The organism is Pseudomonas sp. CGJS7, from assembly GCF_036961695.1.
On record NZ_JBAMDI010000063.1, the window covers coordinates 1 to 56,469 of the forward strand.

Annotated in this window: 55 protein-coding genes and 1 tRNA gene (1 of these 56 only partly in view); 39 read left to right on the forward strand and 17 right to left on the reverse strand. The window is 66.3% G+C overall.

Annotated features, from left to right (window positions below; translation table 11 throughout):
• Positions 1-431 precede the first annotated feature (431 nt).
• Positions 432-1,634 carry a Na+/H+ antiporter NhaA gene (nhaA, locus tag V7787_RS30190; RefSeq protein WP_336091116.1) on the forward strand — a complete coding sequence of 401 codons (1,203 nt, stop codon included), beginning with the start codon at positions 432-434 and terminating at the stop codon, positions 1,632-1,634.
• 4 nt (positions 1,635-1,638) lie between these two features.
• Positions 1,639-2,505, forward strand: a complete 867-nt coding sequence (locus V7787_RS30195) for an NAD-dependent epimerase/dehydratase family protein (protein ID WP_336091046.1) — start codon at positions 1,639-1,641, stop codon at positions 2,503-2,505.
• 18 nt (positions 2,506-2,523) lie between these two features.
• Here the strand turns inward: V7787_RS30195 and V7787_RS30200 are convergent, their stop codons facing one another.
• Entirely contained in the window at positions 2,524-3,411 is an 888-nt protein-coding gene (locus tag V7787_RS30200; protein WP_336091047.1) for a DMT family transporter, read from the reverse strand.
• A 68-nt stretch (positions 3,412-3,479) separates the two neighbouring features.
• Between V7787_RS30200 and V7787_RS30205 the strand changes: the two genes are divergently transcribed.
• On the forward strand, positions 3,480-3,911 hold the full coding sequence (locus V7787_RS30205) for a hypothetical protein (protein ID WP_336091049.1): 432 nt from the start codon (positions 3,480-3,482) through the stop codon (positions 3,909-3,911).
• Between the two features lie 161 nt (positions 3,912-4,072).
• Complete coding sequence (locus V7787_RS30210) at positions 4,073-4,528, forward strand: hypothetical protein (RefSeq protein ID WP_336091050.1); 456 nt, start codon at positions 4,073-4,075, stop codon at positions 4,526-4,528.
• An 18-nt stretch (positions 4,529-4,546) separates the two neighbouring features.
• Here V7787_RS30210 and V7787_RS30215 read toward each other — a convergent pair whose 3' ends face one another.
• From V7787_RS30215 to V7787_RS30225, 3 genes are all read right to left on the reverse strand, one after another.
• Entirely contained in the window at positions 4,547-5,041 is a 495-nt protein-coding gene (locus V7787_RS30215; RefSeq protein ID WP_336091051.1) for an Mpo1 family 2-hydroxy fatty acid dioxygenase, read from the reverse strand.
• A 112-nt stretch (positions 5,042-5,153) separates the two neighbouring features.
• The gene (locus V7787_RS30220; protein ID WP_336091118.1) at positions 5,154-5,489 is read right to left on the reverse strand and encodes a DMT family transporter; all 336 of its coding nucleotides are present in this window, start codon (positions 5,487-5,489) and stop codon (positions 5,154-5,156) included.
• Between the two features lie 413 nt (positions 5,490-5,902).
• Positions 5,903-6,832 carry a phosphoribosylaminoimidazolesuccinocarboxamide synthase gene (locus V7787_RS30225; protein WP_336091053.1) on the reverse strand — a complete coding sequence of 310 codons (930 nt, stop codon included), beginning with the start codon at positions 6,830-6,832 and terminating at the stop codon, positions 5,903-5,905.
• Between the two features lie 227 nt (positions 6,833-7,059).
• Here V7787_RS30225 and V7787_RS30230 point away from each other — a divergent pair, with 227 nt between their 5' ends.
• From V7787_RS30230 to trpE, 5 genes are all read left to right on the forward strand, one after another.
• A complete protein-coding gene (locus V7787_RS30230) occupies positions 7,060-7,392 on the forward strand; it encodes a J domain-containing protein (protein ID WP_336091054.1) in 333 nt (110 codons plus the stop codon).
• Positions 7,393-7,521: 129 nt separating this feature from the next.
• Entirely contained in the window at positions 7,522-8,196 is a 675-nt protein-coding gene (rpe, locus tag V7787_RS30235) for a ribulose-phosphate 3-epimerase (protein WP_336091120.1), read from the forward strand.
• Between the two features lie 264 nt (positions 8,197-8,460).
• On the forward strand, positions 8,461-8,934 hold the full coding sequence (rraA, locus tag V7787_RS30240) for a ribonuclease E activity regulator RraA (RefSeq protein WP_336091055.1): 474 nt from the start codon (positions 8,461-8,463) through the stop codon (positions 8,932-8,934).
• Between the two features lie 221 nt (positions 8,935-9,155).
• Positions 9,156-10,097: a lipid kinase YegS gene (gene yegS, locus V7787_RS30245; RefSeq protein WP_336091056.1), complete on the forward strand. Its 942-nt coding sequence runs from the start codon at positions 9,156-9,158 to the stop codon at positions 10,095-10,097.
• Positions 10,098-10,246: 149 nt separating this feature from the next.
• Positions 10,247-11,749, forward strand: coding sequence for an anthranilate synthase component I (gene trpE, locus V7787_RS30250; RefSeq protein ID WP_336091122.1), 1,503 nt, complete (start codon positions 10,247-10,249; stop codon positions 11,747-11,749).
• Between the two features lie 70 nt (positions 11,750-11,819).
• Here trpE and V7787_RS30255 read toward each other — a convergent pair whose 3' ends face one another.
• A complete protein-coding gene (locus V7787_RS30255) occupies positions 11,820-12,332 on the reverse strand; it encodes a hypothetical protein (protein WP_336091057.1) in 513 nt (170 codons plus the stop codon).
• 268 nt (positions 12,333-12,600) lie between these two features.
• Here V7787_RS30255 and V7787_RS30260 point away from each other — a divergent pair, with 268 nt between their 5' ends.
• From V7787_RS30260 to V7787_RS30295, 8 genes are all read left to right on the forward strand, one after another.
• On the forward strand, positions 12,601-12,795 hold the full coding sequence (locus tag V7787_RS30260; RefSeq protein ID WP_336091058.1) for a hypothetical protein: 195 nt from the start codon (positions 12,601-12,603) through the stop codon (positions 12,793-12,795).
• 198 nt (positions 12,796-12,993) lie between these two features.
• Complete coding sequence (locus V7787_RS30265) at positions 12,994-13,668, forward strand: response regulator transcription factor (protein ID WP_336091059.1); 675 nt, start codon at positions 12,994-12,996, stop codon at positions 13,666-13,668.
• A 40-nt stretch (positions 13,669-13,708) separates the two neighbouring features.
• On the forward strand, positions 13,709-15,064 hold the full coding sequence (locus V7787_RS30270) for a sensor histidine kinase (protein WP_336091060.1): 1,356 nt from the start codon (positions 13,709-13,711) through the stop codon (positions 15,062-15,064).
• Positions 15,065-15,586: 522 nt separating this feature from the next.
• Positions 15,587-16,168, forward strand: a complete 582-nt coding sequence (locus V7787_RS30275) for an anthranilate synthase component II (RefSeq protein ID WP_336091061.1) — start codon at positions 15,587-15,589, stop codon at positions 16,166-16,168.
• A gap of 92 nt (positions 16,169-16,260) precedes the next feature.
• A complete protein-coding gene (trpD, locus tag V7787_RS30280) occupies positions 16,261-17,295 on the forward strand; it encodes an anthranilate phosphoribosyltransferase (protein WP_336091062.1) in 1,035 nt (344 codons plus the stop codon).
• 42 nt (positions 17,296-17,337) lie between these two features.
• Positions 17,338-17,679 carry an antibiotic biosynthesis monooxygenase family protein gene (locus V7787_RS30285; RefSeq protein WP_336091063.1) on the forward strand — a complete coding sequence of 114 codons (342 nt, stop codon included), beginning with the start codon at positions 17,338-17,340 and terminating at the stop codon, positions 17,677-17,679.
• Positions 17,676-18,467 carry an indole-3-glycerol phosphate synthase TrpC gene (gene trpC, locus V7787_RS30290; RefSeq protein ID WP_336091065.1) on the forward strand — a complete coding sequence of 264 codons (792 nt, stop codon included), beginning with the start codon at positions 17,676-17,678 and terminating at the stop codon, positions 18,465-18,467. Before V7787_RS30285 ends, trpC begins: the two co-directional genes overlap by 4 nt.
• A gap of 14 nt (positions 18,468-18,481) precedes the next feature.
• Positions 18,482-19,267, forward strand: coding sequence for a haloacid dehalogenase-like hydrolase (locus V7787_RS30295; RefSeq protein WP_336091066.1), 786 nt, complete (start codon positions 18,482-18,484; stop codon positions 19,265-19,267).
• 233 nt (positions 19,268-19,500) lie between these two features.
• On the opposite strand, the gene V7787_RS30300 is transcribed toward V7787_RS30295, so the two are convergent.
• Positions 19,501-19,962: a global regulator CLP-associated N-acetyltransferase gene (locus tag V7787_RS30300; RefSeq protein ID WP_336091068.1), complete on the reverse strand. Its 462-nt coding sequence runs from the start codon at positions 19,960-19,962 to the stop codon at positions 19,501-19,503.
• A 6-nt stretch (positions 19,963-19,968) separates the two neighbouring features.
• Positions 19,969-20,634: a cAMP-activated global transcriptional regulator CRP gene (gene crp, locus V7787_RS30305; RefSeq protein ID WP_036148366.1), complete on the reverse strand. Its 666-nt coding sequence runs from the start codon at positions 20,632-20,634 to the stop codon at positions 19,969-19,971.
• A gap of 250 nt (positions 20,635-20,884) precedes the next feature.
• Between crp and speD the strand changes: the two genes are divergently transcribed.
• Complete coding sequence (gene speD, locus V7787_RS30310) at positions 20,885-21,667, forward strand: adenosylmethionine decarboxylase (RefSeq protein ID WP_442965339.1); 783 nt, start codon at positions 20,885-20,887, stop codon at positions 21,665-21,667.
• Between the two features lie 326 nt (positions 21,668-21,993).
• On the opposite strand, the gene coq7 is transcribed toward speD, so the two are convergent.
• Together coq7 and V7787_RS30320 are read right to left on the reverse strand one after the other, a co-directional pair.
• Positions 21,994-22,635: a 2-polyprenyl-3-methyl-6-methoxy-1,4-benzoquinone monooxygenase gene (gene coq7 / locus V7787_RS30315; RefSeq protein ID WP_336091073.1), complete on the reverse strand. Its 642-nt coding sequence runs from the start codon at positions 22,633-22,635 to the stop codon at positions 21,994-21,996.
• A 174-nt stretch (positions 22,636-22,809) separates the two neighbouring features.
• Positions 22,810-23,982, reverse strand: coding sequence for a (Fe-S)-binding protein (locus V7787_RS30320; protein ID WP_336091074.1), 1,173 nt, complete (start codon positions 23,980-23,982; stop codon positions 22,810-22,812).
• A 169-nt stretch (positions 23,983-24,151) separates the two neighbouring features.
• Between V7787_RS30320 and rplM the strand changes: the two genes are divergently transcribed.
• The 3 genes from rplM (at position 24,152) to V7787_RS30335 (ending at position 25,129) form a co-directional block, all read left to right on the forward strand.
• Entirely contained in the window at positions 24,152-24,580 is a 429-nt protein-coding gene (gene rplM, locus V7787_RS30325; RefSeq protein ID WP_336091075.1) for a 50S ribosomal protein L13, read from the forward strand.
• A 9-nt stretch (positions 24,581-24,589) separates the two neighbouring features.
• Positions 24,590-24,982, forward strand: coding sequence for a 30S ribosomal protein S9 (gene rpsI, locus V7787_RS30330; protein WP_336091076.1), 393 nt, complete (start codon positions 24,590-24,592; stop codon positions 24,980-24,982).
• A 72-nt stretch (positions 24,983-25,054) separates the two neighbouring features.
• A tRNA-Gln gene (locus tag V7787_RS30335) sits at positions 25,055-25,129 on the forward strand.
• Positions 25,130-25,351: 222 nt separating this feature from the next.
• On the opposite strand, the gene V7787_RS30340 is transcribed toward V7787_RS30335, so the two are convergent.
• Entirely contained in the window at positions 25,352-25,864 is a 513-nt protein-coding gene (locus V7787_RS30340; protein WP_336091077.1) for a GNAT family N-acetyltransferase, read from the reverse strand.
• A gap of 226 nt (positions 25,865-26,090) precedes the next feature.
• Between V7787_RS30340 and V7787_RS30345 the strand changes: the two genes are divergently transcribed.
• Together V7787_RS30345 and V7787_RS30350 are read left to right on the forward strand one after the other, a co-directional pair.
• The gene (locus tag V7787_RS30345; protein ID WP_336091079.1) at positions 26,091-26,642 is read left to right on the forward strand and encodes an ECF-type sigma factor; all 552 of its coding nucleotides are present in this window, start codon (positions 26,091-26,093) and stop codon (positions 26,640-26,642) included.
• 44 nt (positions 26,643-26,686) lie between these two features.
• Complete coding sequence (locus tag V7787_RS30350) at positions 26,687-29,464, forward strand: protein kinase domain-containing protein (RefSeq protein ID WP_336091080.1); 2,778 nt, start codon at positions 26,687-26,689, stop codon at positions 29,462-29,464.
• 354 nt (positions 29,465-29,818) lie between these two features.
• Here V7787_RS30350 and V7787_RS30355 read toward each other — a convergent pair whose 3' ends face one another.
• Positions 29,819-31,786: a peptidoglycan DD-metalloendopeptidase family protein gene (locus V7787_RS30355; RefSeq protein WP_336091081.1), complete on the reverse strand. Its 1,968-nt coding sequence runs from the start codon at positions 31,784-31,786 to the stop codon at positions 29,819-29,821.
• A 429-nt stretch (positions 31,787-32,215) separates the two neighbouring features.
• On the opposite strand from V7787_RS30355, the gene V7787_RS30360 reads away from it, so the two are divergent.
• A complete protein-coding gene (locus tag V7787_RS30360; RefSeq protein WP_336091082.1) occupies positions 32,216-33,202 on the forward strand; it encodes a fumarylacetoacetate hydrolase family protein in 987 nt (328 codons plus the stop codon).
• Positions 33,203-33,419: 217 nt separating this feature from the next.
• Positions 33,420-34,082, forward strand: a complete 663-nt coding sequence (gene maiA / locus V7787_RS30365; RefSeq protein ID WP_336091084.1) for a maleylacetoacetate isomerase — start codon at positions 33,420-33,422, stop codon at positions 34,080-34,082.
• 115 nt (positions 34,083-34,197) lie between these two features.
• Here maiA and V7787_RS30370 read toward each other — a convergent pair whose 3' ends face one another.
• Positions 34,198-35,313 carry a PilT/PilU family type 4a pilus ATPase gene (locus V7787_RS30370; RefSeq protein WP_336091085.1) on the reverse strand — a complete coding sequence of 372 codons (1,116 nt, stop codon included), beginning with the start codon at positions 35,311-35,313 and terminating at the stop codon, positions 34,198-34,200.
• 98 nt (positions 35,314-35,411) lie between these two features.
• Between V7787_RS30370 and V7787_RS30375 the strand changes: the two genes are divergently transcribed.
• The 11 genes from V7787_RS30375 to V7787_RS30425 all read left to right on the forward strand — a co-directional run bounded on the left by V7787_RS30375 (position 35,412) and on the right by V7787_RS30425 (position 49,362).
• Positions 35,412-35,792, forward strand: a complete 381-nt coding sequence (locus V7787_RS30375; RefSeq protein ID WP_336091086.1) for a DUF4398 domain-containing protein — start codon at positions 35,412-35,414, stop codon at positions 35,790-35,792.
• The gene (locus tag V7787_RS30380; RefSeq protein ID WP_336091087.1) at positions 35,789-36,421 is read left to right on the forward strand and encodes a hypothetical protein; all 633 of its coding nucleotides are present in this window, start codon (positions 35,789-35,791) and stop codon (positions 36,419-36,421) included. The genes V7787_RS30375 and V7787_RS30380 overlap by 4 nt, the downstream gene beginning before the upstream one ends.
• Before the next feature lie 684 nt (positions 36,422-37,105).
• The gene (locus V7787_RS30385; RefSeq protein WP_336091088.1) at positions 37,106-37,321 is read left to right on the forward strand and encodes a YdcH family protein; all 216 of its coding nucleotides are present in this window, start codon (positions 37,106-37,108) and stop codon (positions 37,319-37,321) included.
• A 388-nt stretch (positions 37,322-37,709) separates the two neighbouring features.
• Positions 37,710-39,080 (forward strand): pyridoxal-phosphate dependent enzyme, encoded by a 1,371-nt coding sequence (locus tag V7787_RS30390; protein ID WP_336091089.1) that lies wholly within the window; start codon positions 37,710-37,712, stop codon positions 39,078-39,080.
• A gap of 304 nt (positions 39,081-39,384) precedes the next feature.
• Positions 39,385-40,575 (forward strand): cystathionine gamma-synthase, encoded by a 1,191-nt coding sequence (locus tag V7787_RS30395; RefSeq protein WP_336091091.1) that lies wholly within the window; start codon positions 39,385-39,387, stop codon positions 40,573-40,575.
• Complete coding sequence (locus V7787_RS30400) at positions 40,572-41,378, forward strand: ABC transporter permease (RefSeq protein WP_336091092.1); 807 nt, start codon at positions 40,572-40,574, stop codon at positions 41,376-41,378. The genes V7787_RS30395 and V7787_RS30400 overlap by 4 nt, the downstream gene beginning before the upstream one ends.
• Positions 41,379-41,381: 3 nt before the next feature.
• A complete protein-coding gene (locus V7787_RS30405) occupies positions 41,382-42,113 on the forward strand; it encodes an ABC transporter ATP-binding protein (protein WP_336091093.1) in 732 nt (243 codons plus the stop codon).
• Between the two features lie 3 nt (positions 42,114-42,116).
• The gene (locus V7787_RS30410; protein WP_336091095.1) at positions 42,117-44,225 is read left to right on the forward strand and encodes a class I SAM-dependent methyltransferase; all 2,109 of its coding nucleotides are present in this window, start codon (positions 42,117-42,119) and stop codon (positions 44,223-44,225) included.
• Between the two features lie 8 nt (positions 44,226-44,233).
• Positions 44,234-46,414 (forward strand): glycosyltransferase, encoded by a 2,181-nt coding sequence (locus V7787_RS30415; RefSeq protein WP_336091096.1) that lies wholly within the window; start codon positions 44,234-44,236, stop codon positions 46,412-46,414.
• Positions 46,414-47,163, forward strand: coding sequence for a hypothetical protein (locus V7787_RS30420; protein WP_336091097.1), 750 nt, complete (start codon positions 46,414-46,416; stop codon positions 47,161-47,163). Before V7787_RS30415 ends, V7787_RS30420 begins: the two co-directional genes overlap by 1 nt.
• Positions 47,164-47,232: 69 nt before the next feature.
• Positions 47,233-49,362, forward strand: a complete 2,130-nt coding sequence (locus tag V7787_RS30425) for a glycosyltransferase family 2 protein (RefSeq protein WP_336091098.1) — start codon at positions 47,233-47,235, stop codon at positions 49,360-49,362.
• A gap of 1 nt (position 49,363) precedes the next feature.
• On the opposite strand, the gene V7787_RS30430 is transcribed toward V7787_RS30425, so the two are convergent.
• From V7787_RS30430 to galE, 4 genes are all read right to left on the reverse strand, one after another.
• Entirely contained in the window at positions 49,364-50,413 is a 1,050-nt protein-coding gene (locus V7787_RS30430) for a glycosyltransferase family 2 protein (RefSeq protein ID WP_336091099.1), read from the reverse strand.
• Entirely contained in the window at positions 50,410-50,832 is a 423-nt protein-coding gene (locus tag V7787_RS30435; protein WP_336091101.1) for a GtrA family protein, read from the reverse strand. The genes V7787_RS30430 and V7787_RS30435 overlap by 4 nt, the downstream gene beginning before the upstream one ends.
• Positions 50,829-53,021: a hypothetical protein gene (locus V7787_RS30440; protein ID WP_336091102.1), complete on the reverse strand. Its 2,193-nt coding sequence runs from the start codon at positions 53,019-53,021 to the stop codon at positions 50,829-50,831. Before V7787_RS30440 ends, V7787_RS30435 begins: the two co-directional genes overlap by 4 nt.
• 69 nt (positions 53,022-53,090) lie before the next feature.
• Positions 53,091-54,098: a UDP-glucose 4-epimerase GalE gene (gene galE, locus V7787_RS30445; RefSeq protein ID WP_336091103.1), complete on the reverse strand. Its 1,008-nt coding sequence runs from the start codon at positions 54,096-54,098 to the stop codon at positions 53,091-53,093.
• A 279-nt stretch (positions 54,099-54,377) separates the two neighbouring features.
• Here galE and V7787_RS30450 point away from each other — a divergent pair, with 279 nt between their 5' ends.
• The 3 genes from V7787_RS30450 to V7787_RS30460 are packed head-to-tail and all read left to right on the forward strand — an operon-like array spanning position 54,378 to position 56,291.
• The gene (locus tag V7787_RS30450; protein WP_336091105.1) at positions 54,378-54,656 is read left to right on the forward strand and encodes a hypothetical protein; all 279 of its coding nucleotides are present in this window, start codon (positions 54,378-54,380) and stop codon (positions 54,654-54,656) included.
• Positions 54,657-54,688: 32 nt separating this feature from the next.
• Entirely contained in the window at positions 54,689-55,534 is an 846-nt protein-coding gene (locus V7787_RS30455; RefSeq protein WP_336091107.1) for a GNAT family N-acetyltransferase, read from the forward strand.
• Complete coding sequence (locus tag V7787_RS30460; protein ID WP_336091108.1) at positions 55,524-56,291, forward strand: PIG-L deacetylase family protein; 768 nt, start codon at positions 55,524-55,526, stop codon at positions 56,289-56,291. Before V7787_RS30455 ends, V7787_RS30460 begins: the two co-directional genes overlap by 11 nt.
• Before the next feature lie 94 nt (positions 56,292-56,385).
• Here the strand turns inward: V7787_RS30460 and V7787_RS30465 are convergent, their stop codons facing one another.
• Positions 56,386-56,469, reverse strand: partial view of an electron transfer flavoprotein subunit alpha/FixB family protein gene (locus V7787_RS30465; RefSeq protein ID WP_336091110.1) — the final stretch only. 858 nt of this gene lie beyond the right edge of the window; only the last 84 of its 942 coding nucleotides appear in the window; the start codon falls outside the window, past its right edge; the stop codon is at positions 56,386-56,388.

A 56,469-nucleotide genomic window follows, 5' to 3' on the forward strand; every position in this document is an offset into this window, starting at 1 on the left:
AAAGCGGCGGGTAACTTTCTTTGTCCAAAGCGACAAAGAAAGTCACCAAAGAAAACGCTTTTCCCTGTTTCGAGTCAAAAGCCACGAGTGCGGTGCTGACGCAGGCATGTTCCGCCCAGGCCATCCATGGCCTGGGCGGAACACGGCGCGCGTCCTGCGCGCCGCCCTTCGGGTGTCCTTTTGCTATCGCGAGTTAGATGCGCCGCCGGGCCAGAGCAACAGCAACAGCAACAGCAACAGCAACAGCAACAGCAACAGCAACAGCTCCCTCATCCGCCCTTCGGGCACCTTCTCAGCCTTGCACTCCCTTCGGTCGCCGCAAGCGGGAGAAGGGCAGGCAGCGGCAATGGCTGGGGCGGCCGCATCCACAAGTCCTATGCAATGCCTCTGCCTATAATGGCCAAATGAGCGAAATCACCACCCCGCCGCGCATGCCGCGCCGCGCCCTGCGCGCATTGAGCGAATTCTTCCGCCTCGAAGCCGCCGGCGGCATCGTCCTGATCGCCGCCGCGGTGCTGGCCCTGATCGCGGCCAACTCGCCGCTGCAGGCCGCTTACGAGGCCTTCCGCGAGATTCCGGTGCAAGTGCGCATCGGCGCGCTCGACATCAGCAAACCGTTGCTGCTGTGGATCAACGACGGACTCATGGCGATCTTCTTCCTGGTCGTCGCGCTGGAGATCAAACGCGAAGCGCTCAGCGGTCAGTTGGCCGAGCGCTCGCAACTGGTGCTGCCGATGCTGTGCGCCGCCGCCGGCGTGATCGTGCCGGCGCTGTTCTTCTACGCGCTCAATCGCGGCGACGGCGCGGCCCTGCGCGGTTGGGCGGTGCCGACCGCCACCGACATCGCCTTCGCCCTGGGCGTGCTGGCGCTGCTGGGCTCGCGCGTGCCGGTGGCGATGAAGCTGCTGCTGTCGACCATCGCCGTGGTCGACGACTTGATGGCGATCCTGATCATCGCCTTCTTCTACTCGCACGGGCTGTCGGTGACCGCGCTGATCTGGGCGGCGGTGGCATTGGCGGCGATGTGGTGGCTCAACCGACGCGGGGTGAAATCGCTCGGGCCGTATCTGGCGCTGGGCGTGGTGTTGTGGGTGTGCGTGCTCAAGTCCGGCGTGCACGCCACCCTGGCCGGCGTCGCCACCGGTCTGATGATTCCGCACGTCGACAAGCGCAACAACATCGACGACGCCAAGGAGCACTCGCCGCTGGAAACCCTGGAGCACGCGCTGCATCCGTGGGTGGCTTACGCGATCCTGCCGCTGTTCGCCTTCGTCAACGCCGGGCTGTCGCTGGGCGGGGTCGAGCTCAAGGACGCGACCGCGGCGCTGCCGATGGGCATCGTCCTGGGCCTGGTGGTCGGCAAGCCGGTCGGCATCGTCGGCGCGGCGGTGCTGATGCGCGCGCTGGGCTGGGCGCGGTTTCCCAACGGCATGGACCTGCGCGCGATGATCGGCCTGGGGCTAATGTGCGGCATCGGTTTCACCATGAGCCTGTTCATCGCCTCGTTGGCCTATCAAGACCCCCTGCTGTACGAAGAAGCGGTTCTGGGTATCCTCGGCGCCTCGCTGTTGTCGGCGGTGATCGGCTTCGTTTGGCTGCGCGCGGTTCTGCCGGCGCGCGGCGCCCAGGATTGAGTGCATGAAACATGCTTTGGTGTTCGGCGGCAGCGGCCAGATCGGCCTGCCGTTGTTGCAGCGTTTGTACCAGGCCGGCTGGCGGGTCACCGCGATCTCGCGCCATGAGCAGCACGACCGCCCCGGCCTGCAATGGCTGCAGGGCGATCTGCAGCGTATGCCCGAGCTGCCCAGGCGGGTCGACGCGATCTTCAGTTGCGGCCCGCTGTTGAAGTTCTCCGGCTGGTACGAGCGCTCCGGCATCGAGGCCTCGCGGGTGGTGGCGTTCGGTTCGACCAGCGCCGAAACCAAGCGCGGCTCGGCCGACGCCGAAGAACGGCGGGTGGCGGCGGAACTGCGCCAGGGCGAGTCGGCCTTGTTCGCCGCCGCGCAACCGCGCAGCGACGCGGCCACGGTGTTGCGCCCGACCCTGATCTACGGCGCCGGCCGCGACGCCACCCTGACCCGGATCGCGCAGTTGGCCCAGCGCTTGCGCTATTTCCCGCTGCCGCGCGGCGCCGACGGCTTGCGCCAGCCGGTGCACGTGGACGATCTGGCCGATGCGGCGTTCGCCGCGCTGACCGCGCCAGCCAGTTTCGGCAACGTGTACGCGGTGCCGGGCGGGGAAACCCTGAGCTATCGCGACATGGTCGCGCGCACGCTGGCGTGTCTGCGCCCGCCGGTGAAGCTGATCGAGTTGCCGTCGCCGTTGTTCAATCTGGCCTTGTTGGCCGCGCAAGCCACCGGCCGCGCCACCGGCCTGGGCGAAGCCGCGGTGCGGCGCATGCGCAGCGACATGACCTTCGACGCCGAACCGGCGCGGCGCGATTTCGGTTACGCGCCGCGCGCGTTCCGGCCGAGCGCGGAGATGTTCGAAACCCCGCGCGAATAAGCGCGGGCGACGGGCCCTTCAATCCGCGGCCGCGCGCTTGGCCGCCCGCGCTTTGGCCAGATTGCGCAGCGCGATCGTCAGCACGCCGCCGAGCACCATCGCCCCGCCGATCCACAAACTTGGGCCCGGCCGATCGCCCCAGAACGCGATCCCCAGCGCGATCGCGAACACCGGCACCAACAGCAGCCACGGCGTCACTTGCGCGACCGGATGGCGCTGCACCAGCACGTAGTACAGGCCGTGTCCCAGCAACGAGGACACGAAGGCGGCATAAGCCACGCCGGCCCAGGCGACCCAGCCGATCTGCGGCAGCGCGGCCAGCCCGCCCGGTTCCAGCAGCAGGCTGATCGCCAGCAGCGGCGGCACCGCGATCAGCGCCGTCCAGCCTTGCTGGGAGAACATGTCCAGCCCGCGCAGGCCTTTCATCAGCACCGTGCCCAGGGCCAGAAACGCGGCCGAGACCAGCATCAGCACCACCGCCAGCGGCTTGTCCAGCACCAGCGGATCGAACCCGAGCACCAGCACGCCGCCGAAGCTGATCGCGATGGCCACGCCGGTGCGCCAGGCGAAGCGCTCGCCGAGCAGCCACCAGGCCAGCAACGCGGTCATCGGCACATAGCTTTGCAGCACGATCGCCGGTGAGGACAAATCGCCGGCGGCCTTGAGCGCGCTGAAGCTCAGGCCGAAATGCAGCACGCCGATGCACAGGCACACCGCGATCAAGCGCGGCCACTGGCCCGGCGCCGGGCGCTTGAGGAAGAACATCAGCGGCAGCGCGAGCAGGGCGAAGCGCAGCGCGGTGAACAGGAACGGCGGGATCTCGCGCAGCGCCAGCGCCGAGGTCAGGAAGTTGATCGCCCACGACAGGACGACGAGCAGCAGCAGGGACAGATCGCGGGCGGGCATGGCGGGCGCTGGTGGGCTATCGTGGCCGCCTTGCGGGCGGACGCGAATGGCGTGGCGGGACGGGTATTGTGAAGCAAGCGTTGCAGACTGCGGGGCCGATGGGCTGGGGGCTGCTGTTCCTGGCGATCCTGGTTTTGATTCTGTTGCCGGCGGCGTGGCTGCTGCAGGCGCGGGTGGCGCGCGCGGTCGGCGCCCGGCCGGCCTATGGCGCGGCGGTATGGACGGCGCTGTTCGCGGCGGTGCTGTGGGCGATGCTGGCGGTGGCGGCGTTGATCGCCGCGCACGGCTCGGCGCTCGGCTCGGGTCTGCCGTTCGCGCTGCTGGCGGCGGCGCTGTCGTGGCTGGCGCTGGGCGTGGGCGTGCGGCTGTATCTGCCCGATCCGGCCGGGACCAAATTGGCGTGGCGCCGCGCGCTGTGGGCGGCGTTGCCGGCGGTGGTGCTGGTGTGGGCCGAGGCGGCGCTGGCGCAATGGGCTTTGCAGTGGGCCGGTATCGGCTGAGCGGGGCGCAGCGGTTGCATTGTTTATAGCGGCCAGATCGATCCGAAGCCCCTGTAGGAGCGGCGCAAGCCGCGACCGCAGCAATGAAGCGACTGCGGACGCCAACGAGTCCGCAACACCCCTGAAAGGCCTATCGCCGAGATAGCGGAGAACGATCGCGCATGGACATCGCTACCGTCGGCACCGTGGCCTTGACCGCGATCTGCATTGCGCTGCTCGTGGTGGCCCTCATTCTGTTCTGGCTCAAGCCGGTGGCCTGGTTGCTGCGGCGTCTGGCGCCGCGCGCGTTGGGCGCGCCATTGCGCGACGGCGCGGCGACGGGCGCCATCCAATTCGCGCTGATGATGATGGTGCCGGTGGTGTTGGCTTGGGTATTGGTCGGTGCACGGGCGCCGGAGTGGGCGCATATCGCGGTGGTCGCAGCCTTGCCGTGGCTAAGCCTGACCCTGGGGCTGCGCATGGCGGTGCGCGAAGGCGAGCGCCGGCCGTTGCCGTGGCCGCGCGCCGGCCTGCTCGCGTTGCCAGCGGCGCTGACGTGGTGGCTAACCACCGCGCTGGTGATCAGCGTTCCGTTGCTGCTGGGATTGTCGCGTGCGCCGAGGATGCTGGCCGGTTGAACCCGAGCCCGGCGCGACTCAGTACGACCAGCCCAGCTTGCGATACAGCTTCGACAGCACCCACGCCGGCCCGATCAACAGATAGGTCAGGTCGGTGAGGAAGCTCGGCTTCTTGCCCTCGATCTTGTGACCGATGAACTGCGCGATCCAGGCGACCACGAACACGCCGATCGCCAGCCACAGCAACACGTTCAAACCGAACGATTGCGCGATCCACTGGGTCAGCAGGGTGAACACCGCGAACTGCGCCAGCATCCCCAGGCCGAGTTTGCGCGAGGCGCGGTAGTAGAACAGCATCGCCGCGAACATCGCCATCGCCGCCCACATGCCCGGCTTGAACCAGGTGCCCGGGACGGGGATGCACCACAGCAGCGCGATCACGCTCCACAGGATCGCCGGTACCGCGAAGACGTGGATGAGCTGGTTGGTGGCGTTGCGGTGATCGCCGGAATAGCTGGCGAACCAGCGGTCGATGGGGCGGTCGTGGACGGTTTGATCGGCGACGGTGCTCATGTTCGGCTCCCGATGGTGCGAGGCGGGCGCGACGCCCGCACGGTGGCTGGCGCGCCCGCCATGGGCGCGCGTTGAGCGGTACCCGCGCGCGTACCCGGCGCGCGCGGCGCGGCTAGTGCGCCGCGGACTTCGAGAATAGCTGGATCGTCAGCACGCCGGCGACGATCAGCGAGATGCCGGCGATGGCGCCCGCGTCCAGCGGTTGTTTCATGAAGAACCAGCCGATCAAGGCGATCAGCACGATCCCGACCCCGGACCACAGCGCATACGCCACGCCGACCGGCACGGTCTTGAGCACCAGCGACAGGAAGTAGAACGCCACGCCGTAACCGGCGGCCACCAACAGCGACGGGCCGGTCTTGGTGAAGCCTTCGGAGGCCTTGAGCGCGCTGGTCGCGACGACTTCGGCGGCGATGGCGACGGCGAGGTAGAGGTAGCCGATGTTCATGGCGGCGGTGGTCTGCATGGAGAGCGGGTTGCAGGTTAGCGCGCATGGTCGGGAGAAAGCACGGGGGCGGCGGGGGCTTGCGCCAGTCTCGCGCGGGACGGTGGCTGGGTCTGTAAAGCAGGCGACAGTCGGGGTGTAGCGGGGCGGAAGCGAAGGCCAAAGGCAAGGGCAAATCCCCCCTAGCCCCCCTTTTTCAAAGGGGGGAACAGCCGGGGCGGGGACGCGAGGATGTTGCGGTTGCGGTTGCGGTTGCGGTTGCGGCGGTGGTAGTTGCCGCGGCTCAAGCTTTCCCCCCTTTAAAAAAGGGGGGCTAGGGGGGATTTGCTTTTAGCTTTTAGCTTTTGGCTTTGCCTCTAGCCGAAAAAACAAAAGGGCCGCTTCCGCGGCCCCTTCGTCGCAAACCCCAGCGCAAATCAATCCACCGAAATCCCCGCCAGCTTCTGCAACGCCTCGGCATACTTCGCCCGCGTACGCTCGATCACTTCGGCCGGCAGATTCGGCCCCGGCGCAGTCTTGTCCCAGTCCAGCGTTTCCAGATAATCGCGCACGAACTGCTTGTCGTAGCTCGGCGGGCTGGTGCCGACCTGATACTCATCGGCCGGCCAGTACCGCGACGAATCCGGCGTAAGCATTTCGTCCATCACGTACAGACGCCCGTCGGCATCGGTGCCGAACTCGAACTTGGTATCGGCCAGCAAAATCCCGCGCTGCGCCGCGAAATCGGCGGCGAAGCGGTACAGGCGCAAGGTAGCGTCGCGCACCGCCTCGGCCAACTCCGCGCCGACCGTGCGTACGGCGGTATCGAAGTCGATGTTCTCATCGTGATCGCCCACTGCCGCCTTGGTCGACGGAGTGAAGATCGGCTCGGCCAATTGCTCGGCCTGGCGCAACCCGCTGGGCAGGGCGATACCGCTGACCCGCCCGGTGCGCTGGTAATCCTTCCAGCCGCTGCCGATCACGTAGCCGCGGGCGATGCACTCGATCGCCACCGGCTTCAAGCGTTTGGTCACCACCGCGCGCTTGGCGTAGAGCGCGGCGTCCACGCCCTCGGGCAGGACCGCGGCGACGTCGATGCCGGTCAGGTGGTTGGGGATGATGTGCGCGGTCTTGGCGAACCAGAAATTGCTGATCTGGCACAACATCTCGCCCTTGCCCGGGATCGGGTCGGGCAGGACCACGTCGAAGGCGCTGAGCCGGTCGGTGGCGACCATCAGCAGACAGTCGCCGCCGGGGGCGGCGCCCGCGGGCAGGCGGTCGGCGGGCAGATCGAAGACATCGCGGACTTTGCCGCGGTGGCGCAAGGGCAGGCCGGGCAGTTCGGATTGCAGCAGTGTGGTCGTCAACGTGGGGACCCCTGAAGGCAGTGCGTAAGCCCCCATGGCGATTGCGCGGGTCTGAAGCCGACTGCCGGAGCCGTCCGGCTCGCGCGCGCTTGCGCGAGGGGGCCGGGCAGTGTACGCCGCCTGGGGCCGGTGTGCAGTCCCCCCGGCCGGCCCGGCGCGGCGGCGGGGCCGGTTAAGATGGCCGCCAGCGGGCCGCCACGGCCCGGAATCGGGACGGCCGCGGGTTCATGAAGCGCTGGTACGGCAAATTGCTCGGATTCTTCGCCGGCGCGGCTTTGATGCGCGGCAACCCCTTCCTGGGCGCGATCATCGGCCTGCTGATCGGCCACGCCTTCGACACCGACTGGTTCAAGCTGCGCGGCGACAACCCCTACGCGGTGCTGGGCCTGACCGTGGACGCCACCGACGCCGAGGTCGAACAGGCCTACCGCCGGCTGATTTCCCAGTACCACCCCGACCGGGTCGCCAACGCCGCGCCGGACATCCGCCAGCAGGCCGAGGACAAGGCCCGCGCGATCAATCGCGCTTACGACCGGATCAAGACCGCGCGTAAGCGCTAGAAGCGAGCGCAGAGGAGTGAGGAGTGAGTAAAAACGGCCGCCTCGTTGCTTTTGCTCACTCCTCACTCCTCTGCGCTCGCTTCTGAGCTTTTACAATGGTCAATTCCCGCCCGGACCGCCCTCATGTCCCTGCAATCCACCGTCATCGCCCCTTCGATCCTCTCGGCCAATTTCGCCAAACTCGGCGAAGAGGTCGACAACGTGCTCAAGGCCGGCGCCGACTGGGTCCATTTCGATGTGATGGACAACCATTACGTCCCCAATCTGACCATCGGCCCGCTGGTCTGCGAGGCCCTGCGCAAGCACGGGGTGACCGCGCCGATCGACGTGCATCTGATGGTCGATCCGGTCGACCGTATCGTTCCGGACTTCGCCAAGGCTGGCGCGACCACGATCAGCTTCCACCCGGAAGCCAGCGCGCATGTGCATCGCACGATCCAGTTGATCAAGTCGCTGGGCTGCAAGGCCGGGTTGGTGCTCAATCCGGCTACGCCGATCGAAGTGCTGGACTGGGTGCTGGAGGACTTGGACATGGTGCTGCTGATGTCGGTCAATCCCGGGTTCGGCGGCCAGAGCTTCATTCCCTCGGCGCTGGACAAGCTGCGCCGGGTGCGCGAGCGCATCGACAACAGCGGCCGTGCGATCCGGTTGGAGATCGACGGCGGGGTCAAGGCCGACAACATCGGCGAGATCGCGGCCGCTGGCGCGGATACCTTCGTTGCGGGCTCGGCGATCTTCAATGCGCCGGACTATGCCGATGTGATCGGGCGGATGAAGGATGCGGTGGCGGCGGTGCGTAAGTAAGCGCTGCCGATAAGAGCAAATCCCCCTTGATCCCCCTTTTTCAAAGGGGGAAATCCGTCGGGTGGGGGCGCTGCCGCCCGACGTCGCCTCGCTTCGTGTAGCTGCCGAAGCGAGCCCCGCCCCAACCCCCTCACGCACCCCAAGACCATTCCCCCCTTTGAAAAAGGGGGGCTAGGGGGGATTTGCTTTTGCTTTTGCCTGTCGCTTTTGCTCCCACCCCCACCCATGGCATCGTCTCCCCATCCCGTACACCGGAGCGCCGCCATGAACACCTGCGACCTGTGCGATCTCCACGAAGCCCAAGTGCGCGTACTGGAACTGCCCCTGCGCGACTACGGCGGCCGCCTCGCCTTCGACGGCCCGGTCAGCACCATCAAGGCCTACGAAGACAACACCCTGGTCCGCGACGCCGTCGCCGAACCCGGCAACGGCCGGGTGCTGGTGATCGACGGCGGCGGCTCCATGCGGCGGGCGATGCTCGGCGATCTGCTCGCAGCCAAGGCCGCGGACAACGGCTGGGCCGGGGTGATCGTGTTCGGGGCGATCCGCGACAGCGGCGCGATCGGGGCGATGGAGCTCGGGGTCAAGGCGCTGGGCACCTGTCCGCGCAAGACCGACAAACTCGGCCAGGGCGCGCGCGATGTCGCGGTCGAATTCGGCGGCCTGACCATCCGCCCGGGCGAGTGGCTGTGCGCGGACCAAGACGGCGTGGTACTGGCCGACAGCGTCCTGCGTTGAACCGCGGGCCGCGCGCAAACAAAAAACGCGGGCCCTGCGGCCCGCGTTCCGGAATATTTGGAGGCAATCCCGCCTCCGCCCGTCGTCCCTGATATGGCCTCCCATATTCCGGATCGGCAATGACAGGTGTGTGACAGACTTGGCGCATTCGTGCATTCACCCGCATCGACGGCGACGCTGTTAGCCTCGCGGGCCCTGCAAGCCGAACGGATCGCCGCCCCATGCCCTCAGCCCGCTGGCGTTTGATACTCAACGGCAAGTCCGCCGGCGACGAAGCCTTGCGCGAAGCAGTCGCGGGCTTGCGCGAGCGCGGCGTGCGCCTGGACGTGCGGGTGACCTGGGAAGGCGGCGACGCCGAACGCTACGTCGCCGAGGCCATCGCCGACGGCGTGGACACCATCGTCGCCGCCGGCGGCGACGGCACCCTCAGCGAAGTGGCGACCACTTTGGCCCATCGCGAGGAGCCCGCCGATGCGCTGCCCTCGCTCGGGCTGGTGCCGATGGGCACCGCCAACGATTTCGCCAGCGCGGCGACGATTCCGGTCGATCCGGCGCAAGCGCTGGCGCTGATTCAGCGCCGCCCGCCGCAGCCGATCGACCTGATCCGCCTGCAGGCGCCGGACGGCGTGCATTGGGCCGCCAATCTGGCCAGCGGCGGATTCGGCACCCAGGTGACCATCGAGACCGATGCCGGCCTGAAGAAAATGCTCGGCGGGCTGGCCTACCTGGTCACCGGCATCGCCAAGCTGGGCAAGATCGAACCGATCCGCGCGCGCCTGCACGGCGAGGGTTTCCAGTGGGAAGGCGACTTCATCGCCCTGGGCATCGGCAACGGCAAGCAGGCCGGCGGCGGCCAGGCGCTGTGCCCGGACGCGTTGATCGACGACGGCCTGCTCGATGTGACCGTGGTCCCGGAGCTGTCCGGCGAAGTCGGCGCGACGGTGGGCACCCTGCTCACCGAAGGCAAGCACGCCGCGCTCGACCGGGTCGCTGCGCGCGCGCAGCTGCGCTGGGTCGAAATCGAATCCCCGAGTGAGCTGACCCTCAACCTGGACGGCGAACCGGTCCGTTCGCGCCACTTCCGCATCGACTGCGTCGCCGCACGGGTGCGCATGCATTTGCCGGACGCCTGCCCCCTGCTGTCGGCAAGCCCGCGCGCATGACCCGTCGCGCCGCGCCCGCGAAGCAGTTACAGTTGGCGCCATGAAAGCCTGGGCGAACCCGCATTCCTTTTGCGCCGACGTGGGTTGGCGATGGTGGCCGTCGGCCATCGTCGCTCCTGCCCACTCGTCCATGAAGGAACTGCCGCGTGATTTCGCACGAACTCTTCCAGCAACAGGCCGCTAACGGCTACACCCGCATTCCCGTCGTCCGCGAAGTGCTGTCCGACCTGGACACGCCGCTGTCGGTCTACCTCAAGCTCGCCGACGGCCCGCACACCTATCTGTTCGAATCGGTCGAAGGCGGCGAACGCTTCGGCCGCTACTCGATCATCGGCCTGCCCGCGCAGCGCGTGTACGCCTTCGCCGGCCACACCTTGTTCGTCAGCGAGCACGGCGAGCTGATCGACAGCCGCGTGGTCGAAGACCCCTTCGCCGAAGTCGAGCGTCTGCGCACCGAGTACAAAGTGCCCAAGATCGACGGCCTGCCGGGCTTCACCGGCGGCTTGGTGGGCTGGTTCGGGTTCGAGTGCATCCAGTACATCGAGCCGCGCCTGGCCGGCCCGCAGCCCGACGGCAGCCACAAGCCCGACGAACTCGGCACGCCCGACATCCTGCTGATGCAGAGCGAGGAAATCGCGGTCTTCGACAACCTCAAGGGCCGGCTGTACCTGATCGTGCACGCCGATCCGCGCGAGCCGCAGGCCTTCGCCCGGGCCAATCGCCGGCTCGATCAACTGGTGCACCGCCTGCGTATCGGCGGCGCCAGCTATCCGGAAACCCTGGACCCGGCCGGCCTGGACGAAGGCGATTTCGTCTCCGGCTTCACCCGCGAAGGCTTCATCGACGCGGTGGAGAAATCCAAGGAACTGATCCGCGCCGGCGACATCTTCCAGGTGGTGCTGTCGCAGCGGCTCAGCGTGCCGTTCAAGGCGCGCCCGGTCGACGTCTACCGCGCGCTGCGCGCGTTGAACCCGTCGCCGTACATGTATTTCCTCGATGTCGGCGGCACCCAGGTGGTCGGTTCTTCGCCGGAAATCCTGGTGCGCCTGCAAAACACCGATAACGGCGGGGGCGAAGTCACCGTGCGTCCGATCGCCGGCACCCGTCCGCGCGGCAAGAACGCGGATGAAGACAACGCGCTGGAAGCCGAACTGCTGGCCGATCCGAAGGAGCGCGCCGAGCACCTGATGCTGATCGACCTGGGCCGCAACGACGTCGGCCGGGTGTCGCTGCCGGGCACCGTCGAAGTCGGCGAACAGTTCGGCATCGAACGCTACAGCCACGTCATGCACATCGTCAGCGAAGTCACCGGCCGGCTGAAGCCGGAAATGAGCTACGCCGACGTCCTGCGCGCGACCTTCCCCGCCGGCACCGTCAGCGGCGCGCCGAAGATCCGCGCGCTGGAAGTGATCCGCGAATTCGAACCGGTCAAGCGCAACGTCTACTCCGGCGCGGTCGGCTACATCGGCTGGCACGGCGACGCCGACACCGCCATCGCGATCCGCACCGCGGTGATCCAGGACGGCCGCCTGCACGTGCAGGCCGGCGCCGGCATCGTCTACGACTCCGATCCGCAGAAGGAGTGGGAAGAGACGATGAACAAGGGGCGCGCTTTGTTCCGTGCGGTGGCGGAGGCGGCGCGCGGGCTCTGAGCGCGCCACGGCGACGCACGCAAGCGGCACATCTGAAGCCTCCGAACTCCGACAGCCGCCCTGCCGCGACCTAGGGCAAGTGCGGCAAATAATCCCCGTGCAGATCGGCGATCTCCGGATCGCGATGATCCTTGCTGACCACCAGCAGCCGTTTCAGCGCATCCCAATGGCCGATGTCGATCAACAACTCGGCCAGTCGCCGGTAGATGAAATCGTCGTTACTCCCGAAATAGCCGTCCATCAATCGATCGATCGAATCCTTGACGATCTGTCGTCCGGGTTTGAACTGCGCGGCGTATCGCACCAGCACCGCTCTGGCGACGATGAGCCTGTCGACATTGCCGTCCACCGCGATATCCACGATCTTCGGAGCCAGCTCGGTCAGCTGCGCATCGCTCAGTAGGTCTGCGTCGTCGCGCAACAATCGGAGTGCGTGGGCTTGCTCGGATAGGTCGCCCAGCGCGCGCAGAAGAATGTCCTTGAAGTCGTCGCGTTGTCGCAGATGCCATCGGCTGATCCGCAGCCCATCGTCGGCTTGTTTCATGGCCTGCCATTCGTCGGGGAAAAGACTCGGATCGTTCATCGCTGTGGTCTCGCGTCGTCGGATCGCACTGTATCAACTCCCTCAGGCCCTCCTTGCGCGCCGACGGCGGGCGGCGCCCGCGAGCGATCCTGATCGATCCCGCTGTGACCGGCCGCTCAAACCGGGATCCGCCCGCGGCCCGCGCGGATTAAAAAAAGTTCATCCAGCGGAAAGGCCCGGGGCAGGGCGGCGGGAGCAATCTGACTTCGCGATGGGGCCCACCCCACCGGCCAGACCTCCCACCCAAACGTTTCCCCAGGAGCCACACATGAACGTCCGCAACGCCCTGATCGCCGTCGCTCTCACCGCGTTCGCCGGTTCCGCCTTCGCTGCCGCGCCGGCCACCACCGCTTCGACCGCCGCGCCGGCCGCCAAGACCGTCAAGCACAAGCATCACAAGGCTAAGAAGGCTAAGGCCGCCAAGGCCGCAACGGCCGCGGAAGCGGCGCCGGCATCGAACTGATCCTTCGCGAGCCTGCTCCCCCGAGGCCCACGCATCGTCGGCGTGGGTGAGATACCCCGCCGGCGCGAGCCGGCGGGGTATCTTTTTTCCGATCCACCGCAGTCCTCCGCGCCCGCCGTCGCGCTCTCACCGCCTGCACGAGCCCGCGCTATCCTGTCCCCGTCATTTGTTTGTGCGCCATCGCGATCCGGAGTCGGCATGCGCGTTCTGCTCGTCGAAGACGATCCCCACACCGCCGCCTTCATCGCCAAGGGCTTGCGCGAGGACGGCCATACCGTCGATCACGCCGACAACGGCAAGGACGGCCTGTTCCTGGCCACCACCGAAACCGTCGATGCGATCGTGCTCGACCGCATGCTGCCGGCGCTGGACGGCCTGACCCTGCTGCAGACCCTGCGCGGCGCCGGCAACCGCACGCCGGTGCTGCTGCTGACCGCACTGGGCGAGGTCGATCACCGGGTCGAAGGCCTGCGCGCCGGCGCCGACGACTACCTGGTCAAGCCCTTCGCCTACGCCGAACTCAGCGCGCGCCTGGACAGCGTCCTGCGCCGCGGCAACGCCGGCGGCAGCGAGCCGACCCGGCTGCGGGTGGCCGATCTGGAACTGGACCTGCTCAGCCGCGAAGCCCGCCGCGGCGACAAACGCATCGAACTGCAACCGCGCGAATTCCGCCTGCTGGAATACCTGATGCGCCAGGCCGAGCGCGTGGTCACCCGGACCATGCTGCTGGAAGCGGTGTGGGACTATCACTTCGATCCGCAAACCAACGTCATCGACGTGCACATCAGCCGCCTGCGCCAGAAGATCGACCAAGGCTATCCGCGGCCGCTGCTGCACACCGTGCGCGGCGCCGGCTACCGGTTGGGCGCATGAGCGCATCGCATCGGCGCGGTCCCGGCCACGGAGCCGCCGCATGCGGCTGATGCCGCGCTCGACCAGCGCGCGGCTGGCCTTGGCGGTGACCGCCTCGTTTCTGTTCGCCTTCGTATTGCTGGGCATCGGCGTGCATTACGCGGTGTCGGCGATGCTGACCCAGGACGCGCGCGAACTGGTCCGGGTCGACGCCGCCGGGCTGGTCGAGATGTACCAGGACGACGGCCGCGCCGCGTTGCTGAGCGAATTGCGCGACCGGATCGGCTCGGACGAAGACCCCGACGCGGTCTACGCCCTGACCGCGCCCGATGGCCGCCTGGTCGCCGGCAATACCGCGCTGCCGCTGCATCGCCGCGGCGCGCGCTGGATCGAGTTCAACGAACACAGCAGCGCCGGCGACCTGCGCGTGGTCGCGCAACTGCAGACGCTGTCCGACGGCACCACCTTGCTGACCGGCACCCGCACCCGCAGCCAGGACCGGTTCCTGTCGTTGATGCTGCGCACCGCCCTGGCCGCGCTGTTGGTGGCGGCCAGCCTGGGCGCGCTGATCGGCTGGATGACCTCGCGCTGGGTCTCGCACCGGCTGCGCCATCTGGACGACACCGCCGAACGCGTCGGCGGCGGCGAGTTGGGCCTGCGCGCGCGGCTGGACGGCAGCGACGACGCCTTCGACCGCCTGGCGCGGCGCTTCAACGCCATGCTCGACCGGATCGAGGAACTGCTCGGCGGCGTGCGCCACGCCACCGACCACATCGCCCACGACCTGCGCACGCCGCTGACCCGGCTGCGCAATCGCCTGGAAGAACTGCGCCGGCGCGAACGCGGCGCCGAGGCCGGCGGGCAACTGGACGCGGCGATCGGCGAAACCGATCAGCTGCTGCATTCCTTCGGCGCCTTGCTGCGGCTGGCGCGGATCGAGGCGCAGCCGCCGGTGCACGACGAGCCGGTACTGGACCTGTCCGATCTGGCCCGCGACGCGGCCGAGCTGTACACCCCGATCGCCGCCGAGCGCGGCATCGCCCTGACCGTGTGGCTGCCCGAACCGGGCGAGGCCGCGGTGCGCGGCGATGCCGACCAGTTGTTCCAGATGCTGGTGAACCTGCTCGACAATGCGGTCAAGTACGCGCCGCCCGACACCGAAGTGCGCCTGAGCGTGCAGCGCGAACGCGGCGCGATCGCGCTGCAGATCGACGACCACGGCCCGGGCGTTCCGGCCGCCGATCGCGAGCGGGTGTTCGACCGCTTCCAGCGCCTGGAAGCGCACCGCGGCTCGCCCGGCACCGGCCTGGGCATGAGCCTGGTGCGGGCGATCCTGCATCGCCACGGCGGCCACATCGCCTTGTTCGACAACGCGCCGGGGCTGCGTGTGCGGGTGACGCTGAACGACGCCGCCTGATCCTCCCTTCTAGGGGCGGCGGAAGCCGCGACCGCGAAACCCCGCTTGCGTCGTTGGCCGGATGTCGCGGTCGCGGCTCGCGCCGCTCCTACAGGGGTACAGGGGCCCCGGGCGGCAGTCGCACAAACGGCCGCGCGCCGTTACAGTAGCCCCATGATCGTCCGCGCGCTCCCGCAGAACTCCCGCAAGGCTGGCCAAGGCTGGCGATGGTGGCGTACTACCGCCGCCGTCTCCGCGCCGCCGTCTTCCGAGGATTTTTTGCGTGACCCCGCCACCGATAACCACCCCAGCGGCCGCTGAGCGCCGCCGGCGCCAGCCCCTAGCGGCACAGCGCCACACCCCGACCACCGTCTTGCCGCCCGCGCTGTGCCGCGGCGGCGATTCCTGTCGCCTATCACTGCCCAGGCCCGTCCGCGGACGGGATAATGGCCGGCTTGCGCGCGCCTGTGGCCCACCGCCCGGACGCGCGCGCGGTCCCGACGTTTCAGACCTTCCAGGCACCACCCGCATTCGAGGCGCGTCATGTCCGTTCTGATGATCGACAACTACGACAGCTTTACCTACAACCTCGTCCAGTACCTGCAGACCCTCGGCGCGCAAGTCCAGGTGATCCGCAACGACGAGCTGTCGGTGGAGCAGATCGAAAAACTCGCGCCCGAGCGGATCGTGATTTCGCCCGGCCCGTGCACGCCCGATCAGGCCGGCGTGTCGCTGGAGGTGATCCGCCGGCTCGGCGCGCACACGCCGATTCTGGGCGTGTGCCTGGGCCATCAGAGCCTGGGCCAGGCCTACGGCGGGCAGGTGATCCGGGCCAAGCGGATCATGCACGGCAAGACCTCGGCGATCCGCCACGAAGGCCACGGCGTATTCGCCGGCCTACCCGACAGCTACGAAGCCACCCGCTATCACTCGCTGGTGGTGGAGCGCGAAAGCCTGCCGGAGGAGCTGGAAATCACCGCCTGGACCGAATACGACGACGGCGGCTTCGAGGAAATCATGGGCCTGCGCCATCGCCAGCACCCGGTGGAAGGCGTGCAGTTCCATCCCGAGTCGATCAAGACCGAGCACGGTCACGCGTTGCTGCGAAACTTTTTGCAGCGATGAGCCGCGCGCGCAGCGGGCGCCGAGCGGCGCGATGGCGAGGCTGAAACGCCCGATGCCGCCGCCGCTTTCCCACTAATACAGGTTCCGCCTCCATGCCTTTGACCCCGCAAGAAGCCCTGCAACGCACCATCGAACACCGCGAGATCTTCCACGACGAAATGGTCGATCTGATGCGCACGATCATGCGCGGCGAAATCTCGCCCACCATGACCGCGGCGATCCTGACCGGGTTGCGGGTGAAGAAGGAAACCGTCGGCGAAATCGCCGGCGCGGCGACGGTATTGCGCGAGTTCGCGCGGCCGGTGCAAGTGGCCGATCGTACCCATCTGGTCGACATCGTCGGCACCGGCGGCGACGGCGCGCACACCTTCAACATTTCCACCGCGAGCATGTTCGTGGTCGCCGCCAGCGGCGCCAAGGTCGCCAAGCACGGCAACCGCAGCGTGTCGTCCAAGTCCGGCAGCGCCGACGTGCTCGAAGCGCTGGGCGCGGCGATCGAATTGCAGCCCGAACAGGTCGGCCAATGCATCGAGCGTGCCGGCATCGGCTTCATGTTCGCGCCGGTGCATCACCCGGCGATGAAAGTGGTCGCGCCGGTGCGGCGCGAAATGGGCGTGCGCACCTTGTTCAATATTCTCGGCCCGCTGACCAATCCGGCCAACGCGCCGAGCATCCTGATGGGCGTGTTCCATCCCGACCTGGTCGGCATCCAGGTGCGGGTGCTGCAGGAACTCGGCGCGCAGCGCGCGCTGGTGGTGTGGGGCCGCGACGGCATGGACGAACTCTCGCTCGGCGCCGGCACCCTGGTCGGCGAACTGCGCGACGGCGAGGTGCGCGAGTACGAAGTGCACCCGGAGGATTTCGGCATCGCCATGGCCGCCAGCCGCAACTTGCGGGTCGAGAACGCGGACGAATCGAAGGCGCTGTTGTTGCAGGCGCTGGAGAACCGCGACGGCTTGCCGCGCGAAATCGTCGCGCTCAACTCCGGCGCGGCGCTGTACGCCGCCGGCGTCGCCGAGAACATCGCCGAAGGCATCGAACTGGCGCGGCGCACGCTGGCCTCCGGCGCGGCCCGGGCCAAGCTCGATGAATTCGTCGCCTTGACTCAACAGTTGGCGGCGCAGTAGCCGCCGCGCCTGCTTCGTCGTTCAGCCAATCCGGGAGCCAGCATGTCCGCCAGCTTCGCCAAATTGCCCCAGCCGCCGTATTACGCGGTGATCTTCAGCTCCCAGCGCAGCGACGGCGACGACGCCGGCTACGGCCAGGCCGCCGAGCGGATGGTCGAACTGGCCGCGCAGCAGCCGGGTTTTCTGGGGGTGGAGTCCACCCGCGGCAGCGACGGCTTCGGGATCACCGTAAGCTATTGGGCCGATGAAGCGGCCATCGCCGCCTGGAAGCGGCAGGCCGAACACGCCGCCACCCGCGCCTACGGGCGCGAACATTGGTATCAGCATTTTGAGTTGCGCGTGGCCAAGGTCGAGCGCGCGTATGGGAGCAAGAGCAAGGCATGAGCGACATCCTCAACACCATCATCGCGCGCAAGCACGAGGAAATCGAACAACGCAGCCGGGTGCGTTCGCTGGCCGATCTGCGCGCGCGCGCCACCGGCCAGCCGCCGGCGCGCGGCTTCGTCGACGCGATCAAGCGCAAGCGCGCCGCGGGCGAGGCGGCGGTGATCGCCGAGGTCAAGAAAGCCAGCCCGTCCAAGGGCGTGATCCGGCCCGACTTCAAGCCGGCCGAGATCGCACGCAGCTATGAAGCCGGCGGCGCGGCGTGCCTGTCGGTGCTGACCGACGTGGACTTCTTCCAGGGCAGCAACGCTTATCTGGCCGAGGCGCGCGCTGCTTGCGCGCTGCCGGCGCTGCGCAAGGACTTCACCATCGATCCGTATCAGATCTACGAGGCGCGCACGATCGGCGCCGACGCGATCTTGCTGATCGTCGCCGCGCTCGAAGACGGTCCGATGATCGAGATGGCCGGGCTGGCGATGGAGCTGGGCATGGACGTGCTGGTGGAAGTGCACGACATCGACGAACTCGAGCGCGCGCTGCAGACCGATTGCGAGCTGATCGGGGTCAACAACCGCAACCTGCGCACCTTCGAGGTATCGCTGGACACCAGCATCGCCTTGCGCGAAGCGGTGCCGCGCGATCGCACCCTGGTCACCGAAAGCGGCATCGCCACCGCCGCCGACGTCGCCCGCATGCGCGCGGCCGGCATCGACACGTTCCTGGTCGGCGAGAGCTTCATGCGCGAACGCGATCCGGGCAGCGCGCTGCAACGTCTGTTCGCGGCATGAGCGGGGAGCCGCCGGTGAATCCCCAGGCGCCGCTGGCGCAGGCGATCGCCGACTCGGCGCCGCTACGCTCGGCGCGGTTCCCGGTGGTGCGCGCCGACGCGCCGCTGATCGTGTTCGATTTCGATCACACCCTGTACGACGGCGACTCGGGCAGCCATCTGTTCGCCTGGCTGATCCAGCGCTCGTGGTGGCGGCTGGCGCTGGCGCTGCTGATCGCGCCGGTGGCCGGGCCGATGGTGGCGTGGCTGAAGACCCGTCGCGTCGGCATTTCCGCCTTCGTCTGGGTCGGCACCATCGGCATGCGCCGCGCCGGCAACCTGGACGCGGCGATCGACCGTTACGTGGCCCTGCACACCGAACAGATCCGCGCGCGGCTGCTGCCGATCGCGCTGGACGTGTTGCACCACCATCGTGAGCAGGGCGATCAGGTGGTGATCGCCACCGGCGCGCCGCCGGAGCTGGCGCGGGCGATCCTGGCCTTCGTCGCCCACGAGGACGTGCCGGTGGTCGGCACCCTGGTCGGCCCGCGCCTGGGCGCGTTGGGCGCGCGTCGCCACTGCCACTCGCGGATGAAGATGACCATGCTGCGCGAGGCCGGTTTCACCGCGCCGGTGGAGATGGCCTATTCCGACAGCAGCGCCGACCTGCCGCTGTTGCAGGCCGCGCGCAAACCGGTGGTGGTGAACCCGAAGGCCAAGCGGGTGGAGATGTTCCGGCGGGTGCTCCCGCCCGGGACCCCGATCCTGAATTGGGGTTGTCCTGGTCGCGGCGGCGATCCGGTGGGGACTGCGGCGGGTTGATCGCTGCGGCGTCGTGGTTCGAATTGTCGCGGTCGCGGCTCGTGACCGAAGGAAATCCCTGTGGGACGCCGCTCCTACAGGGTCTTCGGATCGATCTGGGCTAGCTGTAGGAGCGGCGCGAGCCGCGACACGGTCGATCGGTGGCCGAGGCAATACGAAGCCGCGGCTAAACCGCCCGATCCGGGCTCCCATTCAGCGCGTTGCTGCCGGCAAGGCCGCGAGCAGCGTCGCGCTCAGTCGCCCAAAGTTTTGACGAATTTCAGCGACCCATCGGCATAGCCGCAGCGGCGATAGAACTCGTGGGCTTCGGCGCGCGAGACGTTGCTGGTGACCTCGATCCGGCTGACGCCGTCGCGGCGCGCGCGCCGTTCGACCTCGCGCAGCAGCTGCCGGCCGATGCCCTGGCCGTGGCAGGAGCGGGCCACCACCAGCGCGGTGATACGGGCCAGTTCGGCGCCGTGGGTCAGCGAGTAGCGGGTGTGGCTGGACACCAAGCCGCAGGCGTGGCCGTCGATTTCGGCCAGCAGCAGGTAATGGCGGGGGTCTTCGCGCAGGTGGAGGATCCGCTCGGCGGCCTCGGCGCGGGTGCAGGGATAGCCGAGTTGTTCGAGCAACTCGGCCACATCGCTGGCGTCGCCCAGCTCCGCCAGCCGCACCGTGGGTGCGGTCTGGTCGGACGGGGCGATCCGTCCCATCGGGACTTAGCGAGTTCCGTACAGGACGACGGTCTTGCCGCGGGCGTGCAGCTTGCCGTCGGCCTGGAGCTTCTTGAGCACGCGGCCGGCCATTTCGCGCGAGCAGCCGACCAGGCGCGAAAGCTCCTGGCGCGACACCCGCAACTGGGTGCCCTGCGGATGGCTCATGGCCTCGGGTTCCTTGGCCAGATCGTGCAAGGCGCGCACGATGCGGTCGGTCACGTCGAGGAAGGCCAGGCGGCCGGCCTTGCGGCTGGTGTCGAGCAGGCGCCGGGAAATCTGCGCGCCGATCGCGTACAGCAGCTTGGGCGCGTCCAGCGACAGCCGGGTCAGCAGCAGGTCGTAGAGGCGCTCATGGCCGATTTCGGCCAGCTCGCAGGTGCTGCGGGTCCGCAGGATCACCTCGCGATGGTCGCTCTCGATGAACAGGCCGAGCTCGCCGACGAACTCGCCGGGGCCGAAATAGCCTAGGACCAGTTCGCGGCCGTCCTCTTCCTCGGTAATGATGCTCACCGAGCCGGAAACGACGTAATACAGCGTGCTGGCCGGGTCGCCGGGGCGGAACACGTCCGTACGGGACGGATAACGCCGACGGTGACAATGGGCCAGGAAACGTTCGATCGTTGCGCCGTCGGGCAGCAACGGGCTATTGGTTCGGCGCAATGCAGTCAAGGGGGCTACCGGGTTGGCGGACATTGGAATGGGCTTTGTTTTCGACCGAGCTTAGGGCGATACGGCCTCTGGGGCAAATCCTGCCGCTGAAAATCGCGGTCCGATAGAGGGCGAAGATGGAAGTTCAGTGGCGGTCACGCTTTTGTCACCAATGGAGCCCAAAAACAACATGCGTTTCCCCCCGGGGCTGTTTGCCTCATAATCGCGGCCCTCGCCGTCCGTCCGGAATCTTCCTACAGTGGTCAAGCCGTTGCCGCGCCTGCGGTTGCAGGGTTTCAACAACCTCACCAAGGCCCTCTCGTTCAATATCTACGATGTTTGCTTCGCGGCGTCCGAGGACGAGCGACGCCGGTATATCGAGTACATCGACGAGGCGTATAACGCCGACCGCCTCACCCAGATCCTCACGGATGTGGCGGAAATCATCGGCGCGAATATCCTCAACATCGCCCGCCAGGACTACGACCCGCAAGGTGCCTCGGTCACGATCCTGATCTCCGAAGAGCCGGTGATCGACAAAAAGGACGCCGGCAAGGAGATCATCTCCGATGCCGTGGTCGCGCACATGGACAAGTCGCACATCACCGTGCACACCTATCCGGAAACCCATCCGGACAACGGGATCGCGACCTTCCGCGCCGACATCGACGTGGCCACCTGCGGGGTGATTTCGCCGCTGAAAGCGCTCAATTACCTGATCGAGAGCCTGGAATCGGACATCGTGATCATGGATTACCGGGTGCGCGGTTTCACCCGCGACATCAAGGGCCGCAAGCACTACATCGATCACAAGATCAACTCGATCCAGGACTACCTGGCCAAGAACGTGAAGTCGCGCTACGAGATGCTCGACGTCAACGTTTATCAGGAAAACATCTTCCACACCAAGATGCACCTGAAGGAGTTCGATCTCGACACCTACCTGTTCGAGGAGAAGGCCAAGAACCTCTCGTTCAAGGAACGGATGAAGATCGAGGCGCGTCTGCGCCGCGAGATCGAGGAGCTGTATCACGGGCGCAATCTGGCCGATTGAAGCTGGGGTCCGCCCAAGCGAAAGGCCGGCGCAAGCCGGCCTTTTTGCGTTCTGGCCCCCGCTTGTCTCCCTCTACCCTCGGGCTTGTCTCCCTCTCCCGCTTGCGGGGTGAGCGGACGCTGCTTGCGAGCCACTGGCTCGCGCGTCCGCGAACGCCCAAACGCCATGCGTTTGGGCCGGGGTGGGCCGGGGTGAGGGGCGGTCAGGTCGCGGGTGCCTGTGGGATTCGGGCGATCCGGCGCCCTCACCCCAACCCTCTCCCGCAAGCGGGAGAGGGGGCAGGCAAGCGGGAGAGGGGGCCGGGCGCCGCAAGCCCGGAACCGGCCTCAGAGCCGGTAAGCCACCGTTTTCATCACCTTCGACGCCGCCGCCATGATCGTCGGCACCGGCATCGGCAGGATCCGCGCGCCGGCGGCCTCGGCGTTCTCGGCGTGGCGGGCTTCGTCGGCCTTCATCGTGCGCAGGATCGCCCGGCTGCGCTGGTCGCCCTCGGGCAGCGATTCCAGGTGTTCGTCGATATGGGCCTCGACCTGGCGCTCGGTTTCGACCACGAAGCCCAGGTTCCAGCCGTCCCCGCGCAGGCCGGCCAGCACGCCGATGGTGAAGCTGCCGGCGTACCACAGCGGGTTGAGCAGGCTGGGCCGGCTGTCGAGCTCGCGCAGGCGGTCGGCGCACCAGGCCAGGTGGTCGGTTTCTTCCTGCGCCGCTTCCAGCAGGTGCTCGCGGGTGGACTCATCGCGGGCCACCGCGGCTTGACCGCAGTACAGCGCCTGGGCGCAGACCTCGCCGACGTGGTTGATCCGCATCAACCCGGCCGAATGGCGTTTTTCCGCCGGTTCCAGCACCAACTCGGCGGTATTGCCGGCCGGGTTGGGACGCTCGGCGCCGGGCGCGCCGAACACGGTGTCCAGGGCGCGCTGAGCTTCGCTGAGCACGCGATCCAAGGGGCTGAGTGCGCGAGGGTTCATGCGCCGATTCTACGGCGCGGGCGGGGTAGAAGTCGGTTAAGGCGGGAGGACAAATTGTCCTCGGCGTTCGAGATCCGGGATCCGAAACAACACCCGCCCGCCACGCCTCCCGCCCGTAAGCCTCCCCCCTTTGAAAAAGGGGGGCAGGGGGGATTCGCTCTTGCTCGCCCGCCTTCAGTCCTCCAACCGCTGCGCCAAAAACTCCAACGGATGCAGCACTGCCGCCGCCGTGCCATTGCCCAAATGCAACCGGCAGCCGATGTTCGCGCTCAGCAACAGCTCCGCGCCGCTGCGCTCGAACTGCTCGATCAATGGCGCGCGGTACTCGGCCGCACGCGCCGGGTCGGCGAACATCTGCGTACCCGAGGCGCCGCAGCAACCGTAACCAGCGTCGAGCTCGATCACTTCCAGGCCTGGCACGCCGGCCAGCAGGCGCCGCAGCGCCGGCACCGACTTGACCACGTTGCGTTGAGTGCAGGGCAGGTGCAGGGCGACCCGCTGCGAGCCAGGGCGCCAGCGCAGCGCAGCCGCGCGTTCGGCCAGGAACGCCGCGGCGTCGAGGACGCGGCCGCCGTCGCTCAGGCTGCGCGCCAGCGCGTCCTGGCAGCCGCTGGACAGGCTCAGCACGGTCGCGTGGCCGACGAACGCGCGCCGGTTGGCCGCGCCCAGCCGCTGCGCGGCCTCGGTGTTGCCAGCGTGCTCGTGCAGGGCGCCGCAACAGCCCTGGCCGGCCACCGGGTCCAGTTCGACACCCACCGCGGCGCACAGACGTGCCAGCGCGGCTCGAACGGGATTCTCGTAGGCTTGTGCGACGCAGCCGACGAACAAGCCCACCCGGCTGGTCGTGGGCGCCGAGGCGGGTGCGGGCAGCGCAACCGGGGCCGGCGGCCGCGGCAGCCAGCGCAGCGATCGCGGCAGCCAGCCGTAGGCGCGCCGGTACGCGCCCAGCAGCGCGCCGAGCCGGCGTGGCCGCGCCGCCAGGCCCTCGATCAGGCGCTGGCGCCAGGCCGCCGGGCGGCGCTGACGCTGGCGTTCGCGCGCGCCGACCAGCAAGCGGCCATACTCCACCCCCGCCGGGCACACCGCCTCGCAGCTGCGGCAGCCCAGACAATGGTCCAGATGGGTATCGGCGGCCGCGGTCGGGGCGATGGTGTCCAGGGCCCAGGCCCGAGTCAGGGCGATGCGGCCGCGCGGCGACTCGGTTTCCAGGGTTTCGCGGCCGTAGGTGGGGCAGGCCGGCAGGCACAGCCCGCATTGGACGCAGCGGTCGGCCAGGGCCACCAGCGGGTCCGGGGCACGCGGGGCCGGAGCCGGCGGGGCTGGGGGCGGCGGGCTCGGGGCGGGCATGGCGCGGATGCTAGCGCAGGTCCGCCCGACTTGCGGCGGGGCCGGCGGGCCGCTATCATTCCGCCTCTTTCGTTCCACCATCACAACGCGCGGCAAAGTTCCGCCCCGGGTTTCCGCATGGGAACCGGCCGGAATCAGCCCGACCATCTGCACCCATAAAAGAGTTTTCATGAAGACTTTCACCGCTAAAAACGAGACCGTCCAGCGCGACTGGTACATCGTCGACGCGTCGGGCAAGACGCTCGGCCGTTTGTGCACCGAACTCGCGCGCCGTCTGCGCGGCAAGCACAAGCCCGTCTACACCCCCCACGTCGATACCGGCGATTACCTGGTGGTAATCAACGCCGAAAAGATCGCAGTCACCGGCAACAAGCTGCAGGACAAGATGTACTACCGGTTCACCGGTTACGTCGGCAACCTGAAGAGCGAGACGCTGGGCCAGGCGCTTGAGCGCCACCCCGAACGCGTCATCGAGATCGGTGTGAAGGGCATGCTGCCGAAGAATCCGCTCGGCCGCGCCATGTACCGCAAGCTCAAGGTCTACAAGGGCTCCGAGCATCCGCACGCCGCGCAGCAGCCGCAGCCCCTGGACATCTAAGGTACGAACATGGCTATCCAACAGAATTACGGCACCGGCCGCCGCAAGTCCTCCACCGCTCGCGTGTACCTGCGCAAGGGCGAGGGCAAGATCACCATCAACCAGCGTTCGATCGAAGACTTCTTCGGCCGCGAGACCGCGCGCATGATCGTGCGCCAGCCGCTCGAGCTGACCCAGTCGACCGATAAGTTCGACGTCAATGTCACCGTCGCCGGCGGCGGCATCACCGGCCAGGCCGGTGCGATCCGTCTGGGCATCGCCCGTGCGCTGGTCGAGTACGACGAAACCCTGAAGTCCGAGCTGCGCAAGGCCGGCTTCATGACCCGCGACGCCCGCGAAGTCGAGCGTAAGAAGGTCGGTCTGCACAAAGCACGTCGCGCTACCCAGTTCTCGAAGCGCTAATCTTCGATCGCTGTCGGTTTCGCGGTTGCGGATTTTTGCAGCCGCGAAATTTTGCGCTAGTATTAGTTACATAGCCCCGTCGCCAAGCGGTAAGGCACCTGACTCTGACTCAGGCATTCGGTGGTTCGAATCCATCCGGGGCTGCCACATCCAAGTCGGCTTATGCTTTCAACGGCATGCAGTCGCAACAAGAAACCCGCCTTCTGGCGGGTTTTTTGTTTTTGCGATTGCGTTGAGCGGGCATTTAGTTCGAAGTAGTCGCGGATTCGCGGTCGCGGCTCGCGCCGCTCCTACAGGGGCTTCGGATCGATCTGGGCTACCTGTAGGAGCGGCGCGAGCCGCGACCGCAAATCCGCAGCCACGACGGACTCATCCACCGTCCAACGGCCGTACCAGCGCGATCTCATCGCGCAGCGGTATGCCATGCCGCCCGATCAACGGAATCGACGGATCGGCCGCGCGTTCCAGATCGATCGCTCCCGCCGTCAGGCGATACAGGCGAAAGCCACGGCGCTGATAAAAACGCAGCGCATCGAGGTTGTCGTTGGTGGTGCGGGTCAGCAGCCGCGACAAGCCGAGCGCGCGGGCGCGTTGCGCGGCGCACTCGATCAGCGCGCTGCCCAGGCCGTTGCCGGGCGGCAACGCGTCCAGGGTCACGATCTCCGATTGCTCGGCGTCGTCGAGCAAGGTCGCCAAGCCCGCGATGTCGCTGTCGGCCGGGACGCGGTCTGATTCGCTGACGCCAGCGGCATAAGCGATGAATCCCGGCAGCGCGGCCGCATCGATCATGCGTCCGTCGAGGGCGATCGCGGTGGTGTTCCAGCGGCGCAACAGAAACCGGCCGATGGCGTCGCGATCGCTGGGCTGGATGGGGCGGGGCATGGGCATGGCGACGACGCTGGGCAGGGGCCTCCACTGTAGAGCCCGCGACGCGCGCGGCGTAGCGCGCGATCCGGCGTTTGCGGTGGCGGCGCGCCGCGATTCGCATGCGCGAACCGTGCCGGCCGTCGCGTCCGCGACCGGCCGCCGCGCGCATTCTGGCGCCAGCGCGGCGCGGGCTCGGCTACCATCCGCGCGCCAAAGGGGATTACAGCGTCGGGGGACGCGCATGGGCGAGGATCTGACGCGTTTGCTGCACGACTGGCGGGAAGGCGATGTCGCCTCGCGCGATCGCCTGTTCGCCCAGGTCTACGACACCTTGCGCGAGATGGCCGCGGCCCGGCTCGGCGCGCGTCGCGGCGATCGCACCTTGCAGGCGACCTCGCTGGTGCACGAGGCCTTGATCCGGCTGATCGGCAGCGACGTCGATTGGCAGGACCGCGCGCATTTCTACGCCCTGGCCTCGCTGAAGATGCGCTCGGTGCTGGTCGATCAAGCGCGTGCGCGCGCCGCCGACAAGCGCGGCGCCCATCCGGTGATGCTGACCCTGTCGCAAGCCGATCTGCAGGGCGGACAGACCGTGGGCTTCGATGTGTTGGCCTTGCACGACGCGCTGCAACGTTTGTCCGAACGCGACCCGCGCGCGGCGCGCGCGGTCGAGATGGCGTATTTCGGCGGCATGGAGCAGCGCGAGATCGCCTGTGTGCTGGAGGTGTCCACGCCCACGGTCGAGCGCGATCTGCGTTTCGCCCGCGCCTGGTTGAGCCAGCAGCTGAGTTGAATCCACGCCCCAGTTGAGCCCGCGTCCGCCGCGCAGGAGAAGACATGCAGACCCAGCGTTGGCAGGAACTGCGCCGTTTGTTCGATGCGGTCTGCGATCTGCCGGCGTCGCGCTGGCGCGATGAGTTGCGCGCGCTCAGCGACGACGATGCGCTGATCGAGGAAGCGCTGCAATTGCTGGGCGCGCAGACCGAGGACTTCGGCCAGGTCGCGCGGCCGTTGGGCGAGTTGATCGCGCAGCGCCCGGACAGCGAACTGCAGCCCGGCGACCGCCTCGGCGATTGGCTGCTGGGCGAGCGCCTGGCCAGCGGCGGCATGGGCACGGTGTTCACCGCCGAACGCGCCGACGGCCTGTTCCGGCAACAGGTGGCGATCAAACTGTTGCGCAGCAACGGGCTGAATCAACAGGCGTTCGCCGAACGGCTGGCGGCGGAGCGGCAGTTGCTGGCCGAGTTGCAGCATCCCAACATCGCCCGGCTTTACGACGGCGGCACCACCCCGAGCGGGCAGCCGTATCTGGTGATGGAGTACGTGCCGGGCCGGCCGCTGGACGAATACTGCGAACTACGCTCGCCCGATCTGCACCGGCGTCTGTATCTGTTCCAGCGCATTTGCGCCGCGGTGCAGAGCGCGCATCAACGGCTGATCGTGCATTGCGACCTCAAGCCCGGCAACGTGCTGGTGCTCGACGACGGCGAACCGATGCTGCTGGATTTCGGCATCGCCCAGGTGCTGGACCGGCAACAGGGCGACGGCGAGCGCGGCAACGCCTTCTGCACGCCGGCTTATGCCAGTCCGGAACTGCTCGGCGGCGCGCGCGTCAGCGTGGTCAGCGACGTATTCGCCCTCGGCGTGCTGCTGACCGAATTGCTGGCCTGCCGCGCGCTCGGCCGCGGCCTGGCCGAACGCGACACGCCGGTGCCGTTGCCCAGCGTGCTGGCCGGGCCGGAATGCGGATGGCGGCGGCAATTGCGCGGCGACCTCGACGCGATCGCCGCGCGCGCTTGCGACCTGGATCCGCGCAAACGCTATTCCTCGGTCGAAGCGCTGTCGCAGGACATCGGCCGGCATCTGGCCTGGCGCACGGTGAGCGCGCGCCCGCAAACCTGGAGTTACCGATTCGGCCGCTACCTGCGCCGGCATTGGCGCGAGGCCGCGGCGACCGCGACGGTGCTGTTGCTGGCCGGCGGCTTCGTCTGGCGGGTCACCGCCGAGCGCGCGCGCGCCGAACGCGAGGCGGCGGTCGCCGAGCAGGTCAGCGAATTCCTGGTGTCGGCGTTCGATGCGGCCGACCCGCGCATGCGCGGTGCGCGCGCGAGCGAGGACATCAGCGCGCGCCAGGTGCTCGACGCGTCGGCGGCGAAGATCGGCCAGGGCTTGAACGATACCCCGGCGATCCGCGCGCGTCTGCGCGCGGTGCTGGGCCGCGCCTATCGCAACCTGGGCCAGCCGCAGCGCGCCGAAGCGCTGCTGGCGCAGGCCGCGCGCGAATTTCTCGATCCGGCGGTGGCGCGCCCGGACCAGGCCGCGCAGGCCTTGGCCGAGCTGTCGCTTTCGCTCAGCGATCGGCAATACGGCGCGCAGGCGGTGGCGGCGGCGCGGCAGGCCTTGGCCTTGCGTCAGGACGGCGGCGATCCACGCGCCTTGGCCGATGCTTACGACACCCTGGGTCTGGCCCAGGTCGCCGACAGCCATTACGCGGACGCCGAAGTCTCGTTCCGCAGTTCGCAGGATCTGCGTCGCAAGCACGCGATGAGCCAGTCGCCGCAACAGCGCGCGCAGATGCTGGGCAACCTGGGTCAGTTGTACCGCCGTCGCGGCGAACTCAAGCGCGCCGAGGCGGCGTATCGCGAGGCCCTGGATCTGGCCCGGCGCAATGGCGCGCACACGGTCGCCGCGCAGGTGCATCAGTTCTATCTGGCCAAGGTCCTGTACGGCCAGGGGCGGGTGGAGGAAACGCGCCGGGAATTGGTCGACAACCTGGCGTTGGCGCGCGATCTGTACGGCGAGCAGAGCGACATGGTCGCCAATATTCATGTCGACATCGCCGACGCGGCGCAGGATCTGGGCGACTACCGTCAGGCCGGCGAACATTACCGGGTGGCGCTGGCGATCATGAGCAAAGTCGCTGGCGCGCGCAGCCTGGATTACGCGCGCGTGCTCAACAACTACGCGCTGCTGGTCGATGAGCGCGGCGATCTGATCCAAGCCGAATCGTTGTTGCGCGAAGCCCTGTCGATTCGGCGCGCGCATTTGGACACTGAAGAACGCCGGGTCTTGCGGGTGGAAAGCAGTTTGGGCCGGATGCTCGCTCGCGCTGGGCGCGGCGAGGAAGCGCGGCCGCTGATCGAGCGGGCGCTGACTGTTTGGCGGCAGCGCTACGGCGACGACCGCGCTGGCGTGTTGCGCGCGGCGCTGGCGCGGATCGAATGGTTGCTCAGCGTCGAACGCTTGGACGAAGCGGCCGCGGACCTGCAGGCGCTGGATGTCGGTCGCGGCGAGTACAACGCGTTTGTGCTCGCGCGCATTCCCGCGTTGCGGGCGGAACTGGCGCAGCGCCGCGGCGATTGGCCGCGCGCGCGCAGCGGCTGGGCCGAGGTGGTCGCGGCCAGCGCGCGCGCCAATGGCGCGCAGCAGATCATGACCGCCAAGGCGCGGGTGCCTTACGCGGAGGTGTTGCTGGCCGAGGGGGATACGGCCGCGGCGGTCGAGCAAACGCGGCTGGCGGCGGCGGTGTTGCGGCGCGAGTTGCATCGCGATTCGGAATTGCTGCGGCGATTGGATGCGTTGGAGTCGGGTAAGGCGCGGGTGGCGGTGCGCTGAGTCGCTGGCGGTTTTGCTCGTCATCCCCGCGAAGGCGGGGGCCATGGGCTTATCGCGAGATGGCGCCGAAGTCACTGGATTCCCGCGTTCGCGGGAATGGCGGTAGGAAAGTACGTGACTACTGCTTTTGCTCGTCATCCCCGCGAAGGCGGGGATCCAGGGCTTTATCGCGACATGGCTCTGAAGTCTCTGGATTCCCGCCTTCGCGGGAATGACGAGCCAAGGCGAAGGGCTCTTGTGCAAGAGCCAACGCAACCGCAATCGCGGTCGTAGTCGAAACCACAACCACAACCACAACCACAACGAAAAACGCCGCCCTCGCGGGCGGCGTTTTAGTTCGTGCGTTTGCCAGAATTACTCGATCGCCTGCACATCGACCAAGCGCAACCCCTTGATCGCATACTTCTCGGACGACTGGAACAAGCTCTGCCAGCTCTTAACCGCTTCCAGCGCATGGCCGCCGGACCCGGCGCGGTACACGCCGACGTAATTCCGCACACCCGCTTCCACGTAAGTATCGACGTCGATCAAACGATAACCGTCGTCCGACAATTCATCCCACTTGGCGGTGAACCCGCTCCACGAGGTCGAACGCCACAACGCGGTGGCATCGGTGCCGGCGCGGTACACGCCGACGTACTGGCGCTGGCCGTTGCCGATGTCGAAGCTCTCCATGTCGATCAGGCGCAGGCCCAGGTCCTTGGCGATCTCGCGCTGATTGGCGAAGGCCGAGAACCCGGTGTGGCTCCACAGGCCGGCGTTGCCGGTGCCGGGACGGAACACGCCGACGTAGTGGCGGGTGCTGCCGCTGAGGTAAGTGGTCAGGTCGACCAGACGCTGGCCGTCGTCGCTGAGTTCCTTCCACACCGCGGTGAAGTTGTCCCAGCTGTCGGCGTTGTACAACGCGCCGGCGCCGGTGCCGCGCTTGTACACGCCGACGAAGTGGCGGTCGCCGTTTTCGACGTAGGTGTCGATGTTCTCCAGGCGGAAACCATCGGCGACCAACTCGGCGCGCTTCTGGGTGAAGCTGGTCCAGCTGGGCTTGTTGACCCGCACTTCGATCTCATTGCTCGCGCGCCACACGCCGATGAAGGTCTTCTCGTCCTTCTCGGCCACGTCGAACGGATACGCCGCGCTGCTTGGATAAATCATGCTGTAAGGATGCGGCGCGGAGTGGTTGCTGAGCTGGGTCCAGTCGGTCGGGTCCATGTTGTTGGCGCTGGCCATGGCATGGGCTTCGGTGCGGGTGATGCTCTGGATCTGCGCGAAGGTCATCGGCCGCGGACGCACCGAGTTGCCTTCGCACGAGCCCGGCGAGGTTTCCTGGCTGACGTGCACATGCACGTGCGGGCCGCTGGATTGGCCGGTGTAGCCGACCTTGCCCAGGTACTGGCCCTGGGTGATGGTCGCGCCCGGGACCAGCAGTTCGGCCGGGATCGAGCCGGGCTGCATGTGCGCGTACAGCGCGACTTCGTTGCCGCTCTTGATCTTGAGGAAGTTGCCGCCGGCCGAATACTGGCCGGTGCTCGGCGCGATCGGCTCGGGTTCGATTTCCTTCGACACGCGCGGATAGTTCTTCCACTCCGGCAGGTCGTTGAGCGCTTCGCAGACGATGCCGTCGGCCATCGCGTACAGCGGCAGGCCGTAGGCGCGCTGGCCCTCGGGCTTGGTCGAATCGGCGCCGGGGCGCTTGGAATCCCAGGAATCGCCGTCCCAACCGGTCACGCTGGTGTCCAGGCCGAAGGCCTGGCTGCCGCCGACGTGGTTGCTCGAGGTCTGCCAGGCTTCGTTCGGACGCAGGTCGCTGGCGCGGCCGGGGTAGCGCAGCGGGCCGTTGTCGTTGGTGCTGGTCGACAGCGGCAGGTTCTTGATCACCGGGTTGCGATAGCCCTGCAGATACACCGCCACCTTGACCGTGGTCGGGTAAGGCGCGCTGATGATGATCGGGAACGAGGACGGCACCTTGGGCGCGTCCGGATCGGGATTGTCGTAGTCGCAATTGCAGTTCTGGAACGCGATCTGGGTGCCCGGGGCGATCTCGGCCGGGGTCAGGTAGTTGGAGGCGAGCTGATCGAGGATTTCGACCTTGGTGACCTTCAGCGGCACGGTGTCGTTGTTGCGCAGCGCCATCCGCAGCGAGACGCGGCCTTGCTTGGCGCCGCCGACCTGGGCCGGGCCGATCGCTTCGAACACGACCTTGCCGTCCTTGATCGGATTGACCACGTCGATGCTCAGGGCCTGAGCATTGGCGCCGCCGGCGACGCACAAAGCCAGCGCGGCCGGCAGGGCGCGCAGAAGGAAAGAAGAGGACTGGGTTTTCATGGTGGACTCCATAGGCATGATTGGAAAATCACGCGGTCGCAGAGGGACGGGCCCTCAACTCGGTCGGGGTCGGGTGAGTTCCGACGCCTCCGTGGCTGGGTCTGTCCCGGCGAACCCGGGCGTGACCACGCCGCGCTTAATCCAACAAACCGGGGAAGGGCGGCCGGACCCATCAACGAATTTTGATTTTTTTTTCGGGCCGGCCCGGAAGGCGGCAAAATGGCCGTCCCAGCGGGCGTCCAGCGAGGCCGCCCGCGGCCGGAAACGCAGCCGGGACGGGGCTTCAGCCTGAATTGGCCGGGGCCGCGCCCACCGGCCGCCGCCCCGGCTCCGATATCTCCGCCCACGCCGCTGCCAACGCGGCCGTGAGTGGTTACAATTGAAACCATCGCGCCGCGGCGCCCCCAGCACTCACCCATCGAGGCCCGGATGAAACTTGGATCCCTGAAGGAAGGCGGCCGCGACGGCACGCTGATCGTCGTCTCGCGCGACCTGACCCGTGCCGTGCGCGCCACCGGCATCGCCGAGACCCTGCAGCGCGCGCTGGAGGATTGGTCCAACACCGCGCCGCGCTTGAACGCGCTGTCGGACGATCTCAACGAAGGCAAGGCCGACGGCGCCTTCGACGTCGACTTCGCCGCGCTGGCCGCGCCGCTGCCGCGCGCTTACGAATTCGTCGACGGCAGCGCCTACCTGCCGCACGTCGAGCGGGTGCGCCGCGCCCGCGGCGCCGAGGTGCCGGAAAGCTTCTACACCGACCCGCTGATGTATCAGGCGGTCAGCGCCGGCTTCTACGGCCCGCGCGATCCGGTGCGGGTGGTCAGCGAGGACTACGGCATCGACCTGGAGGCCGAGGTGGTGATCGTGACCGACGACGTGCCGATGGCGGCGACGCCCGAGGACGCGGCCGCGCACATCCAGCTGATCGGCCTGGTCAACGACGTTTCGCTGCGCAATCTGATTCCCAACGAACTGGCCAAGGGCTTCGGCTTCCTCCAGTCCAAGCCGCGCTCGGCCCTGAGCCCGGTGTTCGTCACCCCCGATGAGCTCGGCCCGGCCTGGATCGACAGCAAGGTCCACCGCCCGTTGCTGACCCACATCAACGGCGAGTGGTTCGGCGCGCCGGAAGCGGGCATCGACATGCAGTTCAACTTCGCCCAATTGGTCGCCCATGCGGCCAAGACCCGGCCGCTGTCGGCGGGCACCATCGTCGGCTCGGGCACCGTCGCCAACGAAGACACTTCGCTGGGCGCGTCGTGCTTCGCCGAGAAGCGCACGGTGGAAACGCTGGAGCTGGGCAAGCCGCAAACCCCGTTCATGAAGTTCGGCGACACCGTGCGCATCGAGATGCTCGATGCCGCCGGCGCGAGCATCTTCGGCGCGATCGAACAGCGCATGGAGCGTCCGGCGAACTGATCCTCGCCGCGCGCGTCGCGGCCTCGGGCGAATTCCGCCTGACGGCCGCTGGCGCGGGACGAATGGCCATGCGCGCCGCCGTCACCCCGGCTATGGTGCGCTGCCACGGGATACATGCGTGGAAACGCGGATTCAGTCGCATCGCGGGCGGCGCGTTCGACCCCGTTGCGGCCGATTCCTCGTTACTCTCCACTCGTTCCTACGCCAAGGTGTTCCGGTGAGCGATCAATTGCGTCTGTATTCCTATTGGCGTTCCAGCGCGTCCTACCGGGTGCGCATCGGCCTCAACCTCAAGGGCCTGGACTACGAAATCGTCCCGGTGCACCTGGTCCGAAACGGCGGCGAACAGCACGATCCGGCCTACCGCGCGCTCAATCCGCTCGGGCTGGTGCCGGTGCTGCAGCACGGTCAGCGCACCCTGAGCCAGTCGATCGCGATCCTGGAATACCTCGACGAAACCTGGCCGCGGCCGAACCTGCTGCCGGTCACCGCGCGCGACCGCCATCGCGTGCGCGCGATCGCCCAGACCGTCGCCTGCGAAATCCATCCGCTCAACAATCTGCGCGTGCTGCAGTACCTGGACGGTACCTGGAACGTGCCCCAGCCCGAGCGCGACGGTTGGGTCAAGCACTGGATCGTCGAAGGCTTCACCGCGGTCGAGGCGATGCTGGCCGACGATCCGTCCACCGGCACCTACTGCGAAGGCGATATTCCCGGCCTGGCCGATTGCTGCCTGATCCCGCAGCTGTACAACGCACGCCGCTTCGGCGTGCCGCTGGAAGCGTTCCCGACCATCCTGCGGATCGAAGAAGCGTGTCTGGCCTTGCCCGAATTCGACAAGGCGCGGCCGGAGAATCAGCCGGACCGCCCGCCCGGGTAGTTGGGGCGAGAAGCGAGCGCAGAGAAGTGAGGAGTGAGTAAAAGCGTTACGCGATGACCGAAGGCCGCGTGCTTGCTTTTGCTCACTCCTCACTCCTCCACACTCACTCCTAGCTTCAATGCGCCGCAGTCGCGTCGTACATGTCCGCATACGGATCGTGCTCGCCGGTGCCGCCCTCGGACAAGCGGAACTTCAGCGCCAGGCCGTCGCGCGAGTCGGCCGCCTTGAGCGCCTCCTCCATCTCGATCCGGCCTTCCTTGTACAGGCGGAACAGGCACTGGTCGAACGACTCCATGCCGTCTTCCAGCGATTCTTCCATCGCCTGCTTGATCTCGTGGACCTGGCCGCGGCGCATCAGATCGCGCACGTGCGGGGTGTTGATGAGGATTTCCGCGGCCGGCAGCCGGCGCCCGTCGACGCCGATCACCAGGCGCTGGGAAATCACCGCCTTGAGGTTCAGCGCCAGATTCATCAGCACGTTCTTGTGCGCGGCCTCGGGGAAGAAGTTGAGGATGCGCTCCAGGGTCTGGTCGGCGTTGTTGGAGTGCAGCGTGGCCAGGCACAGGTGGCCGGTTTCGGCGAAGGCGATCGCCGCTTCCATGGTGGTCGCGTCGAGGATTTCGCCGATCAGGATCACGTCGGGCGCTTCGCGCATCGCGTTCTTGAGCGCGTTGTGGAAGGCGTGGGTGTCCAGGCCGACCTCGCGCTGGTTGACGATCGACTTCTTGTGCTTGTGCAGGTACTCGATCGGATCTTCGATGGTGAGGATGTGGCCGGCGGTGTTGCTGTTGCGGTGATCGATCATCGAGGCCAGCGTGGTCGACTTGCCCGAGCCGGTGGAGCCGACGATCAGCACCAGGCCGCGCGGGGCCATGATGATGTTCTTGAGCACCTGCGGCAGCTGCAGTTCTTCGATGCTGGGGATGATGCTGCGGATGGCGCGGATCACCATGCCGACTTCGCCGCGCTGCTTGAACACGTTGATGCGGAAGCGGCCGGCGTCGGGCAGGGCCAGCGCCATGTTCAGCTCGAGGTCACGCTCGAACAGCGGCACCTGGCCCTCGTCCATCAGCGAATAGGCGATCTTTTTGACCATGCCCGGAGGCAGGCCGGTGTTGCCGAGCGGGTACAGACGGCCTTCGACCTTGATGTACACCGGCGCGCCGGTCGTCAAGAACATGTCCGACGCGTTCTTTTCCGTCATCAGCTTCAGGAAATAGCCGATGTCCATGCATTCATACCCCTTGTTGACGGCGCGCGCCGTTGCAAGCACGCTGCCGGCTTGACCACAATGTCCGTGCGTCATCCCTTCCGCACAGCGCTCCCCTAATGCCCACAAGCTTCGCACAAATTCGTTTGCCGCTGCTGGCCGCAGTTCTCGCTTCCGGGCTGGCCGGCTGCGCCTCCACGCCTCCGCCGACCGGCGAGCTGTCCTCCGCCCAGCAGGCGGTCATGCGCGCCGACGACGCCGACGCCGACCAATACGCGCCGCAGGACCTGGGCGCGGCGCGGCGCGCGCTCAGCGCCGCCCAGAGCGCGCTGTCGCAGGGCAAGGACGAGGACGCTCGGCGTTTGGCGCTCACTGCCGCGGCCGAGGCCGATCTGGCCTATGCGCGCAGCAAAGAGGCGCTGACCAATGCCGAACTCAATCAGCGCCGGGCGGAAATCGCCGAGTTGCGCCGCCGCCTGTCCAACGGAGGTGGCCAATGAGCGCGCGCCTGTTTTCGCTGCGTCTGGCCGCCGCCGGCGCATTGTCGCTGGTCTGCCTGAGCGCGCTGGCCGCGCCGGCGGACGATCCGGACGTCGCCCGTCTGGTCCAGCGCGTCAACGCCATCGAGGCCAGCCCCGAGGCGGCCCAGTACGGCAATTACGAACGCTTGAAAGCGCGCCAGGCCATCGATGGGGTGCGCAACGCGCGCAGCCGCGACCGCGCCTGGGCGCTGCAGATCGCCGATCGCCGGGTCGAGACCGCCGAAATTGTGACGCGCAGCCAACTTGCGCAACGCGAAGTCGACCGTCTGGACCGTGAGCGCAGCGATTTGCTGGTCGAAGCCAGCCGCCGCGACGCCGACCGCGCGCGCGCCGAGGCCGAGCGCCTGCGGGTGCAGGCGCAGATCCAGGCCGAAGAGGCCGAGCGTCTGCGCTTGGCGGCCGAGCAGGAAACCCAGGCGCGGCAGCAGGCCGAGGGCTTGCTCGACAACGTCGCCGGCCAGCAGGCCGCCAAGCTGCGCGCCGCGCGCGAACGCGATGCCGAACTGGCGCGCAAGGAAGCCGAATTGATGGGCCTGACCGGCGAAACCCCGAAGCCGGCGCCCAAGCCCAAGCCGAAAAAGAAGTGATCCCACCGCGCCGGGCCGCAGTCCCGGCCGATGCAACGAGCCGGCTGGTCCGGCTCGTTTCGTTTTCGCGGGTTGGCCGGGGGCCAAACCGTCATTCCGGCAAAGGCCCGCGTCTCCCCCAGACCGTCATTCCGGCGAAAGCCGGAATCCATTTTGACTTTGCTCCGGCCCGCGGCAATCGCCGCCGCCCGGCACGCAGCCGCGACTTCGAAGCAGTCATCCGCACCCCCGCCCCAAGCATCGATCCGGCGATCGGCGAAGCCCGTTTTCCCGCGCTCAGCCGACGAACGGCCAGCCGCTGCAAAGCCTCATTGCAATGGGCGAGCGCAGATCCGCCCAGGCGACAAAACCCCTTCATTGAATTCAATTAAATCAATAATTTGTGCCGAATCTGGCAGCCCGCCGCGCAATCATGGCCGCCACCTGAAAACGCTTGCGCAGCGGCCTTGCCGGATCGGGAACACAAGAGTAGGGTCAGTTATCCGGGCGCTTCACAAACGCTCGGCGAAGAGCCAGGCCGATGACGCAAACGCCCCTTCCGCAGGACCCCGCCGCCGCACACAAAGGTGCGGTCGGGTTGCGTGAAGCCGGCGCCGCGCCGCGCTTGACCCACCATCTCACGCTCCCCCGCAACGCCCTGGTCCCGCGACCGGGGCGTTTGCATTCGTGCTGAAGGAGGCTTTCATGTTCGAAGAACGACCGCAGCCTGAAATCGACGCGCTCATCAAGAGCAACCCGGAGTTCAAGCAGCTTTATCAGCGCCATAAGGATCTGGACAAAAAGGTCATGGATGCCGAGCTCGGCGTATTGCCGATCGACGACACCACCCTGGGACAGATGAAGCGCGAAAAGCTGGCTGCGAAAGATCGCCTGACCCAGCTCTACGATCAGCAACACTGAAGCAGGCAGCGCCCACGCCAACGCCATCGATGCACCCAGCCCGCGCCGCCGGCAGGCGACGGTGGGCCCGGGCGGAACCGGCGCGATGCCGGTTCCGCCGGCCGGAACCGCTACGGTTCGCGGCCACGACAGGCAACACGGAATTTCGCTAGCCCGGCCGCGACAATGCCGGGCGCGAAGGAGCCGGACCCGCCCGCGGTCCGGATCCACGATCAGCGCGGGCGGCGGCTGCCATCCTCGTCGGCCGCCGCCGCCCGCGGCTACCACCTCCCGATCCGTCCGCCGCGTGCTGCCGCGGTTCGCGTCAGGCCGCGCCGGGCGCCGCCGGCCACGGGCTCGCGGCTAGAATGGTCCGATTCGCCGCACGGTAGCGGCTAGCAGGAGCCGCATGGCCATTCACTCCTCCGTACTCGAACTCATCGGCAACACCCCGATCGTCAAGGCCCAGCGCCTGGACACCGGCGTATGCGAGCTCTACCTCAAACTCGAATCGCAGAACCCCGGCGGTTCGATCAAGGACCGCATCGGTCTGTCGATGATCGAGGCGGCCGAAAAGGCCGGCAGGATCAAGCCCGGCGACACCCTGGTGGAAGGCACTGCCGGCAACACCGGCATCGGCCTGGCCCTGGTCGCCCAGCAGAAGGGCTACAAGCTGCTGCTGGTGGTGCCCGACAAGATGAGCCGCGAGAAGATCTTCAACCTCAAGGCGATGGGCGCGCAGGTGGTGCTGACCCGTTCGGACGTGGCCAAGGGCCATCCGGATTACTACCAGGACCTGGCCGAGCGCATCGCCAAGCAAACGCCCGGCGCCTACTTCATCAACCAGTTCGGCAACCCCGACAACCCGGCCGCGCACGAGTTCGGCACCGGCCCGGAAATCCTCGAACAGATGGGCGGCCAGCTCGACGCGATCGTGTTCGGCTGCGGCAGCTCCGGCACCATGACCGGCCTGTCGCGCGCCTTCGCCAAGTTGTCGCCGGACACCGCCTTGATCCTGGCCGACCCGGTCGGCTCGATCCTGGAGGAATACATCAACCGCGGCACCTTGTCGGACAAGTCGGCCAGCTGGATGGTCGAAGGCATCGGCGAGGACTTCCTGCCGCCGATCTCCGACTTCACCCGGGTCAAGAAGGCCTACGCGATCAACGACAAGGAAAGCTTCCTCACCGCACGCGAGCTGCTGGAAAAAGAGGGCATTCTCGGCGGCTCCTCGACCGGCACCCTGCTGGCCGCGGCGCTGAAGTACTGCCGCGAACAGACCGAGCCGAAGAAGGTGCTGGTGTTCGTCTGCGACACCGGCAACAAGTACTTGTCGAAGATGTACAACGACTACTGGATGCTCGACAACGGCTTCATCCAGCGCGAGCAGCACGGCGATCTGCGCGACCTGATCCTGCGTCCGTACTCGCGGCGCGACACCGTGGTGGTGGGGCCGAACGATCTGCTGGTCACCGCCTATCAGCGCATGAAGCTGTACGACGTGTCCCAGCTGCCGGTGATGGACGGCGAACACATCGTCGGCATCGTCGACGAAAGCGACGTCCTGCTGCACGTGTACGGCGACGAATCGCGCTTCCGCGATCCGGTCTCGACCGCGATGGTCAGCAAGCTCGACAAGATCCCGGTGTCGGACCCGATCGAATCGCTGCTGCCGGTGTTCGACCGCGGCCATGTCGCCATCGTGGTCGACGGCGACAAGTTCCTCGGCCTGATCACCCGCATCGACTTGCTCAACTTCCTGCGCCGCCGGGTGCAGTAAGCCCGGCCGTCGCCGCGCCGGCGCGGGTCCGCCGCCGGCGCTCCGACCCGCGCGGCCCCGCCGCCCGATCATTCCCGGGCCCGCCGCGCGGGCCCCGATAGCTTCGCGACAGCCTGAACGACGGGTTCAGCCCGCCAGGCGCGGCACGCCGCAGACCCAGGCGGGCAGGGGCTCGCGGGCGGTCTGCCCATGTGCCGAAATGCCGCCCGGCGGAGCCTGGCACTCACAGGCGCGATGTTAGAATTCGCGGTTGCGCCAACGCCCGAATAACTCGGTCGATCCCTCAGCGGACGGAACGATTTCAATGAGCCAACAACAGCCGCAAGGCGGAGCCCCCAAGCTCGGCCTGGGTACCCTCGCCATTCACGCCGGTCAGTCGCCCGACCCCAGCACCGGCGCGGTCATGCCGCCGATCTACGCGACCTCGACCTACGCCCAGAGCAGCCCCGGCCAGCATCAGGGCTTCGAGTACTCGCGCAGCCACAACCCGACCCGCTTCGCTTACGAGCGCTGCATCGCCGGCCTGGAAGGCGGCACCCACGGTTACGCCTTCGCCTCCGGCCTGGCCGCCACCTCGACCATCCTGGAGATGCTCGACGCCGGCAGCCACGTGATCGCGATGGACGACGTCTACGGCGGCACCTACCGCCTGTTCGAGCGGGTGCGTCGGCGCAGCGCCGGCCTGGACTTCAGCTGGGTCGACCTCAGCGACGCGGCCGCGTTCGAAGCCGCGATCCGGCCCGAGACCAAGCTGGTTTGGATCGAGACCCCGACCAACCCGCTGCTCAAGCTGGTCGACATCGCCGCCATCGCCGCGATCGCGCGCAAGCGCGGCCTGATCGTGGTGGTCGACAACACCTTCTCCTCGCCGATCCTGCAACGCCCGCTGGAACTGGGCGCGCACATCGTCATGCACTCGGCGACCAAGTACCTCAACGGCCACTCCGACATCGTCGGCGGCATCGCCGTGGTCGGCGATGAGCCCGAACTGGCCGAAAAGCTGACCTTCCTGCAGAACGCGGTCGGCGGCATCCAGGGCCCGTTCGACAGCTTCCTGGCCCTGCGCGGCCTGAAGACCCTGCACCTGCGGATGAAGGCGCACTGCGAAAACGCGCAGGCGCTGGCGGAGTGGTTGGAAACCCATCCCGCGGTCGAGAAAGTGATCTACCCCGGCCTGAAATCGCACCCGCAGCACGATCTGGCCAAGCGCCAGATGCACGGCTTCGGCGGCATGGTCAGCATCTACGTCAAGGGCGGCATGGACGGCGCGCGCCGGATGATGGAGCGCTGCGAACTGTTCACCATCGCCGAATCGCTCGGCGGCGTGGAAAGTCTGGTCAATCACCCGGCGGTGATGACTCATGCTTCGATCCCGCCGGATCGGCGCGCTCAGTTGGGCATTACCGACAATCTGGTGCGTCTGAGCGTGGGCATCGAGGATTTGGCGGATTTGCGCGCTGAGTTGGCGCGGGCGTTGGAGGATGGCGCGAAATGACGGAGGTGGTCGAAGTTTCGCAGCGCACGCGCGCCTGGCTCGACGTCAAGAACGGCATCGCCGGTTATCGCGTGTGGATGGCGCTGGCTCAGTACGAAATCCGTCAGCGCTATCGTCGTTCGATACTGGGTCCGTTCTGGATCACCATCACCATGATGGTGCTGATTCTCGGCATGGGGCCGTTGTACGGGTCGCTATTCGGCCTGAGCCTGGATGAGTTCATCCCGTTTCTCGCCATGGGGGTGATTTCCTGGGGTTTGATCTCCAGTCTCATCCTGGAAGGCTGCTCGACATTCATCAACGCCGAGAACCTTGTCCGTTCGGTGAAGCTGCCTTTCACCGTGCACGTAATGCGCGTGCTGTACCGAAACCTGATCGTGTTCGCCCACAATCTGGTCGCGTTCATCCCCTTCATGCTGTATCTGGGTATCGAACCGCACTGGCGATGGTTCGCGATCTTTCCGGGCGTCGCGTTGGTGGTGATGGCCGCGTTTCCGATGATCTTCTTGCTCGGCACCTTGTGCACGCGTTTTCGCGACCTTCAGCAGATCATCGCCAGCATCGTGCAGCTGGCTTTCTTCCTTACGCCGATTTTCTGGAAGCCCGAGCTGCTCAAGGGCCGCATCTACTTCGCCGAATACAACCCGTTCCATTTGTTGCTCGAGGTCATTCGTGGGCCGATCGTCGACGATCTGCCCTCGGCCGCTACCTATGGGAAGGTGGTCGCGATGATCGTTCTGCTCAATATTCTCGCCGTCCCGGTGTATGTGCGGTACCGCCGGCGCTTGGCTTTCTGGGTTTGATTCATGGCTAGAATTCTTCTTAAAGATTGCTCTCTTCATCTGCCGATCTACGGCACCATCAATCGTTCCTTGAAGGGAGCGATGCTGGCTTCGGCCACCGGCGGCCGAGTGGCGACGGAAAGTCGCGACATCGTCGTGATCGAGGCGTTGAAGAACGTGAATCTCGATATCCGCCCTGGCGATCGCGTCGGCGTGATGGGGCATAACGGGGCAGGCAAGACCTCGCTGTTGCGCCTTCTGGCGGGCATCTACGAACCGACCTCCGGCGGCGTTCTGGTCGAAGGCAAGGTGTCCAGCTTGCTCGATGTCACCCTGGGCATGGACTTCGAGGCCACCGGTTACGAGAACATCCTGCTGCGCGGCCTGATGCAAGGGCTGGAGGTCGAAGAGATAAAGCGGCTGACGCCGAGCATCGTCGAGTTCTCCGGTCTGGGCGAGTTCCTCAACGTGCCGGTGCGCACGTACTCCAGCGGCATGGTGCTTCGCCTGGCTTTTTCGATCATCACCAGCGTGCCCGCCGAAATTTTGCTGATGGACGAATGGCTGAGCGTGGGCGATGCGGATTTCGTCCATCGCGCCGAAGAACGTCTCAAGGGGCTGGTTCGAGAGGCGAGCATTCTGGTTCTCGCCTCCCACAGCCGCGAGGTGGTTCAGCATTTATGCAACGTCCATATCAGCATGGAGCATGGTGAAGTGGTTTCGATGGAACGTGTGCCGAATCAGGCCGAGGGTTGAGTAATGAGCGATCGCAAGGAAAATGCGGAGTACTGGCGCGCGCGGTCGGGGAAGCTCTACCAAGACCAGCAGATCGGGCGGGCGCAGGAGGGTTCTCGCAGCTATGCGCAGCAAGAAGAGTGGCTGAAGCGTCATTTCGCCGCCGCGTCCGCCGATCGGGGACGTCCGATCCGGGTGCTGGACTTCGGCTGCGGTTTCGGGCGCTTGGCTCGAATCCTCGCGCCGCAGCCTGCGGTGATCTACCACGGCTACGATTTTTCCGAGCCGATGGTCGAACCCCTCTATCAGGATCCGCCTGAGTCGCTGGCGCCGGTGCGCGAGAGGGTGCGGGTTGCGTCGTCCTTGTCCGAGGCTTTCGCAGAAGAGCGTTTCGACAGCATCTTCACCATTTCCGTGCTGATCCACAATCAGACGGAGGATGCGCGCAAGTTGGTTGGCCTGATGATGGAGCGTCTGGCTCCCGATGGGGAATTGGTGCTCATCGAGAATTCGCTTTCCGCGCTGTCGATGAAGGAAAACAACTGGCATGCCGGTTGCTGGTTGCACAATTTCGCCGAAGACATCGCTCCGGAGCACGACATCGACGTGTATTCCGATGCGATCGACAATCACTGCGTTTATGTGATCCGCCGTGCGCGCCAGGCGCGCGCGCTTCGTTTGTCGATGGGCGGGGCCGCGCTCGAGCCGGTCGATCTGGAGCGTCTGAACATCCTTGGGCTACGGCGCCTGAAGGTCGGTGTTCGAGGATTGGAAGGCGAACTGGCGAGCAGCGCGAACATCGCAGGGCAGTTGCACGACCACTACGAGGCCCATGTTTACGCGGATAAGCGCGCCGATGAGTCGATCAGGCGCGCCGAGGCGTCGGACAAACGCGCCGATGAATCGGAAAACCGCATCGCCGAGCTCACTTCCCATTTGCAGGAAGCCCGGCAAGCCACGCAAGCGGCCGTGTCCGAACGCGATGACGCCATCTCTCAAATCCATCAGTCCGCGGCGCTGTTTACCCGTCGCGAGGGTTTGCGCAAGCAGATCTTCGAGCACGCCGCTCTGAGCGCGCAGGCGCCCGAGGCGACGGAGCCGGAAGGTTCGAAAGAAGCGCTTCCTGCCGACTTTTTCCTCTACAACGCCCCTCAAGACGTAGCGACCGCTCACTCGGACCCGCGCTTTCGGACGGCGGCGCACGTCTTTCACATGGACTGGAAAGGCATCCGCGCTGCGGCGGGATCGTTGCCGGGTACGAAGATAGCGATTCGATCGGATCGTTCGCCCTCCGCCGCCGAGGTCGAGTCCATGCTCGACGCCTTGCGTTCGGCCGGGATCGAAAAAGTCGTGCTGCACGGGATGTCCGATGCGATGGCTGTCGTCCACAACGCGATCAGCCGAGCGGGTTTGCCGACGTATCTGGTTTGGCACGGAACCACGGCGCAGTGGGTGTGGAAGGATGAGCGCCGCTTCGCGCTCATGTCCTTGCGCCTGGCGCGAGAAGGCAGGGTCACGCGCTTCAGCGCGATCCGGCGCGGGCTGGAGGAGGTCGCCGGCCCCAATTACTTCATGCCGCAACTGCTGAATCCTGTTCCGCGCTTGCCTGTATCGCAGCTGCGCCGATCGGACGAAGCCCGGTCGCTTACGGCGCTGGTGCCTTCGTGGAACGATCTGCGTAAGAACCTGGCCAGCAATGTGCTGGCGCTGGAGAACGAGCCGCGCATCCGCAAGACCTTGGTTTTTTCCAAGGAATTCGTGCTTCCGTCCTGGTTGGGCAAGAAGGTTTCGTGGGTTCGTTATCCTGGCGTCGAAGGGCTCGCGAGCATGCTGTTCGGCTGCGACCTGGTGATGAACGTGACTACCATCGACTGCCATCCGATGGTCGATTTGGAGGCGATCGCCGCGGGCATACCCAGCATTCGTGGGCCGTTGTTCCTGGATGCGCTTGAGGATCATCCGTACTTCGCGATGTCGTGCGTCGACAATCCGCTCAGCGTCTCCGACATCAGGCGCTGCGTCGGCAAGGTTTTGGATGTGCCGGGCGAGGAAATGAGGGCGATGATCTCGGACTATGCAGAGAAGCTGACCCGACTTTCCTTGGATCGCTACGCCGAGTTCATTGGCAATTGAGGGGCACTGTGCGCGTATTCGTTACCAACGAGCTTCATCCGTTCACCGCCGGCGGCATCGGCCGGGTCGTGGCCAATATTCTCGAAGTTTCCAGCCCAGAAGAGCGTAAGCGAACGCTGATCCTTTTCCAGGGGCAGGGTTTGACCGCAGAGCGCTTCGCGCTGGTCTATCCGGACGTGCATTTCATGTCCTTCGATGAGGCCGACTACCGCGTCAATCATGAAGACGGTCAGCACTATCCGCCCAAGTGGGCCTTCACCAATACCGAATGGCATTGGCGCTCCGTCTCCGCGCTGCAAGCCTTGCTGGTTGCGGAGCGCAAGCATGGGCGGCTGGGTTACGTTGAGTTCACCGATTGGGGTGGGATGGCGTTTGCGGCGACCCAGCACAAGTTGCTGGGCTTGGGGCTCGGCGAGACCCAGATCGCGGTGCGCTTGCACTCTACCGATGCGGTTATTTCCGACCACGAAAGCAGACCCACGGGTTCTTGCAACCTCAGTTTGTTCGACATCGAGCGAAAGGCCTTGGCGGATGCCGACATCGTGGTCGGGCAATTGCCCGCCATCGCCGAGGCCACGCGGAAGTTCTATTCGTTCGACGAAAGCGACTGGGCGCCCCGTTTGCGGATACACGCTCCGCCGGTGTTGCTGGATCAGCGCCAACCGGTCACGAGTTCGAGCGCTCTGACCCTGGATTCGCCGATCGTCTTTTCCTCGAAGCTGCAGCACATCAAGCGTCCGGATGTCTTCATCAGGGGCTGCGCCGGATTCTTGCGGCGCATGCCCTCCTACCGCGGCCGGATACTGCTGATCGCGCACGCCATGGACGATGCCTATGCGGAGCGAGTCAAGAAACTGATTCCGAAGGATCTGGCAGGCCGTTTCAGCTTCCAGGCGGCGGCGTCGCAGCAGGAGCGCGCGACGGTCATCGGCCAGTCGGTATGCGTCTTCCCCAACGCGTGGGAGTCGTTCTGTCTTGCCGCCTACGAGGCGAGCTTGCTCGGCGCGACTTGCGTGCTGAACGAGTCGGCGGTCGCGTTTTCGGCCGATTCGCCTTGGGTGGCCGGTGAGAACTGCCGCAAGTTCGATGGCACCCCGCCGGGTCTGTGCGACGCGCTGGAGGCGCTGTTTTCCGGTCTGGCGAATCAGGACCGGGGTGTCGAGGTGGTCAAATGCCCTGCCGACGAAGCGCCCTGGCCAAGTGCGGCAGCTGTCGGCGAGCAAGCCCCGGTCGCGGAACGTTTGCCCAAGGTCAGCGTGATAGTTCCGCACTACAACCTTGGGCAGTATGTGCTCAAGACCATCGACAGCGCATTGGCTTCGAGTTACCCGAACCTCGAGATCATTCTTGTCGACGATGCTTCGACCGACGATTGGTCTCGCCAGATCATCGAACGACTCGAACAGTCGACCAGCGTCGACTTCAAGGTCGTTCGCAACGACACCAATCGCGGTCTGGCGGGAACCCGGAACCTGGCCTTGCAGCACGCGACGGGTGAGTACGTTCTTCCGTTGGACGCCGACGATCTCATCCACAGCGATTTCATCCGTCTGGCCGTGCGCGCCTTGGAGCGCAACCCTCAATTCGGTTTCGTCGTCCCGCAGACGGGCTTCTTCAACGATGCTTCGGAGTCGGAAGTCGACAGCGGCAGCTTGCTCGACTACGCGCTCTTCCATGGCGAAGCCCGATACGCGGGAGGGACCGAGAATCGTTACTCCACGGCAACCATGCTCGCTCGTACCGATTTGCTGAGAAAGTTCGGCTACCGAGCCGACCTGGATTCGTTCGAGGATTGGGATCTGTATCAGCGGATGGTGGGGCGAGGCGTGCGCTGTCTGGTGACGAATGCGGTTTACTTTCATTACCGCCGTCGCGCCGATTCGATGATCCACAGTGCGGATGCGCAAGATCGTCGTTCCTTTCACCGGCACGATTTGCTTCGGGGTAAACGCATGGCCGATATGGGCGACATGCCTTTGCTCGTGCTTGGGCGCCAAGTAAGCGTCTTGAGCCAAACCAGCGGAGCGGCGTTGACCGCGGAGCTGGAAGCCTATCGAACCAGCGAAACGGTGATCGTCGCGTTGATGGCGGCGCGCTTCTTGCAGCGGCGCGCGCCCTGGTTGGTAGCCCTGGCCAGAAAGGCCGCGCGTCCCACATGGCGTTTGCTGCGTCGCGGGAGAGGTCATTGATGAGCGGGTTTCTCTCCAAGGCGGTACTTTGGACCCTCGGTTGCGCGCTGGCGGTCAGCGTGATCGCCTATCTGTCCGGGTACGGCCAGGTCACCCTGCCGGTGATGGTCGTGCTGGCGGCGTTGTCCATCGCGATAGGCGCGGTGCTGAATCGCGCGTTGGGGCCGGCCTTGCAACTGCGCCTGGGATCCAAGCTGGGCATTCCGCTGTTGTTGCTCTCGCTGGTGGCCGGCATCTTGATCCACAGGCAATTGCCGCTGCGCTCGGACGTGTTTCCTCGCGCGTATGTGTTGAGCATCGGCAATACCGGCGAGCGTGGCGCTTCCGCCAAGGGAAATGAGATTTGGGCGAAGGTGGTCGGAAGCGACGGAAAGCCGACCAGACCGATCGTGCCCATCCCCGATGGCTGGGTATTGAAGGACGACGGCACCGTTTCCTCCACCGCCGGCGGCGGCGACGCGATCAGTTGGCGGGTGCCGCTGGAGCGCGGAAAGGTTCTGGTAATGACCCGGCACGAATGGTCCGGCATCGCCCAAGTCGATTGGCTCGGCAATAAGCAACGCATCGACCTGTTCAGCGCGGGAGAACCTTCCAGCGAGCGCATCGCGCTAAGCGGACGTCCGGCGCCTACCCAGTTCGATCATGTCGTGAGCATCGTGGTTGCGGCGGGAGCGAGCTTGACGATTTCTTTGTTGCTCTTCTTGCTCGTGCTGCAGTTCTGCGTCCCGGCAAGGGCCGAGCGCGGGTAGTCCGCGGATCGCTGAAACGTCTGTCGCGGCGTCCGCCCGGCGCGGGCTGCAAGTCATTGGAGGCAAGCGATGGACATTTTCATATTTTGCCCTCAGCGCGCTAGTGGCGACGCGGACGACGAAAGGCAACTGAAGGCGATCCTCGCCGCTCGCGCGGCGGCGGGGTTGGAGTCGCTGGTTCTCATCGCGTCCGGCGCATCGTCGGGCGTTCCCGAATGGTTGTCGGCGTTGTCGGGCGTGCGGATCGAGCACCTGCCGCCGAAGAATTTCGATTCTTCGACGGGGCGCGGTCGTCTTCCGGATCAGGGCCAGGTCAGCTGGGGCGACAAACTCTGGTCGTCCCGGCTGATCATGCAGTGGCTGGTGCGGTATCAGCGCGATGTCGGCCCCATTGGCTATGTCGAGTTTCCGGCTGCTGGAGGCTTGGCTTTCGCGAGTTTGCAGGAGCGCCTTTTCCGTGGCGCCTTCGAAACTGTCGAGTTCGCGCTGAGGCTGAGCGGCATCAGCGGAGTCCAGGCCGCGCGGCAAGGGGTTCCGGTCTCCGTTCAAGATCTGCTTCTCGCCGATCTGGAGCGCAAATGCGCCGCGGACTGCGATCTGCTGCTGGCGGATAATCACTGCGTCGGCGAGTACTTCCGGAGCTACTGGGGCTTTCGAGGCGACGACTGGGCGCCCCGCTTCCGGGGCCGCGCATTGGATTTGTCGTCCAAGCCGCTGACTGCCACAACCGACGAGCGCGCGGGTTGCGTTGTCGGCGCCGTTTCCAGCGAGCGGTCGGCCCGATTGTTTCTGCGCGGTTGCGTCGGTCTGCTTCGGACGCGTCGCCAATGGAAGGGGCGGGTCGTCCTCGCGTCCAACGCCTATTTCGCTGCGGCGATGAAGGTAGTTCCGGCGGACTTGCGTCCCCGATTCACTGTCGTCGAAGTCGGCGAGAACAGTCTCGATGCCGACAGCGGTGGACCGGGAGATATCCGTCTGTTTGTCGACGATTGGGCGCCGGACTCGATCGCGGTGGATCAGGCCTTGCTCGGTGGGGCCGTTTGCGTGCTCAATCGGGCCAATCCCGCCTATGCTGGCGATTCGTCTCAGACGATGCGCGGCGATTGCCTTTATTTCGATGGGAGCCTGGAAGCGCTGGTGAGCGCGCTGGCGAGCGCCGTCGATGGGGCTCCGGTGGCGGTTTCGCAGCCGCATTCGCCCACCCAAGTATCGGCCGCGATCGAGGCGACGGCGCAGCGCCCGCCCGCAGCGGCGAAAGGGCCGTCGCGAGTCTCCATCATCGTCCCTCATTTCAATCTCGGCGCGTATCTGCAGCAAACGCTCGCGAACGCGTTGGCGTCGACGCATGAAGATCTCGAAGTGGTGGTGGTCGATGATGCGTCGACCGATTCGCGTTCTCTCGAAGCGATCCGGCTTGCCCGCGCTCTGGACCCCAGGGTTCGAGTGATCGAGTTGGAATACAACCGGGGACTGGCCGGCGCCCGTAACGTCGGCGTCAGCCAAGCGACGGGCGAGTACGTGTTGCCGCTGGACGCGGACGACTTGATTCATCCGGAATTCGTCGCCGTGGCGAGCAGGGCGTTGGATCGGAGGCCGGCCTTCGACTTTGTCGTGCCGCAAGCCGCGTACTTCTCCGGTGCGGGCCTGGAAGCCTTCGACGATGTTCCGATCGATGGATGCCTGGCACTGGTAGGCGAGGCGCGACAGGCTGGATTGTTCGCGAACCTGTTTTCCACCGCTACGTGTTTTTCGCGGCGTGGAATGCTGCAGTCTCTGCGCTACCGGGAGGACTTACAGGCGTATGAAGACTGGGATCTGTATCGCCGCGCGGTGGCGGCCGGGCATAGATTCATCGTCGGCAACGAAATCATGTTTCTTTACCGTCATCGGGCGGATTCGATGATCCATAGTCCGGATATGCGCGCCCGGCACGCTCGTCTGATGAGCGAGCTGACGGCAAAAGATTCTTTTGCCGCCAATGGCATGCCTGTTCCCGCGCAAACCCTGCACGTGGTCGCTGGCGCGACGGTGCCGGGAGCCCAAGGCGAACTCATGTCGGACTATTCGGTGATGCTCGAGGAGCTACGCAGCTACCGCGAAAGCCCGGCGGTAAAAGCGGCTCTTGCCATGAGCCGCTATGCGTCCAAGTACTTGCCGGGGGCCAAGCGGCTGCTCCGTGGGATCAGAGGGCGCGGTTGAATCAAAAACCGCGCTCTTGTTCCTGGCTGTCTGCTGGCCGATCTTGACGCCCGGATCCGAACTTGAGCGGTTTGAGTCCGGGATGCAGCGGCCGCTTGGGCATATTGCCGATGTCGAAGTTGAGGAACGCCAGCAGAAACTGCAAGCCGCTGACGACGGCCACGGTCGCGATCATCACCGTGCCCAGCGGTGCGCCTTCTCCGCTATGTCCCGATTGCCACCAGTGGTAACCGCCGAAGGTCAAGCCAAAGCCGAGCAGGCTGATCGCCGCCAGCAATTCGAACGAAGCGATCGGCAAATCGCGCAGGAAATAGTTGTAAACCAGGCGTTTGCCCAGGTTGCGTACATGCTTGGCGGCAAACTCGCCCAATACCTGGCCGATTTTCAGATTGCTGACCTCATCGCCGTAGCGCGCGTCCATCGGGACGTCGACTACGACCGCGCGCATGACGTTCAACCGGAACAGCACGTCGGTTTCGAAGAAGTACCGGTGGCTGATCAATTGCGTCGGCAATCTCGCCGCCACCGAGGCGCTGATCGCGGTGTAGCCGTTGGTGGGATCGAACAGATCCCAATAACCGCTGGAGGCCTTGGCCATGAAACTCAAGCCGAGATTGCCGATCCGCCTCAGCGGCGGCATCTGCCGAATATGGGTCAGATCCCAGAATCGATTGCCCTTGGTGTAATCCGCTTCGCCGCGCAGGATCGGAGCTACGAACAACGGCAGCAGGCTCGCGTCCATTTGCCCGTCGCCGTCGATCTTCACGATCACTTCGGCGCCATCGGTAGCGGCGCGTTTGTAGCCGGTCATGACCGCGCCGCCCACGCCCTGATTTTGTTCGTGCCGCAGGACCGTCACTCGATCGTCGACGATGCGTTCGGCGATGAAGTCGCCGCTGCCTTCGGGACAGCAATCGTCCACGCAGTAGATGCGGTCGACCTCGGGCCCGATGCTGGCGACTACCGCCTCGATATGGCGGGTGACCTTGTAGCAGGGAATCACCACGGCGATTTTCCCGGCAGAGACGGCGCTGTTCGCGGCAAGGCTCATCGATACACCCATTTTTTCAAGATTACGAAACCGGCCACGGCGAGCAGGCCATCCATCACCGGCTTGGCGATCCACGCGAACTCGAGGGTTTTCGCGCTGGCGAGCGCCGTCACCAACCCGGTGCTGATCAGCGAGGTGGCGATCCAAGAGACGATGAAACGAAACAGCGCCTTGCGGCTGAGCGCGCTGTCGCCGTCCGCTTGAGCGAAGGTGTAGCGCCCGTTGAGCCAATAGCCCAGGCAGGCGCCGCTGATTCGGCCGATCAGGTTGCCCACAGGCACCGATACGCCCATGAAGGTCAGCAGCACGAACATCAGCGAGTCGAACAGGATCTGCGCTCCGCCGACCAGGCCGAACGTCATGATCTGCTTCCACAGCGGATGGCCGCCGCCGACGCCAATTGTGCTTTTTGAGCTCATGAACGCGCGGTCCGCGCCTGCGTGGCGGATTCGGGTTTGCGCGCCAGAGCCAGCAACGGCGCGGTGGCGAGGGCGACGACATACACCGGCAACTGATAGCGCGCGTCCTGGGCGATGATGGCGATCACCATCACCGACGAATGCGCTGCCGCCAGCGAGGGGATCAGCAGCATGCGCACGTCGCGACTGCGCGCCCAGGCGACCAAGGTGAGGAAGCACAGCAGATACAAGAACCCGGCGGGACGCCACATGTCGGTCAGATCGGGGTCGATCAGAACTGAGCCCACCCGCTGAGCCAGGTCGGGCGCAAACGAGTCCTCTTGCGGTTCGCCCGGCTTGGAAACGATCCAGCGCACTTTGTTCTGCGGCTTATTGAGGGCCGTTACGTACAGATACAGCGGGCGGGATCCCGACAACCGCCAGAGCATGCCGGTGGAGCAAATCGTGTGATCGACTTCGATATCGGGCCGTGCCAGCGCCAAGTCTTTCCAGATTCCCAGCAAGCGCGAACTTTGCGGCGTCGCTTTGGCCCAACTGAACGAGTCGTTGAATATCGTGGGGTTGATGGATGAGCAGTTGTAGCGCCAGTCGTCTCCGCCGCTATTGATGTCCTTCAACAACGCTGCGTCGCTTGGGTCGGCCGGGAGGTGGCCATGAGCGAGATGCGCGGCGATGTGATGCGAATACAGGACGAAAGCCGCGTTGACGCGTTTGGCGTGAACCATGTCGGCGACCGGGCCCTTGAGCAGCATCAGCGCGGCTACGGCCAACACGCCGGCGGCGGCCAGTTGCTTCCACGCCCGCGGCCGCGCAATGGCCATCAACCCCAGCGTGGCTATAGCGACCGGCGGTCCGTTGTGGCGCAAGGCCATGCACGAGAACATCAATACGGCCAAGGCGACGATCGAGCGTTTGCGTTTGATGTCCGGCACGCCCAGGAAGACCGCGCCCACCAGGAAGGCGGACAGGCCCACGACCGCGGCCGTATACGGTACGTCCTTCCACAACGTGACCGAGGTGATCGCGGTCATCGGATAAACGGCCAGCAGCACGCTCGCTGCCCATGCGGCCCAGACCGGCGCAGCCGTTGCCCGACGCACCACTGCGATGAGCCAGCCCGCGGCGCCGGCGAACAGCAGCAATTGAGTCAAGGCGACCGCGGCTACGCTGTCCCACACGGCGCGGACGGCGACAAAGAAAAAGCTGTGGAGCAACGGGTGCCCGTCGTGAAATTCGCCCCGAGTCGCTTGTCCCCACTGGTCCATAGAGTCGGAGCTCATGAGCCCCGGGTAGAACAGCGCCAACAGGGCCAGACCCGTCAGAAGCGTCGGAACCGCGTAGCCCAGCGACTCCAGCGCGATGCGCCTGGCGCCGACCGGCGCGACGGGCTGGCGCGCAGACGGCAGCGCGTACAGCCCCAGAAACACCAGCAACACCACGAAGGCCAGGACCAGCGTTTCGCAGATCCAAATCCAGGTCTGCAGGCCATCGCGGCTGGGTTGGTCGAGTGTCCAGTCATTGACTTGGGCTTGGGCCGCGCCGAAGGCGATGGCGTAGCCATCGGACTTGGGCGAGTACAAATCGATGACTCGGCTTTTGCCTTGCATCGAGATTCTGGCCTTTCCCGACCAGGGGTGAGAGACGAAAATCAGTCTGCCGCTGGTGCCGAACTCGCCCTTCAAGCTGAGCTTGGCCGGTTGCGACTCGGGCCTGGACACCAGGAACTCTTCGCCGTGACGCTCCCACTTTCCGTCATGGGCGAAGATTTCGGGCGATACCGATTGCCCATCGACCTCCAGGCGCACCCACACTTCCGAGGCCGCCGCTGCCGGCGATTTTTGTCCAAGCGCCTCGACCTCGATCGAAACGCTTTTACCGGGCTCGGGCTCTAACGGCAGGGCTAAGGTGAGAATGGCCGCCAGCCCTAGCGCGCCTACCGCGATCGCGGCAGCGATGCGTCGCGGCAGCCCAGCCAACGATCGAACCGCCCAGCGCGCGGGTAGAAACAGAGTCAATGCGATGAATACGGCCAACGCCACCACATACATCGCCGCTTTTGCAGGCGCGAGCGTGTTCAGATCTATCTCGAAGTACAGGCTTTGCGTCGCCAGCAAGGAGACGCAGGCCGCCAACAGCCAGCCAAAGCGCGATGAGCCTTGCTCGATGGGGCGAGGACTGGGAGTGGGCACGAAGCGTCCTTTCGGTAGATGCCGATGCAACAATGATGAGTGGATGATCCGAGGGAGTTGCCGTTGCCGTCAGCGCAGCCCGCGCTGCCAGCGCCAAGCGTCCTCGCAGATACGCTCCAGCCCATGCTCCGCGTGCCACGACAGCGCCCGATGCGACAGGGTCGGATCGGCATAGCACTCGGCGACGTCGCCCGGGCGGCGTTCGACGAACGCATAGGGGATCGGCAGGCCTGCGGCGGTCTGGAACGCGTGGACGATCTCGAGCACGGAGTAGCCGCGGCCGGTGCCCAGATTGACGGTCAACTCGCGCACGCCGCTGTCGTCCAGCGCCGCCAGAGCCGCGACGTGGGCCTTGGCCACATCGCAGACGTGGATGTAGTCGCGCACGCCGGTACCGTCGGGAGTGGGGTAGTCGTTGCCGAATATCCGTACCTGCGGACGCAGGCCGGCCGCGACCTGAGCCACGAACGGGACCAGATTATTGGGCACGCCCAGCGGCAGTTCGCCGATTTCGCCGGAGGGGTGGGCCCCGGCCGGATTGAAGTAGCGCAGGATCGCCGCTTGAAAATCCGGCTGGGCCGTGACTACATCGCGGATCACGTTTTCCATCATGAGCTTGGTACGGCCGTACGGGTTGACGGCGTCCAGCGGCGCATCTTCGGTGATCGGGCAGCGCTCGGGGACTCCGTAGACCGTGGCGGAGGAGCTGAAAACGAGCTGGTTGCAGCCGGCGTTGCTCATCGCCTGCAGCAGGTTGAGCGTGCCGGTGAGGTTGTTCTCGTAATAGGCCAACGGCTGTTGGACGCTCTCGCCGACCGACTTCAGCGCGGCGAAGTGAATCACGCTGTCGGGGCGATAACTCGATACACAGGCGCTGATCGCGTTGGCGTCGCGCAAGTCCAGATGCTTGAACGGAATGCGGTTGCCGCACACTTTGGCGATCCGATCGAGGATCCAGTGCTCGCTGTTGGAAAAGTTGTCGATCAGCAGGATTTCATATCCGGCCGCGGCCAACTCCACGACGGTATGGGAGCCGATAAAGCCGGCGCCACCGGTGACCAGTATTTTCTTGCTCACGATACGGCTGTCTGATTGACTGAGGAAAGAGGATAGCCGCCCCCCCTGGGCGTCCAACCCCTCATTATCGCGGTTTTGGCGGGGGGATGGATGAAAGCCTCCTCACGCCGGCCGTCGAAATAGCCCCTCTCCAGGGCGAACGGCCTGAAATCCGGGGCCGGGGTGTCGCGCGGCCCGCCAGAGGCGGCCTCAGGCGGGGCCGGCCGGCCTGCTGGCCTGGGCTTGGGAGTCGTCGAAAGCGCCCGGTCGTCATTCGGCGAATCGCGGTTATCGCGGCAGTTGTTTCGTCGCGAGGCCGGTGCTTCCGCCGCTCTGTATTACTTCGACACCCGATCGCTGGCCGCCGTGGCCGGCCGCGCCGGATTGCGGGTCGGCGCCAGCCGCAGGCTGCCGACTTTGCTGGCTCGCGGCCTATACTCCCGAATCATGTGTTCCGGCGACGTGTCCAAGGCCAAGGCGATGGCGCTGACCGCGGCGATCCTGCCTCTGGTGCCCACGCTGCGCGCGTTGCCGTCGGACATCACCGTGTGGTTGCTGTCGCCCGACGCCGAGGCTTGAGCGGCGTCGGCGTCAATGAAAGGGAGTCGAGCTTGGAAATCCGTCCGGTAAGTTCCGATGCCAAGGCATTGGCGGGGTACGAACAGCTGTTTCGCGCCTGTTTTCCGGGCGCGACGCATTTGAATGCGCAGTACCTGGAGTGGCTGTATGCGCGCAATCCCGCCGGCGCGGTGATCGGTTGCGATGCCTGGGAAGGCGACAGGCTGGCCGCGCATTACGTCTGTGTGCCGGTGCAAGCCTTCGTCGACGGACGCTCGGTACGGGTGATGCTGTCGCTCAATACCGCGACGCATCCGGATTTCCAAGGCAAGGGCTTGTTCACTCGCCTGGCCGACGCGACCTACCAGGCCGGCGCGGACGCGGGAGTGGCGGCGGTGTACGGCGTGGCCAACGCCAACTCGACTCCGGGATTCCTGCGCAAGTTGGGATTCACGCTGGTGCGTCCGCTCGACGCGCGCATCGGTTTCGGCCGGATCGAACGCGCGCCGGCGACGCCGGCGACCGGTTTCCGTCGCGATTGGTCGCAAGCGACCTTGGCCTGGCGGATCGCCAACCCGCAACGCGGTTATCGGTTGGTGCGCGCCGGCAACGGGATGCTCGGGGCCGAAGCGGTCACCGACAAGCCCGGTTTGCGCGCCTGGGATGAGCTGGCGGCGGTCGAGGGCATGCCCGAGCCGGCCGCTTCGCCGGCCTGGGCGATGCATCTGCACCTGGGCCTGCGTCCCGGTGGAGATCGCCGCGAATCGGGCTGGTTCGATATTCCGCAGCGTTTTCGCCCCAGCCCGTTGAACATGATTTTCAGGCCGTTGGCTTCCGGCGTGGCGGTGCCTGCGGCGGATTCGGTGCGCTTGGGGCAGTTGGATTTCGATGCGTTCTGATTCTTCCGCCGCCGCGCCGCTGTTGGTGGTGTTCGCGCATCCCGACGATGAGTTCGCGGTGTTTCCGTGGCTGCGCCAGGCGCTCGCCAGCGGGCGCCGGGTCGAGGCGGTGTGGCTGACCGACGGCGGTTGGGGCGGGCAAGACACCGCGCGCCGGCGCGGCGAGAGCGTCGCGGTGCTGTCGGAGTTCGGCATGGATCCGGCGAACATGCATTTCTGCGGCGAGGAATGGAGCATTCCCGACGGCGGTTTGCATCTGCGCCTGGACGTGGTGGTGCCGCGCCTGATCGAACGCTTCGGCCAGGCGCTGGGAGGCGAGGTGTTGATGCCGGCCTGGGAAGGCGGCCATCACGATCACGATGCCAGCCATCTGGCCGCGTTGGCCGTGGCGCGCGCGCGCGGTGCGCGCATGTGGCAGTACTCGCTTTACCACGGGCAAGGCCTATCCGGGCCTTGGTTCAAGGTGCTTTCGCCATTGCCCGCCAACGGCGCCTTGGAAGTGTTGCCGACCGGGTTGGGCGCGCGTCTGGGCTGCGCGGCGTTGTGCCTGCGCTATCGGTCGCAGTGGAAAAGTTTCGTCGGCCTGTTGCCGTTCTATTTGTGGCGCATGCGTCGCGCCGATGCGTTCTGGCGTCAGCCGGTGGACCCGCGCCGTACCGCCGAGCGTCCGCATGAGGGCGCGATGTTGTACGAACGTCGCGGCGGCCCGCAGTGGGCCGATTTCGCCGCGGCGACGGCGGCGTACCGAGAGGTTTGAAGCGCGCGGTCGGAGCCGCTGGGCGCCGACCGCTTGAATTGCGATGAACCGGCTGGAAGCGGACGGATCGCGACGATCCGTCCGCCCGGATGGCTTACGCCAACGCCGCTTCCAGTTCCGGCAACAACTTGAACAAATCACCCACCAAGCCGATGTCCGCGATCTCGAAGATCGGCGC

Excerpts from the sequence above, each read along its gene's own strand:
- nhaA (WP_336091116.1), top strand. The coding sequence starts at position 432 with ATGCCGCGCCGCGCCCTGCGCGCATTGAGCGAATTCTTCCGCCTCGAA.
- V7787_RS30195 (WP_336091046.1), top strand. The coding sequence starts at position 1,639 with ATGAAACATGCTTTGGTGTTCGGCGGCAGCGGCCAGATCGGCCTGCCG.
- V7787_RS30200 (WP_336091047.1), bottom strand. The coding sequence starts at position 3,411 with ATGCCCGCCCGCGATCTGTCCCTGCTGCTGCTCGTCGTCCTGTCGTGG.
- V7787_RS30210 (WP_336091050.1), top strand. The coding sequence starts at position 4,073 with ATGGACATCGCTACCGTCGGCACCGTGGCCTTGACCGCGATCTGCATT.
- V7787_RS30215 (WP_336091051.1), bottom strand. The coding sequence starts at position 5,041 with ATGAGCACCGTCGCCGATCAAACCGTCCACGACCGCCCCATCGACCGC.
- V7787_RS30220 (WP_336091118.1), bottom strand. The coding sequence starts at position 5,489 with ATGAACATCGGCTACCTCTACCTCGCCGTCGCCATCGCCGCCGAAGTC.
- V7787_RS30230 (WP_336091054.1), top strand. The coding sequence starts at position 7,060 with ATGAAGCGCTGGTACGGCAAATTGCTCGGATTCTTCGCCGGCGCGGCT.
- rraA (WP_336091055.1), top strand. The coding sequence starts at position 8,461 with ATGAACACCTGCGACCTGTGCGATCTCCACGAAGCCCAAGTGCGCGTA.
- yegS (WP_336091056.1), top strand. The coding sequence starts at position 9,156 with ATGCCCTCAGCCCGCTGGCGTTTGATACTCAACGGCAAGTCCGCCGGC.
- V7787_RS30255 (WP_336091057.1), bottom strand. The coding sequence starts at position 12,332 with ATGAACGATCCGAGTCTTTTCCCCGACGAATGGCAGGCCATGAAACAA.
- V7787_RS30260 (WP_336091058.1), top strand. The coding sequence starts at position 12,601 with ATGAACGTCCGCAACGCCCTGATCGCCGTCGCTCTCACCGCGTTCGCC.
- V7787_RS30265 (WP_336091059.1), top strand. The coding sequence starts at position 12,994 with ATGCGCGTTCTGCTCGTCGAAGACGATCCCCACACCGCCGCCTTCATC.
- V7787_RS30270 (WP_336091060.1), top strand. The coding sequence starts at position 13,709 with ATGCGGCTGATGCCGCGCTCGACCAGCGCGCGGCTGGCCTTGGCGGTG.
- V7787_RS30275 (WP_336091061.1), top strand. The coding sequence starts at position 15,587 with ATGTCCGTTCTGATGATCGACAACTACGACAGCTTTACCTACAACCTC.
- trpD (WP_336091062.1), top strand. The coding sequence starts at position 16,261 with ATGCCTTTGACCCCGCAAGAAGCCCTGCAACGCACCATCGAACACCGC.
- V7787_RS30285 (WP_336091063.1), top strand. The coding sequence starts at position 17,338 with ATGTCCGCCAGCTTCGCCAAATTGCCCCAGCCGCCGTATTACGCGGTG.
- trpC (WP_336091065.1), top strand. The coding sequence starts at position 17,676 with ATGAGCGACATCCTCAACACCATCATCGCGCGCAAGCACGAGGAAATC.
- V7787_RS30300 (WP_336091068.1), bottom strand. The coding sequence starts at position 19,962 with ATGGGACGGATCGCCCCGTCCGACCAGACCGCACCCACGGTGCGGCTG.
- coq7 (WP_336091073.1), bottom strand. The coding sequence starts at position 22,635 with ATGAACCCTCGCGCACTCAGCCCCTTGGATCGCGTGCTCAGCGAAGCT.
- V7787_RS30320 (WP_336091074.1), bottom strand. The coding sequence starts at position 23,982 with ATGCCCGCCCCGAGCCCGCCGCCCCCAGCCCCGCCGGCTCCGGCCCCG.
- rplM (WP_336091075.1), top strand. The coding sequence starts at position 24,152 with ATGAAGACTTTCACCGCTAAAAACGAGACCGTCCAGCGCGACTGGTAC.
- rpsI (WP_336091076.1), top strand. The coding sequence starts at position 24,590 with ATGGCTATCCAACAGAATTACGGCACCGGCCGCCGCAAGTCCTCCACC.
- V7787_RS30340 (WP_336091077.1), bottom strand. The coding sequence starts at position 25,864 with ATGCCCCGCCCCATCCAGCCCAGCGATCGCGACGCCATCGGCCGGTTT.
- V7787_RS30345 (WP_336091079.1), top strand. The coding sequence starts at position 26,091 with ATGGGCGAGGATCTGACGCGTTTGCTGCACGACTGGCGGGAAGGCGAT.
- V7787_RS30350 (WP_336091080.1), top strand. The coding sequence starts at position 26,687 with ATGCAGACCCAGCGTTGGCAGGAACTGCGCCGTTTGTTCGATGCGGTC.
- V7787_RS30355 (WP_336091081.1), bottom strand. The coding sequence starts at position 31,786 with ATGAAAACCCAGTCCTCTTCTTTCCTTCTGCGCGCCCTGCCGGCCGCG.
- V7787_RS30360 (WP_336091082.1), top strand. The coding sequence starts at position 32,216 with ATGAAACTTGGATCCCTGAAGGAAGGCGGCCGCGACGGCACGCTGATC.
- V7787_RS30370 (WP_336091085.1), bottom strand. The coding sequence starts at position 35,313 with ATGGACATCGGCTATTTCCTGAAGCTGATGACGGAAAAGAACGCGTCG.
- V7787_RS30375 (WP_336091086.1), top strand. The coding sequence starts at position 35,412 with ATGCCCACAAGCTTCGCACAAATTCGTTTGCCGCTGCTGGCCGCAGTT.
- V7787_RS30380 (WP_336091087.1), top strand. The coding sequence starts at position 35,789 with ATGAGCGCGCGCCTGTTTTCGCTGCGTCTGGCCGCCGCCGGCGCATTG.
- V7787_RS30385 (WP_336091088.1), top strand. The coding sequence starts at position 37,106 with ATGTTCGAAGAACGACCGCAGCCTGAAATCGACGCGCTCATCAAGAGC.
- V7787_RS30390 (WP_336091089.1), top strand. The coding sequence starts at position 37,710 with ATGGCCATTCACTCCTCCGTACTCGAACTCATCGGCAACACCCCGATC.
- V7787_RS30395 (WP_336091091.1), top strand. The coding sequence starts at position 39,385 with ATGAGCCAACAACAGCCGCAAGGCGGAGCCCCCAAGCTCGGCCTGGGT.
- V7787_RS30400 (WP_336091092.1), top strand. The coding sequence starts at position 40,572 with ATGACGGAGGTGGTCGAAGTTTCGCAGCGCACGCGCGCCTGGCTCGAC.
- V7787_RS30405 (WP_336091093.1), top strand. The coding sequence starts at position 41,382 with ATGGCTAGAATTCTTCTTAAAGATTGCTCTCTTCATCTGCCGATCTAC.
- V7787_RS30410 (WP_336091095.1), top strand. The coding sequence starts at position 42,117 with ATGAGCGATCGCAAGGAAAATGCGGAGTACTGGCGCGCGCGGTCGGGG.
- V7787_RS30420 (WP_336091097.1), top strand. The coding sequence starts at position 46,414 with ATGAGCGGGTTTCTCTCCAAGGCGGTACTTTGGACCCTCGGTTGCGCG.
- V7787_RS30425 (WP_336091098.1), top strand. The coding sequence starts at position 47,233 with ATGGACATTTTCATATTTTGCCCTCAGCGCGCTAGTGGCGACGCGGAC.
- V7787_RS30430 (WP_336091099.1), bottom strand. The coding sequence starts at position 50,413 with ATGAGCCTTGCCGCGAACAGCGCCGTCTCTGCCGGGAAAATCGCCGTG.
- V7787_RS30435 (WP_336091101.1), bottom strand. The coding sequence starts at position 50,832 with ATGAGCTCAAAAAGCACAATTGGCGTCGGCGGCGGCCATCCGCTGTGG.
- V7787_RS30460 (WP_336091108.1), top strand. The coding sequence starts at position 55,524 with ATGCGTTCTGATTCTTCCGCCGCCGCGCCGCTGTTGGTGGTGTTCGCG.